This window comes from Methylobacterium amylolyticum (assembly GCF_030700245.1).
Lineage (GTDB): Bacteria > Pseudomonadota > Alphaproteobacteria > Rhizobiales > Beijerinckiaceae > Methylobacterium.
Genome location: NZ_JAUYZI010000010.1, coordinates 54988 through 111481, shown reverse-complemented (window position 1 = coordinate 111481; position 56494 = coordinate 54988). Strand labels below are relative to the sequence as shown.

The following is a 56494-nucleotide window of genomic DNA, read 5'->3' as shown; positions in this document are numbered from 1 at the left end:
GGCACGGAGGTGTTCCAGCTCTCGGCGGACGTGCGCGACCTCGGGCGCACCTACGCCACCAGCCTCTCGACGGTCGGCGACATCCGCGCCTCCCTCGACGCGCTGCTGCCGCTGCTGGCGCCCCGCCTCGCCGACCGGGCCGAGGCCTACGCGCGCCTGCGGGCCGAGGCGGTGACGGCGCAGGCCGAGCGCCGGGCCCGGCTCAACGCGGCCGCCGACGCCGCCTTCGCCGATCCGGTGATCGCCCCGCTGGTGGCCGCCCGGGAGGTCGCCCGGGCGGTGGGGGCCCAGACGACGATCATCGACGAGGCGCCCGCGACGCTGACCCACCTGCGCACCTTCCTCGACAGCCCCTCGACCCACCAGTACGCGGCGATGCGCGGCGGCGTGCTCGGCTGGGGCATGCCGGCCTCGGTCGGCTTTTCCCTGGGACTCGACCGGGCGCCGGTCGTCTGCGTGGTCGGCGACGGCGCCGCGATGTACTCGCCCCAGGCGCTCTGGACAGCCGCGCACGAGAAACTGCCGGTCACCTTCGTGGTGATCAACAACGCCGAGTACAACATCCTGAAGACCTACATGAAGGGCCAGGCGCACTACGCCTCGGTGCGCGCCAACCGCTTCATCGCCATGGACCTCACCGACCCGGCGGTCGACTTCCCGGCGCTGGCCGCCTCGATGGGGGTGGAGGCGCGGCGGGTGACCCGCGCCGGCGACATCGCCCCGGCGATCGAGGCCGGGATCCGGTCGGGCAAGGCCAACCTCGTGGAGGTGGTGGTGCGGGCGACGTGATGGGCGGCACCTCAAGCTTTGAAATATTGAAGTAGATCCGTCCCTTCACGGCCGACAGTAACTCGTCTTGAGCCCATCAAAGGCTCCAAACACAATCGCCGCCCTTACGGGCGGCGAAAGGTGCGTTAGCATCTAACCAGCGGATTAACCTACGATTTCCATCATTTGTCTCCCGTTGGCATGAGCGACGTTTCACCAAAATGGTTAACGCATCCCTTCACTTCAACCCGTGTGATCGCCACGTGAATCACAAAGCCACGACATGGTCAACAACCTACCCTTGGTTGCGATAAATGATAACCTCAGCAGCGATGAACTGAATGATGGCAGCCCAAGGCTGCAAACGCTCAAGGTTGTTGCTCGTTGGTGTGAGCGGCAAGGTAGACCGTTGATCTCGGCCATGCGCGAGAGCGTTGCGTATATCCTTCAGTCTTTTTGCCAGAGTGGTGATGCCATTTACGCCAAACGACTTGGCGTCCTTAGCGCCCTTAATAACAGGTTCAATTGTGAACCCTCCATCGAATGAAGTTTGTTGATTGAAGGCGGATGGATTTCGGTTAAGTTCGTCCCAAATCACTTCTTCAGTGACTACGTCCTTAATAAGGCTCTCAAGTCTGGCATATGCATCCATAGTATTCCCTTGTATTACAAGAAGAACATCTTCTGTGAGTTTATCAATGTTATTTAAAGCAGAAGGGGATCCAACAATGCGACGAATTTTATCTTTAGAGCCTCTTTCAAGATATAGTACCGCGGCGTACTCAATCAATCGATAGGCATACAAAAAACGATTTGCGGGGTCTCCGGAAAGGGAGGCTGACCAAAACCGTAAGAGGTGTTCATCAAGTTCTCTTGAGGAAATTTTCTTTGGAAAAAGAATTTCCTTGAATCTTGGTCGATCAACGAACTCGGCGTTTCCAATTTTCGGAGAGTGAATTTGGATTAATGGAGATATGTTGTCAAAATATCTCATATAGAAATTTAGTTCCCTTACCATCGATAGAATAAAATCTTCCTCCCAATCGATGTCTTTGATCCAAAAACACATACTATCACCAAATTCCAGCCCAAGATTTTGATATGTAGCTTTCTCTTCTTTATTCTCCTTGATGTGAAACGACAATATGTTTCGATACTGAGTAAGAGATTGACCTACTGGGAATGTATATCTCGCAAGCATCGTTAGTCTCGGACTTGCTGTCCCAAAACCACACTCATAATCTGATCCGCGATGATAGAAATTGAAAGTCCTACTAGACAAATCAACTAAATCGTTACCCAAAGGGAAAGCGCTAAATATAAATTCCAATTTTTTCAGGTCGATATGGTATATGGCAGAAAGACGCTCCGGAAGGATTAAATTATTAATTGCCTGCGCTAATGCTGAATATTCTTGCGGCAATACGACGGCAAGGGAAGGATCATTCCAAGGCCGCATTAATCTCAGTGTTTTTCCGTGCGCAGTATCATCAAGTATTTGAATTTCGGAATTCGGATTTGCTTTCAAAAATTGTTCGAAGCGTTTCTTGCAAGCTCCGAGGTCCATTTCAGAAGCTGCGGCTGACATCACGCTCGCCATGATTGCAGGGTGTCCGGCAAAGACAACCTAAGCAATTAGCCACGTCAAGCTTCGCGCCGGCGCTGTCCCTAACGGTTGCGTCATCAGCGCAAGAAAAAGAATTTATTCTTACGTGACTTGATGGAAGACTTTGATCCTCCATTGGGCTGGGCAGCCAGGTAGAGTGGCGATGGTCGGGACTGCGCAGAGTGCCGCGCGGCCCTCACTCCAGCCCCGGCACGGGCAGACCGAAGGCCGCCGCCAGCAGCACGAGGTTGAGGGCGAGCACCACGGCGGCCCCGGCCAGGGCCGCGGCCTGCGTCCACGGGCCGTTGGCGAAGGGCCCCATCAGGTCGGGCCGGCGGGTGAACGCGACGAGGGCGATCATCGGCACGGGGAGCGCCAGCGACAGCACCACCTGGCTCAGCACCAGCGCCTGGGTCGGGTCGACGCCGGCCGCCACCACGGCGAAGGCCGGGAGCATGGTCACGAGGCGGCGCACGATCAGCGGGATGCGCCAGCCGGTGAAGCCCTGCATCACCATCTGCCCGGCGAGCGTGCCGACCACCGAGGAGGACACCCCGGAGACCAGCAGAGACACGAGGAAGGCCGCCCCCGCGGCGGGGCCGAGCAGGGGGGTGAGCGTGCGGTAGGCCTCGCCGATCTCGGCGATCTCGCTGTGGCCGACGTGGAAGGCGGCAGCCGCCATGATCACCATCGCCATGTTGACGAGCCCGGCGAGCGCCAGCGCAACCACCACCTCGCGGTTCGAGTAGCGCACCAGCAGGCGCCGGTCGGCCTCGCTGCGCGGCGAGCCCCGCCCCTGCGTCAGCCCCGAGTGCAGGAACAGGGCGTGCGGCATCACCGTGGCGCCGATGATGCCCACCGCGATGGTCAGCGCCTGCGCGTCCGGGATCCGCGGGGTGACGAGGCCCCGGGCGGCCTCCGCCCAGGCCACGGGGGCGATCAGCAATTCGACCACGTAGCAGAGGCCGATCGTGCCGACCATCGCGCCGATTGCGATCTCCAGGGGCCGGAACCCCCGGTTCTCCAGCAGCAGGATCGCGTAGGTGACCACCGCCGTGACGACCATCCCCGCCATCAGCGGCATGCCGGTGAGCAGCGACAGGCCGATCGCCCCGCCCAGGAACTCGGCGAGGTCGGTGGCCATCGCCGCGACCTCGCTGACGCCCCACATCGCCAGCCGCGCCGGGCGCGGGACCTCGTCGCGGCACACCTCCGCGAGGTTCTTGCCCGTGACGATGCCGAGCTTGGCCGACAGGGCCTGGAACAGCATCGCCGTCAGGTTGGCGAGCAGCACCACCCAGAGCAGGCCGTAGCCGTAGCGGGCCCCGGCCTGGATGTTCGTGGCGAAGTTGCCGGGGTCCATGTAGGCGATCGAGGCGGTGACCGCCGGCCCCACGAACAGCAGGAACCGCGCCCGGCCGCCGGGCCGCCCGTCGAGGGCGTCGCGGATGCCCCGTTCCGTCGCCCGGCTCAAGCCGCCGCGCGCCGCCTTCCCGTCCGTTGCGAGCTGCCCCGACGCCATCGATCCCGTCCCGGCCTGTATAGCCTGGGCTATACGACAGAGCCGAGGCTCGCAGCAAGGGCGAGCGGGCCCGCTTTTCGACGGCCGGCGGGGCGGGCGGCGCCGGGCCTGCGACGCGGATCCGGCGCCGGGGTTGCGCGGGCCGGGCGATTTTCGCGCGCGACACCCCGCGCCGCCGTTTGCTAGACAGGCGCCGGGAACCCCGAGCGAGGAGGCCGGCACCATGCAGGAATCGTCCGAGCCGGGCGCGGCCGACACGGCGCTCGTCGATCCGGAGCGGCACGTCGACGGCTTCCGCCAGGCCCGCGAGGCCCGGCGCTCGGAACTCGTCGAGGATTACGTCGAACTGATCGACGACCTGATCGGCGACGGCGGCGAGGCGCGGCAGGTCGACATCGCCGCCCGCCTCGGCGTCGCGCAGCCGACCGTGGCCAAGATGCTCAAGCGCCTGTGCGAGGACGGCCTCGTGCAGCAGCGGCCCTACCGCGGCGTGTTCCTCACCGAGTCCGGCCGCCGGCTCGCCGCCCAGGCGAGGGAGCGCCACCGGATCGTCGAGCGCTTCCTGTGCGCGCTCGGCGTCAGCCCCGAGACGGCGCGGCGCGACGCGGAGGGCATCGAGCACCACGTCAGCGCCGAGACCCTGGAGGCGTTCCGCGCCTTCGCCGAGGGCAAGGCGGACGCGTGATGTCATGACAACCTCACCGACCTGAACCAGCGTTGGAGACAAGCCCCCTGACCGCGGAGTAAGAGGCCCGGGCGCCGCAATGGCGTCTCACTAGAGTTCGCGGAGATGGGCGATGACGTCCGCTGGAACGACTAGATTTCGACGTTTCAAGGGTGTTCTGGCAGCGCCTTATGACAACGATCCTTCGGGCGCATTCCCAATATACGCGACCAGCAAGCCGTTCGATCTAAGTGAGTACGCTCAGGAGAGCGCAAATCCGAGCGTCGAAACGTTCGACAATGTCGTGAAGGCGCTCCCCGACGAGCTGTTCATGGATCTTGGCTGCGGGAGGCGCGAGCGCAAATTCGACAACTGCCTCTATGTCGAGGTGTATCCGTCCGTTTCGGCCGACTTGATCGTGGAAGCGAATTGCAGATATCCGATCAGAGACGGAACGCTCCGCGGTATCGGCTGCTTCGCCGTTCTGGAACACACGCGGCAACCTTGGGTCGTCGTCCAAGAGATGCGGCGGATGCTGAAGCCCGGCGGGCAGGTCTTCATCGACTGGCCCTTCCTTCAGCCCGTGCACGGCTACCCGTCGCACTTCTTCAACGCGACGCGTGAGGGGCTGACCTCCGTGTTCGAGGACGAAGGCTTCACGGTCGATCAGGCATTCACCGGCATCCACCAGACCGCCGCCTACACCCTGCAATGGATGATCGGTCGGTTCGCCTACCATCTGCAGAACACGGGCGACCTGGAACTCCTGCACGAATTCGCCCAGATGACGTTCGGCGAAGCGGCCGCCATGTCCCAGCAGGATCCGCGCTGGTGGAAGTTCCTCAACGCACTTCCGCCGGATGCCTTCGCAGAGTTGGCCGCCGGCAATATGCTGTTTGCGACCAAGACAGGCTGACCGGGCCAGGTGAGATCCGTCCGACAGGTGTCGGGCCGGCGAAGCCGACGCAGCGGATCAGGTCGCCCGCGTTCGGGCGGCCTGAACGGCGACGCCCCCTCGTCATCGCCGGCCGGGCTCACACGGTCGGCGCGGCCACCTTCCGGCGCAGGCCGGTGATCACCGCCCGGAGGATGTCGGCGCCCGCCTCGCCGGGATCGGGCAGCACCCCGGAGCGGGCGGCGTAGATGCGCTCGTGCACGAAGGCGAGCTTGGCGATCACCGCGGGGGTCAGCTTGAACGGGTAGAGGGCCGGCTGGCCCATGCTGCGGGACAGCGAGTTGACCGCGTAGGTCAGCGGCAGCCACGCCTCGATCAGCCGGTCGAGGTCGGGGGTGTCGTAGGGGTCGAAGTCGATCACGGTGGGGGCTCGGGGGCCATGCCGCAGGCGCGGGCGCACGTGCAGCTCGAAGGTCGAGGCGGTCTCGATCGTGTCGACGATGTGCAGGTAGTGCGCGAAGGTCTCGGCGAAGTCCTCCCACGGGTGGGCGGTGGCGTAGGCCGAGACGTAGGATTCGTCCCAATCCGCCGGCGCGCCGCGGGCGTAGTGGTCCTGGAGCGCCTGGACGTAGTTCAGGCTCTCGTCGCCGAACAGCGCCCGGAACGGCGCCATGTAGGGCCCGTTCATCACCAGCAGATACCAGAAATAATGCCCGATCTCGTGCCGGAAGTGGCCGAGCAGGGTGCGGTAATGCTCGCCGAACAGGATCCGCCGCCGCTCGCGCTCGACGTCGTCGGCCTCGGCGATGTTCATGGTGATCAGGCCGTTGATATGCCCGGTCAGCACCGGCGCCGCCCCGGGGGCCCCGGCCTCGGACGGGTCGACCAGGAAGTCGAAGGCGAGGCCGTCGGTGTACTGGGCGCGGGTGGCGAGCGGCAGCTCCAGCCGCAGCAGCGAGTAGAACAGGCGGTGCTTGGCCGCCTCGATCGGGCGCCAGCGGGCGAGGTTCCAGGGCACGGCGGCGTCCGGCACCACCCGGTTGTGGCGGCAGGCGGTGCAGAAGATGTCGGGAGACTCCTCCGGCACCAGCCAGTTGCAGACCTCCGACACGGCGTTCTGGCAGTAGCGGTAGCGCGGCCCCGGATCGGCGTAGGCGTGGAAGATCTGCGCGCCCCCCATCAGCGGGTGGGCCGAGAACCCGGCGGGCTCCAGGGCCGAGACCTCGTGCCGGGCGCAGGCGTAGCCGAGCCGCCGCTCGCAGCTCTCGCAGGCGGTCGCCTCGAAGGTGACCGGCTGGTCGCAGGCCTGGCACTGGAAGATCTTCATCGCGGGCGGTCCCGGGCCGGCGCGCCGGTCACCGCCGACAAGTGGAGGCGACCGGCAAAGTTCCGGGCCGCAACCCGCGTGCCACCCGGCGACGCCGCCGCGGCGGGGCGCCGCACGAAATTTGCTTCCCGCTTTGTCACGCGGCGCGCCCCGCCGCCGACGGTGTCGAGCCGGCGGGGCCGCTATAACACCGGACACAGCGTTCGATCCTGAGACGGAGTCCCCGTGTCGATCAAAGCCGCCCTGCACCACGTCACCCACTACCGCTACGACCGGCCGATCAGCCTCGGTCCGCAGGTGATCCGCCTGCGGCCGGCGCCGCACGCGCGCACCCGGATCCCGGCCTACGCGCTCAAGGTGACGCCCCAGAACCACTTCCTGAACTGGCAGCAGGACCCGAACGGCAACTGGCTGGCCCGGCTCGTCTTCCCGGAGAAGACCGACGAGCTGCGGATCGAGGTCGATCTCACCGCCGACATGGCGGTGATCAACCCGTTCGATTTCTTCGTCGAGGACTACGCGCAGGTCCGCCCGTTCGCCTACGACGCGGATCTCCTGGACGAGCTGGCGCCCTACCTCGACGCCGTCGACGCGGACGGCCCGGAGATCGAGGCGCTGCTGGCGCGGCTGCCCGACGAGCCGAACACCGTGCAGTTCCTCGTGGCGCTGAACGGCCTGCTCGCCCGCGAGGTCACCTACGGCGTGCGGATGGAGCCGGGCGTGCAGAGCCCGGCCGAGACCCTGACCCTGAAGAGCGGGTCGTGCCGCGACAGCGCGTGGCTGCTCGTGCAGGTGCTGCGGCGGATCGGGCTCGCCGCCCGCTTCGTCTCCGGCTACCTGATCCAGCTCGTGCCCGACACCACCGCCGTCGACGGGCCGGCCGGCACGACCACCGACTTCACCGACCTGCACGCCTGGGCCGAGGTCTACCTGCCCGGCGCCGGCTGGGTCGGGCTCGACGCCACCTCCGGCCTGCTCACCGGCGAGGGCCACATCCCGCTCGCTGCCACGCCGCACTACCACTCGGCCGCCCCGATCTCGGGCGCCATGGAGCCGGCCGAGACCACGTTCGACTTCGCCATGACGGTCACCCGGGTCGCCGAGGCGCCGCGGGTGACGAAGCCGTTCTCCGACGCCGTCTGGGCGGCGATGGACGCGCTCGGCGAACGGGTCGACGCGGATCTCGCCGCGCAGGACGTGCGCCTGACCATGGGCGGCGAGCCGACCTTCGTCTCGGTCGACGATTTCGAGGCGGCGGAGTGGAACATCGCCGCCGTCGGCCCGACCAAGCGCGGTCTCGCCGACCGGTTGATCCGGCGCCTGCGCGACCGCTTCGGGCCGGGGGGGCTGCTGCATTACGGCCAGGGCAAGTGGTATCCCGGCGAGAGCCTGCCGCGCTGGGCCTTCGCCCTCTACTGGCGCAAGGACGGTGAACCGATCTGGACGGATGCCCGGCTGATCGCCCCCGAGGGCGGACAGGGGGGCAAGGGCGAGGGGGGCAAGGCGGACATCGCCGGGGCCAGAGGTTTCGCCGAGGCGCTGGCCCGGCGTCTCGGGCTCGACGGCTACGTCTTCCCGGCCTTCGAGGACGGCGCGGTCTGGGAGAAGAAGCGGGCGGAGCTGCCGGTCAACGTCACGGTCGGCGACGCCCGGTCCGGCTCCGCCGAGTTCGACGCGCGGATCAGGCGCGTCTACGACCGGGGCCTCGCCGAGCCCGCGGGCTACGTCCTGCCGCTGGCGAGCCTGCCCACCGGCCGCGACGGCGACGCCGACCGCGTCTGGATCTCGGAAAGCTGGGCCTTCGGCCGCGGGGAGGCGTATCTCGTGCCCGGAGACTCGCCGGTGGGCTTCCGCCTGCCGCTCTCCGCGCTGCCCCACGTGCCGCCGGAGCACTACCCCTACTACCAGCCGCAGGACCCGCTGGCGGGGCGCGGCGACCTGCCGGAGGGCGGGGCGGGCGCCGCGGTCGTCAACGGCGGCGGCGTCACCGGGGTCGCGGTGCGCACGGCGCTCTCGGTCGAGCCGCGCGACGGGGTGATCCGGGTGTTCATGCCGCCGGTGCAGCGGGCCGACGAGTACGTCGAACTCGCCGGCCACCTCGAAGCGGTCGCCGCGGAGCTGCACCTGCCGGTCCACGTCGAGGGCTACGAGCCGCCCTACGACCCGCGCCTCGGCGTGATCAAGGTCACCCCCGACCCCGGGGTGATCGAGGTCAACGTCCACCCCGCCGCCTCCTGGCGCGAGGCGGTCGCCATCACCACCGACCTCTACGCCGAGGCCCGCCAGACCCGGCTCGGCGCGGAGAAGTTCATGACCGACGGCCGCCACACCGGCACGGGCGGCGGCAACCACGTGGTGATGGGCGGCGTCACCCCCGACGACTCGCCGTTCCTGCGGCGGCCGGACCTGCTCAAGAGCCTCGTGCTCTACTGGCAGCGCCACCCGTCGCTCTCGTACCTGTTCTCGGGCCTCTACATCGGCCCGACGAGCCAGGCGCCGCGCATGGACGAGGCGCGCCACGACGGCCTGTACGAATTGGAGATCGCGCTCGCCCAGGTGCCGGCGCCCGACGCGCCGAACATCCCGCGCTGGCTCGTCGACCGGATCTTCCGCAACATCCTCGTGGACGTCACCGGCAACACCCACCGGGCCGAGATCTGCATCGACAAGCTCTACTCGCCGGACGGGCCGACCGGCCGCCTCGGCCTCCTGGAGTTCCGCGCCTTCGAGATGCCGCCGGACGCGCGCATGAGCCTCGCGCAGCAGCTCCTGCTCCGCGCCCTGGTGGCGTGGCTGTGGCGCGAGCCTCAAGACGGCGGCTGTGTCCGCTGGGGCACGACGCTCCACGATCGCTTCATGCTGCCGCATTTCCTCTGGGCCGACTTCCTGGACGTGCTGGAGGATCTGCGCGGGGCGGGCTACGCTTTCGACCCGGCCGCCTTCGAGGCTCAGGCCCTGTTCCGCTTCCCCGTCTTCGGGGCGGTCGAGCACGGCGGCGCGCGCCTGGAGCTGCGCCAGGCGCTGGAGCCCTGGCACGTGATGGGCGAGGAAGGGACCAGCGGGGGCACCGTGCGCTTCGTCGACAGCTCGGTCGAGCGCCTTCAGGTGAAGGTCGAGGGCTTCGTCCCCGGCCGGCACGTCATCGCCTGCAACGGCCGCCGCCTGCCGATGACCGGCACCGGCCGGGGCGGCGAGGCGGTCGCGGGCCTGCGCTTCAAGGCGTGGCAACCGGCCTCGTCGCTGCACCCGACGATCCCGGCGCATTCCCCGCTCACCTTCGACATCCTCGACGCCTGGAGCGGGCGGTCGCTCGGCGGCTGCCGCTACCACGTCGCCCACCCGGGCGGGCGCAACTACGAGACCCACCCGGTCAACGCCTACGAGGCGGAGGGCCGGCGGCTCGCCCGCTTCCAGCCGCACGGCCACACGCCGGGCCGGGTCGAGATGCCCCGCGCGGAGGGAAGCGCCGAGTTCCCCCTGACCCTCGACCTGCGGACGCCGTCTCCGCGATGAGGGCACGGCCATGAGGGTATGGCCATGAGGGCATGGCGATGAGGGCGGCGCTCGCGGCCGACCCGGAGCCCGGCGAGGGCCCGCGGGAGCGCGTCGCGCGCTGGACCGCGGGCTATCGGCCGCCGCCCGGCCGGCCGGACGAGTTCCGTGGGCCCGACGGCGCCCCCCGCGGGGCGTGGCCGCGCCTCCTCGACCGCCTCGGCGCGCTGACCGAGCCGGAGATCACCGCCCGCTTCGTCTCGGCGGAGCGGCACATCCGCGACGCCGGGATCTCGTTCCGCGTCGCGGGCGACCGGCAGGAGCATCTCTGGCCGCTCGGGCCCCTGCCCCTGGTGATCGAGGCCGCGGAGTGGCGGGATCTCGCCGCCGGCCTCGTCCAGCGCGCCGAGCTGATGGAGGCGATCCTCGCCGACCTCTACGGGCCCGGCCGGCTGGTCGCCGAGGGGCGGCTGCCGGCGGCGATCGTGGCGGGCGCGCCGGATTTCCTCCGCCCGCTCCACGGCGTCGCGCCGCCGGGCGGCCACTACCTCCGGCTCTACGCCGCCGATCTCGGCCGCGGCCCGGACGGGCGCTGGCACGTGCTGGCCGACCGGACCCAGGCGCCCTCCGGCCTCGGCTGGGCGCTGGAGAACCGGATGGTCCTCGCCCGTACCTTCCCGGACCTGTTCCAGGACCTCCAGGTCGAGCGCCTGCCGGGCTTCTTCCAGACCTTCCGAGACGGGCTGGCGCTCGGCACCGAGCGGGCCGACCCGCGCATCTGCCTGCTGACCTCGGGCCCCTACAGCTCGACCTATGTCGAGCAGGCGGCGCTCGCCCGCTACCTCGGCCTGCTGCTCGTCGAGGGCGACGACCTCGTCATGCAGGACGGGCGCCTGCACGTGCGCACCGTCTCCGGCCTGAAGCGCGCCGACGCCCTGTGGCGGCGCATCGACGCCGACTACCTCGACCCCCTGGAATTGAACCCGGCCTCGCGGCTCGGCGTGCCGGGCGTGCTCGACGCGCTGCGCAACGGCTCGCTGGTGATGGCCAACATGCCGGGCGCGGGGCTCGTCGAGTCGGCGGCGCTCGCCCCCTATCTCGACGGCCTCTGCCGCCACCTCACCGGCGCGCCGCTCGCGCTGTCCCACCCGCGGACGTGGTGGTGCGGCGACCTGGAAGGGCTGGCCCACGCGCGTGCGAACCTCGACGGCCTGACGCTCCGGCCGGCGGCGACGCCCCAGCGCGGGGCGGGCCGCGACGCGATCCTCGCCGCCTCGGCGCTCGCGGCCGACCGGGAGCGGGCGGTGGCGGCCCTGCGCGACCGCCCGTTCGACTACGTGGTGCAGGAGGCCGCCCCGCTCTCGACCATGCCGAGCTGGGAGCGCGGCGGCGACGGCCTGCGCCTCGTGCCGCGCCCGTTCGTGGTGCGGGTGTTCGCGGCGCGCACCTCCGACGGCTGGACCGTGATGCCGGGCGGCTTCTGCCGCGTCTCGGAGCGCGACGGGCTCGACCCGATCGAGATGCGCCTCGGCATCCGCTCCGCCGACGTCTGGGTCCTGTCCGACAAGCCGGTCGAGGCGCCCCTGATCGGCTCGCACGCGGCGCCCCGGGTGCGGCGGCTCGGCGGCCACCTGCCGTCCCGGGCGGCGGACGGGCTGTTCTGGTTCGGGCGCTACGTCGAGCGGGCCGAGGCGGTGATCCGCCTCACCCTGGCGCACCTGCGCAGCGTCGGCGACGCGGTCGGCGCCGACATCTCCGGCGCCCTCGACACGCCCGCCGCGCTGGCGATCCGCGCCCTGCTGGAAGAGTGGGCCAGCATCCGCTCCGCCGAGATGCCGACCGCGGCGCTGGCCCAGGAGGCGTTGACCGGCCGCGACCAGCCGGGCTCGGCCCGCGCCCACGTCCTCGCGGCCCGCCGCAACGCCGCGGCCCTGCGCGCCCGCCTCTCCGGCGAGTCGTGGCGGGTGCTGGCCGAGCTGGCCGAACTCCTGTCCCTCGACCCCGACCGGCCCTTCACCGAGGCGCAGCTCGCCGGCCGGGCCGAGCGGGCCCTGAGCCAGCTCGCCGCCCTCGGCGGCCTCCTCCACGAGAACACGAGCCGGGCCGAGGGGTGGCACTTCGCCGAGCTCGGCCGCCGGGTCGAGCGGGCGATCAACACCGCGGGCTTCGCCCTCGCCTTCGCCAACGACGAGGCGACGCCGGGCTGCCTCGGGGTGATGCTGGCGCTCGGCGATTCGCAGATCTCCTACGGCCGGCGCTACATGCAGGGCGCAGCGCTCGATCCCGTCCGCGACATGACCCTCCTCGATCCCTACAACCCGCGCTCGATCGCCTTCCAGGCGGAGGCGATCACCCGCCACCTCGCCGACCTGCCGGCGCTCGTCGACGACGGCCTGCCCGAGCCGCAGTGCCGCCTCAGCGCCCGGATCCTGTCGGAGCTGCGCAGCGGCGAGGCCGCCGATTTCGACGCGGTGCGCGTCACCGCCCTGGCGACCGACCTGGAGCGCCTCGCCGACGGCATCGCCGCCCGCTACTTCCCCACCGGCCCGCACGCCCTGCGGCCGGAGAAGCTCGCGGGTCTGGCGTGATCTACACCCTGCGCCACCGCACCACCTACCGCTACGGCCGGGCGGTGCGCTTCGCCCGCTGCTCCCTGCGGCTCAAGCCGATGGACGGCGACGGGCAGAGCGTGCTGGCGAGCGCGGTGACGATCGACCCGAGCCCGGCCACCGCGGTGATCCGGCGCGACTATTTCGGGATCGAGGCGCTGGCGATCACCCTCGACGCCCCCCACACCGCCTTCAGCGTCGAGGCCCTGTCCACGGTCCGCGTCGAGCGGCCGGCCCCGCCGCCGCCGGAAGCCGGCACGCCCTGGGAGGCGGTGCGCGACGCCGCTTTGGCCTCCCACGACCTCGCGGGGGCGGCGCCGGTCCACTTCCTGTTCCCGAGCGGGCGGGTGCCGCTCCTGCCCGAGGTGACCGACTACGCCCGGCCGAGCTTCGGGCCCGGCCGCAGCGCCTACGGGGCGGCCTACGACCTGATGAGCCGCATCCGGGCCGATTTCCGGTTCGACGCGAAGGCCACCACCGTGCACACGCCGCTGGCCGAGGCCTTCGCCGGGCGGGCCGGGGTCTGCCAGGACTTCGCCCACCTGATGATCGCCGCCCTGCGCGGCCTGGGGCTGCCGGCCGCCTATGTCAGCGGCTACCTGCGCACCGTCCCGCCCCCGGGCCGGCCCCGCCTGCGCGGGGCGGATGCGAGCCACGCCTGGGTGGCGGTGTGGTGCGGCGACGGCTGGCTCGGCCTCGACCCCACCAACGGTTGCGCGGTGCGCGACGACCACATCGTCGTCGCCCGGGGCCGCGACTACGGCGACGTGGCCCCGCTCGACGGCATCGTCAGCGCCTCGGGCCGCCAGCGCCTCAAGGTCGAGGTCGACGTCATCCCCGAGACCGAGGCGGGGGACGCGGCCCAGGGCCTCGCGCTGGTGGGCTGAGGTCGAGACGGGGATCCCGAAGGGCCGTGCCCTTCGGCGGGTCTTCAGGGCGGAGCCGTGGCATGCAGGGCTCTGCCCTGCACCCGCGAAAGGACACGTCCTTTCGAAACCCCCTACGCCGCCTCGGTCCGCGCCGCCGCGAAGGCGGCGTGCTCGGCCACCAGCGCGCCCGAGAGCGCCTGCGCGATCAGCGCCCGGGTCTCGTCCACCCCGTAGAGGGCGACGAACGAGCCGAAGCGGGGGCCGCGCGCCTCGCCGAACAGCACGTTGTAGAGGCTCGTGAACCACGCCTGCGACACGCCGGGCCGCCCGTCCGGGCTCTTGGCCTTGCCGGACAGGTCGGGAAAGTGCCGCCGCCCGACCTCGTAGACCGCAGCCTGGAGCGCCTCCGCGTCGGTGGAGCCCGCGTGCTCGGCGAGCGTCGCCGACAGATCCTCCAGCGCCGCCCGCTCCTCCGGGGTCGGCGCCCGATATTGCTTGGCCGGCCGCACGAAGTCGGAGAAGTAGGCCAGCGCGTGGCCGACCAGCCGGTCGAGCCCCGGATGCGTCTCCGGCCCGACGCCGGGCGCGTAGCGGCGGATGAAGCCCCACAGCACGCCGGGATCGTCGGTGTTGGCCACCGCGGCGAGGTTGAGCAGCATCGCGAAGGTCAGGCTCGCGCCCTCGACCCGCTCCGGCTCCGGCGGGGTCCCGGCATGCAGGTGCCAGACCGGGTTGCCGAGCCGGTTCTTGGCGTCCTGGGTCCCGTAGCGGTCGAGGTGGCCGAGATACTCGTCCACGTGCCGCGGGATCACGTCGAAGAACAGCCGCTTGGCCTCCCGCGGCTTGGCGTACATGAACAGCGCCAGCGAATCCGGCGTGCCGTAGCGCAGCCAGTCGTCGATGGTCAGCCCGTTGCCCTTCGACTTCGAGATCTTCTGGCCCTTCTCGTCGAGGAAGAGCTCGTAGTTGAAGCCCTCGGGGGGCTCCCCGCCGAGCGCCCGGGCGATCCGGGCCGAGAGCTTGACCGAGTCGATCAGGTCCTTGCCGGCCATCTCGTAATCGACGCCGAGCGCCACCCAGCGCATCGCCCAGTCGGGCTTCCACTGCAGCTTGGCGTGCCCGCCGGTGATCGGGGTCTCGTAGCGCTCCCCCGTGGCGGGGTCGCGCCACACGAGGGTGCCGGCCTCGACGCGGACCTCGTCGATCGGCACCTGCATCACCGCCCCGGTCACCGGATGGAGCGGCAGGAACGGCGAGTAGCTCGCCGAGCGCTCCGCCCGCAGGGACGGCAGCATGATCGCCATCACCGCGTCGTAGCGCTCGGCCACGCGCATCAGCGTCGCGTCGAAGATCCCGGAGCGGTAGCATTCCGTCGCCGAGCGGAACTCGTAGGCGAAGCCGAACGCGTCGAGGAAGCGGCGCAGCTCCGCGTTGTTGTGCGCCCCGAAACTGTCGTGGGTGCCGAACGGGTCGGGCACCCGGGTGAGCGGCTGGTTGAGGTGGCCGGCCAGCATCTCGCGGTTGGGCACGTTGTCGGGCACCTTGCGCAGCCCGTCCATGTCGTCGGAGAAGGCGATCAGCCGCGTCGGCACCGCGTCCCGGGTGAGCACGCGGAAGGCGTGGCGGACCATGGAGGTGCGCGCCACCTCGCCGAAGGTGCCGATGTGCGGCAGCCCCGACGGGCCGTAGCCGGTCTCGAACAGCACCTCGGTCTTGCCGGATTTCTCCAGCCGCGCCACGAGCTTGCGCGCCTCCTCGAAGGGCCACGCGGCGGCGGTGGCGGCGGCCTCGATCAGGCCGGGGTCGAGGGCGAGGGCGGGCTGTGGGGCGGGCGGTGAGGCGGACATGCGCTTTCGGGACACGGGATTCCTGACCGCTCCACCTTAGAAGGGTTCGCGGGCGAGCGGAACGCCCGGCGGCGCAGGGCAGGTGCCGGATCGCGCCGCGATCCGTGAGGCCGGGGCAGACCGGACGGCCCCGCGATCGGCGCATTGGCTTGACGCTCAGCCGGCCCGCTCGCCCCGCTTCACCGCCCCCCAGGCCGCCTCCATCGCCGCGAGGTCGGAGCGGCCGAGTTCGCCGCCGTCGGCCCGCAGCGCCGCGGCCATCGCCCGGAAGCGGCGCTCGAACTTGGCGGTGCCGTCGCGCAGCGCCGTCTCCGGGTCGATGCCGGCGTGGCGGGCGAGGTTGGCCACCGCGAACAGCAGGTCGCCGATCTCCTCGGCGAGCGCCGGCCCGTCCCCCTGCGCCAGCGCGCCCGCGACCTCGTCGGTCTCCTCGCGGACCTTGTCGATCACCTGCGCGGCGTCGTCCCAGTCGAACCCGTAGGACGCCGCCCGGCGCGAGATCTTCTCCGCCCGGGCGAGAGCCGGGAGGGCGCGGGCGACGCCGCCGAGCGGGTCGGGGGCGGGCTCCGGCCGCCCGGCCCGCTCCCGCGCCTTGATCGCCGCCCAGGCCGCCTCCACCGCCGCCGGGTCGCGCCGGGGCGTCCCCTCGGGCAGGAGCGCGCCGTCGGCGTCGAACACGTGCGGGTGGCGGCGCACCAGCTTGTCGCCGATGGCGCGGGCCACGTCGTCGAAGGCGAAGGCGCCCTCCTCCTCCGCCATCCGGGCGTGGAACACCACCTGGAGCAGCAGGTCGCCGAGTTCGTCGCGCAGGTCGTCCCGGTCGCCCCGGGCCACCGCGTCGGCGACCTCGTAGGCCTCCTCGATCGTGTAGGGGACGATCGTCTCGAAGCTCTGCGCCACGTCCCAGGGGCAGCCGCGGCGGGGATCGCGCAGCTCCGCCATCAGCCGCAGCAGCCGCTGCACGGGAGTCTCCATGGAATTCTCGTCGCGATCGGGGTTTCGAAAGGGCGAGCCCTTTCGCGGGGGCGGGGCGGAGCCCCGCGAACGGTCAGGGTTTCACCCTGACGACCCACCAAAGGGCAAGCCCTTTGGGAACCCCGGATCTGACCGCGCATCGCGCTCGCCGACGCGCTCGGCCTGGAACGCGCCGAGATAGGCGGTCAGCCGCGCGGTGACCGCCGGGTCGGCGCACTGGACCCAGACCGGGGCGGGCAGCGTCCGGGCGGGGAGCCGCAGCAGGAACGCCTCGGCCGACAGGGCGGCCTCGCGCTCGGTGGCGGCGGCGAGGAGGCGGGCGCCGGCGGAGGTGCCGACGAGGATCGCGATCGTGGCGGTGCGGCTCATCGCCCTCAACGGCCCAGCGGCCCCCGCGTTGCGAGCCGGCCGCTGCGCGAGGTGCGGGCCAGCCCGTGCTCGGTCTTGTTCCAGCGGTCGGGGGCGCGGATCAGCTCGATCAGCGCCAGCCACGCCGCGAGGCTGACCAGGGCGAAGTAGACCGGCAGCCAGGGCAGGGCGGGGACGAGGTCGCGCCAGCCCCGCCGCCGGCAGCCGAGCGCCGCCGGCCCGACGAGGGCGACGAGGCCGGTGGCGAACAGGGTGATCGCCAGCGCCATGGGCAGGTTCGCGAGCAGGCCCGGCGCGGCGGGCACGTCGCAGAGCAGGAACCGGTAGGCGGCGAGCGCGCAGCAGACGGGATAGGCCAGCGCCGAGGCGACCGCGCCCGGCACCAGGGCCACCGCGCACAGCCCCTCCAGGGGGCCGAGCCGGCGCAGGGTGGCGAGCGGCCGCCGCCCGTGGGTGAGGCTGGTCTGGAGGAAGCCCTTCATCCAGCGGGTGCGCTGGTGCAGCCACGGCCGGAGCCGGGCCGGCGCCTCCTCCAGGGTCGCGCTCGGCAGGTCGCCGACCCCGTAGCCCGCGAGCGCCAGCCGGATCCCGAGGTCGGCGTCCTCGGTGACGTTCCAGGCGTCCCAGCCGTGCAGGTCCCGCAGCACGGCGGTGCGCAGGTGCATGGAGGTGCCCCCCAGCGGCACCGGCAGGTCGAGCCGGGCGAGCGCCGGGTTCAGCACGTCGAACAGGCCCGCGTATTCGAGGGCGAACAGCCGGGCGAGCCCGGAATCCTCCGCGTTGTCGATCAGCAGCCGGCCCTGGAGGCAGGCGGTGGTCGCGGGCTCCCGGGCGAACACGGCCGCCGCCGTGCGGAGCTGGCCCGGATCGGGGACGTCCTCCGCGTCGTAGACCACGAGCAGCGCGCCGCGGGCGAGCGGCAGGGCGGCGTTGAGCGCCCGCGGCTTGGTCCGCGGCCGGCCCGGGGGCACGGTCACGGTCTCGAACCGCAGGGGCGTCGATACGCGGGCGAGCGCGGCGGCGGTCTCGGGGTCGTCGGCCTCGATCAGGATCTTGATGTCGAGCTTGGCCGCCGGGTAGTCGAGGGCGGCGAGCGCCCGCATCAGGCGCGGCACCACCGCCGCCTCGCGGTGGAGCGCCACCAGCACGGTGTAGACCGGCAGCTCCGTGTCCGGCAGCGGCGCCGTCTCCCCTCCCGCCTCGACCGGCGCGGGGATCGCCAGCGCCGCCACGCGGAACACCGTCATCGCCAGGAACAGGATCTGCCCCGCCAGAGCGAGGGCCAGGGCCAGCGGCCCGGGCAGGGCCGCGAAGCCGCAGAGCCCGGCCAGCATTACCAGCCCGAGGAAGGCCAGCCGGCGCGAGGCCGGTCCCCGCCCCACCGCCTGGTCCGGCGCGCGCCGCCGCAGATCCTCCGCCGCGTGGTCGGCCACCGCCTCGGGGATCGCCGCGTAGACCGCCTCGCGCAGCGCGCTCGGCGCGGTGATCGCCGGCATCCCGGCGCGGCTGCACCCGGCGAGCAGCTCGGCGATCGCCGGGCCGCGGGGGGCCAGCACGCAGGGCGCGCCCTCCCCCAGCGCCAGCGGCGCGAGGCCGGCGGCGAGGCTGTCGGGGTAGCGCAGGCCCCGGCCGAAGCGGATCGCCCCGGCCGCGCGGTAGGGGGCACCGAGCGCCCGGGCGAGCGCCCGGTAGTAATCGTCCTCCGCCATCAGGCCGTTGGCGAGCAGGGCGGTGGCGGCGTCGGTGCCCGCGGCGCGGGCGAGGTCGGCCGCCCGGGCGAGCCGGCGGGGATCGACGCCCTCGGCGAGCAGGAAGCCGATCTCCGGCGGGAGCGTCGCGGCCCCCGCGACGGTGAGGCGCAGAAACGACACGCGAAGGTTCCGCTCCCGCGGGGGCCCCGGGCCGTGCTAAGGGAGGGGGGTGAGCCGATCCCCCGCCCCCCGCTCCGATAGGAGCTTCTTCCCCCTCCTCCCGTCAATCGACGGCCGAATGAAGGCGCTCTTTTCCGGACTCTGTATCGTCGTTCTTCTGACCTGTATTGCCGATCCGCAACAGGCGTCGGCGGCTACACCTGCCGATACCCAAAAGGTGACGATCCCCAACTTCTGGAACCCGAAGAGCCGCGGTGAGCGGGTGGAGGCGCCCCAGACCGGCCGGGCGGTGCGCTTCCTGACCGACGACGAGTTCCCGCCGCTGCACTTCGCGGGGCCCGACGGGGCGCCGACCGGGTTCTCGGTGGAACTCGCCCGGGCGGTGTGCGAGAAGCTGGCGATCCCCTGCACGGTCCAGGCGCGCCGGTTCGACACCCTGCTCGACGCGCTGGATTCCAAGCAGGGCGACGTGGTCGCCGCCGCGATCCCGCTGACCCCGACCCTGCGGCAGAAATTCCTGGCGACCCGGCCGTATTTCCGCTGGCCGGCCCGCTTCGCCGCCCGGACCGACCGGGGCCTGCCGGTCCCCTCCGCGGCGGCGCTCGCCGGCCGCACCGTCGGGGTGATCGGCGGCAGCGCCCACGCCGCCTACCTGAAGGCGTTCTTCCCCAAGGCGGTGCCCAAGGACTTCACCGACCTCGCCGCGGCCGAGGGCGCGCTCAAGCGCGGGGAGGTCGATTACCTGTTCGCCGACGGGCTGAACCTCGCCCTCTACGTGGGCGGCCAGGAGGCGGAGGGGTGCTGCGCGCTGGTCGGCGGCGACTACCTGGAGAACCGCTACTTCGGCGAGGGCATCGGCCTCGTCACCCGCCAGGAGGACGCGGCGCTGGCCCGGGCCCTCGACGACGCGCTCCAGCGGGTATGGGACGACGGCAAGTACACCGAACTGTACCTGCGCTTCTTCCCGATCAGCCCGTTCTGAGGGGCCTGCTTGGCGGCTCCCTGCCGGAGCGGCCCCCCTCCCCTCAGGTCACGCTGCCGTAGAGGTCGTAGGCCTCGGCCCGGTCGACCTTCACGGTGACGATGTCGCCGACCCGCACCGGGCGGCGGAAGCTCGCGTGGACGGTGCCGTCGATCTCCGGCGCGTCGGCCTTGGAGCGGCCCTTGGCCACCCCGCCCGCCACCGCGTCGACGATCACCGGCAGCCGCTTGCCGACCTTGGCCCGTTGCAGGCGCAGCGACACCGCGGCCTGGGTCTCCATGAACCGGCGCTTGCGCTCGGCCTGCACCTCCTGCGGGATCGGATCGCCCAGCGCGTTGGCGCTCGCCCCCGCCACCGGCTCGTAGGTGAAGCAGCCGACGCGATCGAGTTTGGCCTCCTTCAGCCAGTCCAGGAGCTCGGCGAACTCGGCCTCGGTCTCCCCGGGGAAGCCGACGATGAAGGTCGAGCGGATGGCGAGATCCGGGCAGACCGTCCGCCACGCGCGGATCCGCTCCAGTTGCCGCTCCTGGTTGCCCGGCCGGCGCATGCGCTTGAGGACGGACGGGCTCGCGTGCTGGAGCGGCATGTCGAGGTAGGGGAGCACCTTCCCCTCCGCCATCAGCGGGATCACCTCGTCCACGTGCGGGTACGGGTAGACGTAGTGCAGCCGCACCCAGGCGCCGAGTTCGCCCAGTTCCTTGGCGAGGTCGTAGAACTTCGCCCGCACCGCCCGGTCGCGCCACGGGCTCTGCGCGTAGCGCAGGTCCACCCCGTAGGCGCTGGTGTCCTGCGAGACGACGAGCAGCTCCTTCACGCCGGCTTTGACCAGCTTCTCGGCCTCGCGCAGCACGTCGCCGGCCGGGCGGCTGACGAGGTTCCCGCGAAGGCTCGGGATGATGCAGAAGCTGCACCGGTTGTTGCAGCCCTCGGAGATCTTCAGGTACGCGTAGTGCCGCGGCGTCAGCTTGATCCCCTGCGGCGGGATCAGGTCGAGGAACGGGTCGTGCACCGGCGGCACCGCCTCGTGCACCGCCGCCACCACCGATTCGTAGGCCTGCGGCCCGGTCACCGCGAGCAGGTCGGGATATTTGTCGCGGATCTCTTCCGGCTGCGCGCCCATGCAGCCGGTGACGATCACCCGGCCGTTCTCGGCCATGGCGTCGCCGATCGCGGCGAGCGACTCCGCCTTGGCGGAATCGAGGAACCCGCAGGTGTTGACGATCACCACGTCCGCCCCGTCGTGGCGGCGGGCCATCTCGTAGCCCTCCGCCCGCAGGTGGGTGAGAATGCGCTCGGAATCGACCAGGGCCTTCGGGCAGCCGAGGGACACGAACGAGATCTTCGGGGCTGCGCCGACAGGCGAGCGAGTCTCGGGCGAGGCGGTGGCGGTCATGGGCAGGTCGATGTGGTGCGCGGCGCCGCGCGGCCTTGGCGGCGCGCGGCGAACGCTGGCGGTTTCGGGATCTGCCCCCGATATAGCGGCAACGGCGCCTCCGCGCGAGGCCGGGGGCCGCGGGGGTGCCCGGCGACGGGGGGATGCGCGCGCGGGCGCCCTTTCCCCGCGGCACCGCCTGTGCGACGGCGTTGGGTGATGGTCGTCTCGCGGAGCGACCCGGATCTGGCGCATGTTCCCTCCCCCTTGCGGGGAGGGGTAGGGGTGGGGGTGGTGCCGGACGAGGCGCAGCGGTGCCTCCTGAACCACCCCCACCTCCACCTCCTCCCCACAAGGGGGGGAGAGCAGCGCGTCCGGTTTCGCGGGGTGAACCGGCCGGTGCCGCCCGGCGCAAATCCCTGGCGATGCCCCGCGCGTGCGGGGCTGCTCCGTCGCGCGGCGACTCCTGAGGACTTCGACCCGACCGGCCATGCCGACCCGAGAGACGCCGACCCGAGAAGTCCGGACCCGCGAGATCTGGACCCGCGAGATCCCGCCCCTCGATGCGGTCGCCGCCGCTGCGCGGCTGCGGCACCTGCCGGGGCTCGCCTTCCTCGACAGCGCGATGGCGCACCCGACGCTGGGGCGCCACTCGGTGGTGGCCGCCGACCCGTTCGCCCGCTTCCGCTACCGGGACGGCGCCGCCGCGCTCGACGGGCGCCCGGTGCCCGGCGGTCCGATCGAGGCCCTGCGCGCCTGCCTCGCCCCCTACCGGGTCGCGCCCGGGTCCGAGCCGTTCCCGGGCGGGGCGATCGGCTACCTCGCCTACGATCTCGGCGCCTGCCTGGAGCGCGTCCCCGCCCCGGCCCGGCGGGCGGGGCTGACCGACGACATCGCGCTGAACCTCTACGACACGGTGCTGGCGATCGACCACGCCGCGGGCACCTGCCGCCTCGTCGCCACCGGCTTCCCGGAGACCGAGCCGGCCGCCCGGGCCGCCCGGGCGGAGCAACGCCTCGACCGCTTCGCCCAACTCCTCGCCGGACCCGGAGACTTGGCGGCGTCCCCGCCCCCCGCGCCGCTCGCGTGGCGCTCGAACTTCTCCCGCCAAACGTATGAACTGGCCGTGGAAAAGGTCAAAGAATACATCCGCGCCGGCGACATCTATCAGGCCAACATCGCCCAGCGCTTCGCCGCCGACCTGCCCGCGGGATTCGACCCGTTCGCGCTCTACCGGCGGCTGCGCGCGGCCAACCCCGCGACCTTCGGCGCCTACCTGGCCTACGAGGGCCTGAGCGTGGCCTCGTCGTCCCCTGAGCGCTTCGTGAGCCTCGACGGCCGCCGGGTCGAGACCCGGCCGATCAAGGGCACCGCCCGCCGCCTGCCCGACCCCGAGGCCGACCGGGCGGCGGCCGAGGCGCTGGTCGCCTCGGTGAAGGACCGGGCCGAGAACGTGATGATCGTTGACCTCCTGCGCAACGACCTCTCCCGGGTCTGCGAGCCGGGCAGCGTCGCGGTGCCGACCCTGTGCGGGCTGGAGACCTACGCGGGCGTCCACCACCTCACCTCGGTGGTGACCGGCACGCTCCGGCCCGGCCTCGACGGACTCGACCTCCTGGAGAACACCTTCCCGGGGGGCTCGATCACCGGTGCCCCGAAGATCCGGGCGATGGAGATCATCGGCGAGATCGAGGAGGACGCCCGGGAGATCTACTGCGGCGCCATCGGCCGGATCGGCTTCGACGGCGGGCTCGACACCTCCATCGCCATCCGCACCGTGTTCATGGACGCCTCGACCGCCGTGCTCCAGGCCGGGGGCGGGGTGACGCTGCTCTCGGAGGCGGGCCCCGAGTACGACGAGACCCTGGCCAAGGCCGCCCGGGTGTTCGAGGCGTTCGCATGATCCTCGTCCTCGACAACTACGATTCCTTCGTCTTCAACGTCGTGCGCTACCTGGAAGAGCTCGGCGCGAGCGTCCGCGTCGCCCGCAACGACGCGCTCGACGTGGCCGGCATCCGGGCGCTCGCGCCCGACGCGCTGGTGATCTCGCCGGGCCCGTGCACGCCGGCCGAGGCCGGGGTGTCGCTGCCGGCGATCCGGGAGCTGTCGGGCGCCGTGCCGATCCTCGGCGTCTGCCTCGGCCACCAGGCGATCGGCGCGGCCTTCGGCGGCCGGGTCGAGCGGGCGGTCCGTCCGCTCCACGGGCAGGCGACGCCGGTGGCGCACGGGGGCACGCGCCTGTTCGCCGGCCTGCCCGACCCGATGCCGGTCGGGCGCTACCACTCCCTCGTGGTCGCCCCGCAGCCCGGGATGGAGACGGCCCTCACCGTCGATGCCCGCTCGGCCGAGGGCGAGGTGATGGCCCTCTCCCACGTCGCCCACCCGACCTACGGCGTGCAGTTCCACCCGGAATCGGTGCTGACCGAGGGCGGCCACACGATTTTTTCCAACTTTTTGGATCTCGCCCGCACGTGGCGGGCTGGGCGGGGGCCTGACGATGCTGTGGCGTGACGGGCGCGTCCACGAGGGCACGATCGCGCCCCTCGACCACGCCGACCGCGGCCTGACGCTCGGCGACGGCCTGTTCGACACGGCGCTGGCCCTCGACGGCCGGATCGCCTTCGAGGCGGCCCATGTCGAGCGGCTCGCGGCTTCCGCCGAGGCCCTCGGCATCCCCGCCGACGGGCAGGCGATCCGCGGGGCGATGCGGGCGCTGGCGGCGCGCGGCGCGCGGCTCGCGATCCGCACCACCCTCACCCGCGGCGCCGGCCCCCGCGGCCTCAAGCCCCCGGACGACCCGCGCCCGACCCTGTTCGCCGTCGCCGCCCCGAGCAGCCGGGCACTGGCCTTCGCGCCCCTGCGCCTCTGGCCGACGGGGATCGCCCGCAACGACACCTCCCCCGCCGCCCGCCACAAGACGCTCGGCTACCTCGACGCGGTGCTGGCCGCCCGCGAGGCCGCCGCCGCGGGGTTCGACGAGGCCTTGTTCTGCAACACCCGCGGGGCGGTGGCCTGCGCGGGGACGGGCAATGTTTTCTGTGTGCTGGTGAGTGCCACCGGTACCGACGCCGCGCGCGACGCCGCCGCGCACGCGCCCTCCCCCCTCTGCGGGGGAGGGTGGCCCTCGCGTCAGCGAGGGTCGGGAGAGGGGAGCGCCATCTCCGGAGAGGTCGCGCCGGGTGCTGCATCCTCCAGCGTCGCGCCGCCCCTCACCCGACCCCCTTCGGGGGCCACCCTCCCCCGCAGAGGGGGGAGGGAGGACGGGCGTCTCCGCCTCGTCACGCCCCCCCTCTCCGACGGCGTGCTCGCCGGCATCACCCGCGCCCAGGTGCTGGCGCTCGCCCCCGCCTGCGGGCTCGCGGTGGAGGAGCGGTCGCTGAGCCTCGACGAGCTGCGCGGCGCCGAGGCGGTGTTCGTCACCAACGCCCTGCGCCTGCTCGCCCCGGTCACCGCACTCGGCACGACCACCTACGCCAGCGCCGCGCACCCGGCGGTCGGGCGCCTGATCGCGGCCCTGCGCGCGGCGGTCGCCCGGTCCTGCGGCGTCGATGCGGAGCAGGTCGCGTGAGCGCGGGACGGGGTCGCGCCGGGCTGCGCTACGGGCTCGCCGCCCTCTACGCGGTCATCGGCGTGGTCCATCTGGTGGCGACGGACACGATGCTGCCGCTGATGCCGGACTGGGTGCCGGAGCCGCGGCTCGTCATCCTCGCCACCGGCCTGTGCGAGATCGCCGGGGCGATCGGGCTGCTGACCCGCTCCTTCCGCCGGGCGGCGGCGGTCGGCCTCGCCCTCTACGCGGTCTGCGTCTACCCGGCCAACCTCAAGCACGCGCTGGAACACGTGCACATCGCCGGCATCCCCGATTCCTGGTGGTATCACGGGCCGCGGCTGGCGTTTCAGCCGGTCTTCGTCTGGGCCGCCCTCTGGGCCGGCGGCCTGATCGACTGGCCGTTCCGGCGGCGGGTGGGATAGGACCGTCCCGCGAGCGGCCAATCGCCTGTGGTCGCCGCCCCCGCCCGGCTTGACCCGGGCGCCGCGCATCTGGAACGGATCGGGAACCGACAGGCGTGCCCGAGGCGGCGATGACGGGGCCGGCGCTCCGGAAGATCATCCACATCGACATGGACGCGTTCTACGCCTCCGTCGAGCAGCGGGACGAGCCCGCCTTGCGCGGTCTGCCGCTGGCGGTCGGCGGCTCGCGGGAGCGCGGCGTGGTGATGGCGGCGAGCTACGCGGCCCGCGCCTTCGGCGTGCGCTCGGCGATGCCGTCCGCCACCGCCCGGCGGCTGTGCCCGGACCTCGTGTTCGTGAAGCCGCGCTTCGAGGTCTACCGGGCGGTGTCCGAGGAGATCCGCGCGGTCTTCGCCCGCCACACCGAGGCGATCGAGCCGGTGGCGCTGGACGAGGCCTATCTCGACGTGACCGACAACCTGTCGGGGCTTCCCACGGCGACCGCCGTCGCCCGGGCGATCCGGGCGGAGATCCTGGAGCGGACCGGCCTCGTCGCCTCGGCCGGGGTCTCCTACAACAAGTTCCTGGCCAAGGTCGCCTCGGACCACCGCAAGCCCGACGCGCTGTTCGTGATCACCCCGGCCATGGGCCCGGACTTCGTCGCCGCCCTGCCGATCGGCCGCTTCCACGGGGTCGGGCCGGTGACCGAGACCAAGATGAAGCGGCTCGGCATCCACACCGGCGCCGACCTGCGCGCCTGGAGCCTGGAGGCCCTGCGCGACGCCTTCGGCTCGGCCGGGGCCTACTATCACGCGGTCGCCCGCGGGACCGACGAGCGGCCGGTGCGGGCGCACCGGGAGCGCAAGTCGATCGGCGCCGAGACCACCTTCTCCGACGACACCGCCGCCTACGCGGTGCTGGCCGAGCGGCTGGCGCCCATGCTCGACAAGGTCTGGCGCACGGCCGAGGCCAAGGCGATGCGCGGGCGGACCGTGACGCTGAAGCTCAAGTTCTCCGACTTCTCCCTCGTCACCCGCGCCCGCTCCCTCTCCGCCCCCGTCGCGGAGCGGGCGGAGCTGGAGCGGATCGGCCTCGACCTGCTCGCCGGCCTGTTTCCCCTGCGGCGCAGCGCCCGGCTGATCGGGGTGTCGCTCTCGGGCTTCGAGCGGGAGGCGGCGGAGCCCCCGCGCCAGCTCGGCCTCGGGCTCTGAGGCCGGGCCGGCGCGGCGCCCTTACTTGTTGGTGCGGCCCCGGTGGTCGGGGTCGATGCCGCCGTCCAGCCGCGTCTCGTTCGCCACGTCGCCCTCGAAGGTGGAATCCGCCTCCAGGTCCTCCGGGTCGGCCCCGCTCATCCCCTTGGACGTGCCGATGCCGGGATTGCCCTTGAGATCGGCGTCGGTCGGGGTCTCGGTCTTGGCGTGCTTGTTCGACATGCTACCTCCTGGCTGAGGGGGCAACGCGGAGCACACCGCCCGGTCCCGGGCCTGCGGCGGTTCGCCCGATGCATCGGAAACGGGGATCCCGAAGGGCTGTGCCCTTCGGCGGGTTTTCAGGGCGGAGCCCTGAAGATGGTGGGGCTCCGCCCCAAGCCCTGGGACAGGGCGCGGCCCTCTCGAAACCCGATCTTCCGCGCGCCTCAGTCGATCTCCGCCATCCGGACCCGGTGCACGCCCGCCGCCGCCATCCGCGCCCAGGCCTCGGCCACCGAGCCGCCGGCGGGCGAGGGCGCGTCGATGCCCCGCACCGCGTCCTCCACCACCACCACGGCGAAGCCGGCGTCGCGGGCGTCCAGCGCGCTCCACAGCACGCAGAAATCCGTGGCGAGCCCGCACAGGGTCAGCCGGGTGACGCCACGCTCGCGCAGCGCCCCGGCGAGCCCGGTGCGGGTGGTGCGGTCGGCCTCCAGGAAGGCCGAGTAGCTGTCGACGGTGAAGTGCGTCCCCTTGCGCACCACGAGGTCCGCGAACCCGGTGTCGAGGCCCGGGGCGAAGGCGGCGCCCGGTGTGCCGCGGACGCAGTGGGACGGCCACAGGGTCTGGTCGCCGTAGGGCAGCCGCACCCGCTCGAACGGGGCCCGGCCCGGGTGGTGCGCCGCGAACGAGACGTGGCCCGGCGGGTGCCAGTCCTGCGTCAGCGCCACCTGCCCGAACTTCGTCTGGAGCGCGTTGATCGGCGCGACCACCGCGTCGCCGTCCGGTACCGGCAGGGCGCCGCCTGCCATGAAGTCGACCTGCACGTCGACGACGAGCAGCAGGTCGGCGTGCCCCGGGGTCACGGGAGACCCCGGGGTGCCGGGGGGCGGGCCCCCCGGCGGGCGCGGGCGGGGCCCGCTCTCCCGGATCGGCCGCTCACGGCACCAGGACGGTGGAGCCGGTGGTCTCGCGGCCGGCGAGGTCGCGGTGGACGCCGACGGCGTCCGACAGCGGGCGCACCGCGTTGACCGCGATCTTCACCGCGCCGGAGGTCACGGCGGCGAACAGGCGGCCGGCGGCCTCGTCCAGCACCTCGCGCCGGCTCGCGAAGGTCGCGAGCGTCGGGCGGGTCACGTAGAGCGAGCCCTTGGCCGCGAGCAGGCCGAGGTCGAGCCCGGTGATCGGCCCGGAGGCCGAGCCGAAGCTCGCGAGCAGGCCGGTGGGGGCGAGGCTGTCCAGCGAGCCCATCAGGGTCGACTGGCCGACGCCGTCGTAGACCACCGGCACGCCCTTGCCGCCGGTGATCTCGCGCACCCGCTTGGCCACGTCCTCCTCGCGGTAGAGGATCACGTGGTCGCAGCCGTTGCGCTTGGCCAGCTCAGCCTTCTCGGCGCTGCCCGCGGTGCCGATCACCGTGGCGCCGAGGTGCTTGGCCCACTGGCAGGCGATCAGCCCGACGCCGCCGGCCGCCGCGTGCCAGAGGATCGTGTCGCCGGGCTTCACCGCGTAGGTCCGGTACAGGAGGTACTCGGCGGTCAGGCCCTTGAGCATCATCGCCGCGGCGGTCTGCGCGTCGACCCCGTCCGGCATCGCCACGGCGGCGGCGGCCGGGATCACCGCCTCCTCCGCGTAGCAGCCGTCCGGCGCCGAGCCGTAGGCCACCCGGTCGCCGACCTTGAAGCCGGTCACGCCCTCGCCCACCGCCGAGACCGTGCCCGCGCCCTCCTTGCCGGGGGTGTAGGGCATGTGCGGCGACTTGTAGGCGCCGGTGCGGAAGTAGATGTCGATGAAGTTGACGCCCGCCGCCTCCTGCCGGACGCGGATCTGCCCCTTGCCCGGCTCGGCGAGCGGAACATCCTCGTACTTCATCACCTCGGGGCCGCCGTACTCGTAGACCCGGATCGCCTTCGGCATCGTCCCTCTCCCGCTGTCCTCAACGCGTGTCCGTTCGGGACCGGACAATGCCCGCCCCGGACGGTAATATCCCGGCGATGCGTGCGCATGCCCTCTCCCCTCTGCGGGAGAGGGTGGCGCCCGCAGGGCGTCGGGAGAGGGGAGCCCGGCTTCCGGCACGATCGCGGCGGCCGATGCCGTGCGCCGCGTCCGGCACCGTCTCTCCCCTCTCCCGACCCTCGCTCACGCGAGGGCCACCCTCCCCCGCAGAGGGGGGAGGGACGGCGCAGGTTGCAGATCCGGCCGTGCCGATCTGCGAGCGTCGACTGCGCCGCATGCCTTCCGGGACCCGGTATAGCGGAGCCCCGACGCGAGGCAATTTCTCGTTGGTTCCGATGCCCTACCCATCCAGCCCGAGCATCAGCCCGAGGTTCTGCACCGCCGCCCCCGAGGCGCCCTTGCCGAGATTGTCGAGGCGCGCGACCAGCACCGCCTGCCCGTGCTCGGCCGAGCCGAACACCCGCAGCTCCAGCCGGTCGGTGTCGTTGAGATCCTCCGCCTCGAGCTTTTCACGGTGGGAGCCGGTGGCGGCGCCCTCCACCACCTGCACCAGCGGCTGGCCGGCGTACCACGCGACCAAAGCCGCCTCGAGGTCGGCCGCCGAGGGCCGGCCCGGCAGGGCGTCGAGGTGGAGGGGCACGCTCACCAGCATGCCCTGGCGGAAGTTGCCGACCGAGGGCACGAAGATCGGCCGGCGGGTGAGCCCGCTATAGGTCTGCAACTCCGGCACGTGCTTGTGCGCGAAGCCGAGACCGTAGAGCTGGAAGGGCGGGGCGCGGCCGGCCTCGTAATCCTCGATCATCGCCTTGCCGCCGCCGCTGTAGCCGCTGACCGCGTTGACGCTGAGGGGGAAGTCGGCCGGGATCAGCCCGCCCTCGACCAGCGGCCGCAGCAGGGCGATGCCGCCGGTGGGGTAGCAGCCGGGATTGGCCACCCGCCGGGCGCGGGCGACCGCCGGCCCCTGCGCCCGGCTGAGTTCCGGGAAGCCGTAGACCCAGCCGGGACTGACCCGGTGGGCGGTGCTGGCGTCGAGCACCTTGGGGCCGCCCTCGGGGAGCGAGTCGGCGAGCGCCACGGTCTCGCGGGCGGCGGCGTCCGGCAGGCACAGCACCACGAGGTCGACCGCGGCGAGCAGCGCGCGCTTGGCCTCCGGGTCCTTGCGCTGCTCCGGCGCGATCGAGCGCAGCGTCACGCGGCCCTCGCGCTCCAGGCGCTCGCGGATGCCGAGCCCGGTGGTCCCGGCCTCGCCGTCGATGAACACGCTCGGCCGCACCGGACCGGTCTTCGCCTCTTCGCCCATCGCTCATGCTCATCCCGCCGGGCCCGCGCCCGGTCGTCGCAGGCGGCAGGTGGCTGCTGGGCGTGCGCCTGTCAACGGCCGGATCCGTCCACACCCGCGCACCGGGGCCGCGGGAACGGCGCCGGGGGCCTCCGCTTTAGTCGCGCAACCTGAATCCGGAGATGCAACGATGGCGGGCACAGCCAAGAAGACCGACCCGAAGCTTTGGGAGGACGTGAAGGAGAAGGTCACGAAATCGGCCAAGGGCGGCAAGCCCGGCCAGTGGTCCGCCCGCAAGGCGCAGATGGCCACATCCGAGTACAAGAAGGAGGGCGGCGGCTACAAGGGCAAGAAGAGCGGCGACAACCACCTCAAGCAGTGGACCGACGAGGAGTGGGGCACGAAGTCGGGTGAGGAGAGCGGCAAGACCGGCGAGCGCTACCTGCCGAAGAAGGCCCGCGCCGACCTCACCGACAAGGAATACGCGGACTCGACCGCCAAGAAGCGCGCCGACACGAGGAAGGGCAAGCAGTTCTCGAAGCAGCCCAAGGCGGCGGCCGAGAAGGCGGCCAAGGCGCGCAAGGATGGGGCGCGCAAGGACGGCAAGGGCTCCGGGACGACCAAGGCCGCGCTGATGAAGAAGGCCCGGGCCCAGGACGTGCCGGGGCGCTCGACGATGTCGAAGGCGGAGCTGGAGCGGGCGGTGCACGCCTGAGCGGCGTGGTGGTCCCGGGCTGGCTCGCCGACGCGTGCAGAGGCGGAAACGAAGAAGGGCGGCGCCTCGCGGCACCGCCCTCCCTCTCCGTGCATGGAATCCGAAAAATCAGCGCTTCGAGAACTGGAAGCTGCGGCGGGCCTTGGCGCGGCCGTACTTCTTGCGCTCGACGACGCGGGCGTCGCGGGTGAGGAAGCCCTCGCGCTTGAGCGGGCCGCGCAGCTCGGGCTCGTAGTAGGTGAGCGCCTTGGACAGGCCGTGGCGCACGGCGCCCGCCTGACCCGAGAGGCCGCCGCCGGCCACCGTGACGGTGATGTCGTACTGGTCGACGCGGCCGACGATCTCCAGCGGCTGGCGCAGGATCATGCGCAGCACCGGACGGGCGAAGTAGGTCTCCACCGGGCGCTTGTTGACGACGACCTTGCCGGAGCCGGGCTTGATCCAGACGCGGGCGACCGCGTCCTTGCGCTTGCCGGTGGCGTAGGCGCGCCCTTGCGCGTCCAGCTTCTGGACGTGGACGGGGGCCTCGTTGGCGGGGTCGACGGCGCCGGTGTTGGCCCGGTTGAGGTCGGCGAGGGACTGAAGGGTCGCCATGGTCACGCGCTCACGTTCTTGCGGTTGAGGGCGCCGACGTCGAGCGTCTGCGGAGACTGAGCCTCGTGCGGGTGCGCGCCGCCCTTGTAGACGCGCAGGTTCCCGAGGATCTGGCGGAACAGCGGGCCGCGCGGCAGCATGCGCTCCACGGCCTTCTCCACGACGCGCTCCGGGAAGCGGCCTTCGAGGATGAACTTGGCCGAGCGCTCCTTGATGCCGCCCGGGTAGCCGGTGTGGTAGAAGTAGCTCTTCTGATTGTACTTGCGGCCGGTGAACTTCACCTTCTCCGCGTTGATGACGATGACGTTGTCGCCGCAATCGACGTGGGGCGTGTAGGCGGCCTTGTGCTTGCCGCGCAGGCGCATCGCGACGATCGAGGCGAGGCGGCCGACGACGAGGCCCTCCGCGTCGATCACGATCCACTTCTTGTCGACCTCGGCGGGCTTCAGCGAGGTGGTCTTCATAGCCAAATCCCGTCAGGTGGCTTCGGAAACGGGCGCCGGACGAGACCGTGCGCCGAAAAGCGAGCCGCCGCGTGCGGACACGCGGCGGCGAGGCCGGCTGCATAGCCGCGGCGAACCCCCGGGTCAACCCGGACGGCGCGCGGGCAAGCGAAAAAAGCCGAATGCGGCGAGGGGGTTCGGCGATGCGGTACTCGGATACCGTGTCGTTCAGTCCCGGCGCGGCCCGCGCTCGGCGATGGTCAGGCGCTGCACGCCGCGGCCGGCGAGCACGGGCTTCCTCGCGCTGAGGATGCGCGAGTTCACCCCCGTCCAGCCGATCTCGCCCGACAGCCGCCCGTACTCGATCTTCGGGCAGCGGTTCATGATCACCGTGACGCCGCGCGCCTCGGCCCGGGAGGCGGCCGCGTCGTCGCGCACCCCGAGCTGCATCCAGATCGTCTTCGGCAGGGGATCGAGCGCCAGCGCCGCGTCGACCACCCCGCCCGCGGCGGCGGAGCTGCGGAACACCTCGACCATGTCGATGGCGTCCGGGATCTCGGCGAGCGAGCCGGCCACGCGGCGCCCGAGCAGGTCCTGCCCGGCGAGCCCCGGATTGACCGGGGTGACGGCGTAGCCGCGGTCGAGGAGGTACTTCAGCACGATCCAGCTCGGCCGGGCCGGGTTCGCCGAGGCGCCGACCAGCGCGATCGTGCGGGTGCCGTTCAGGATCGCGCGGATCTGCGCGTCCGGGTAGCGCGCGTGCCGGTCGGCTTGCGTCGGGTCCATCGCGGGTCGGGGGTTGCGTGGGTGGGGGGCCACGTTCGCTACGCCGGGCGCCGCGGGAGCGTCAACGCGCCCGCCCCCCGGAAGCGCCCCGCAGCGCCCGCCGCCGGACGGCCGAAAGTTTTTTCGTCCCCGCCGCGCGAGACCGCCTCTGGCGCGCCCATGCCCCCGGCGAGGCGGCGGATCGGCCGCAGATTCAGGGAGATGCGACGATGAAACAGGCGATGCTCCTCGTGCTCCTCGGCGCCGGCCTCCTCGGCCCCGCGCAGGCCCGGGAACCCTTCACGGAGGACGCGGCCCCGCCGCGGGGCAACCCGGAATTCCTCGGCGTCGATCTCGACACCGGCGGCGTCTACTACAACGGCCGCAACTCGGGCCGGTACTGCGTCTACCGCACGGTCGACGTGTTCAACCGCTACACCGGCTACGTCGAGGCGCGCCGGGTGCGCCGCTGCGGCCGCGGCCTCTACCTGCCGTGAGGGGCCGGACGATGCTGATCGCGCTCTCGCCGCTCCACCTCGCCGTCCTCAGCCTGATCTTCGCGGTGATCGCGCGATGCTGACGCCGATCCCGGGGCCCCGTCCGGGACGGCGGCCCGCGCGGGTCCCGCGCACCGCAATTGTTTCCCAGGCCGGCCCGGGGTAACCCTCGCCCGGACAGGGCCGGCGTCCCGAGCGAGGACGGACGCCCCGAGCTGAGGAAGATTGTCCCGAGGGCGACCGGGGAGAGGATCGTGGCGAGACAGGCATCAGGGCGCAGCACCGCGGCGCTCCAGGCGGCATTCCTCCATGCGGCATTCCTCCGGGCCCCGCTTCTCCGGATCACGCTTCTCCAAGTTATCCTTCTCCTGGCCGCGCTCCTCCCGATCCCGGCCCGGGCGGCGCCCGAGGCGGCGGATTTCGGCGACAACGCCGACTCGATCGCCGTGGTGATCGGCAACCGCAACTACAAGCAGACGGTGCCGGTCGATTACGCCCACAACGATGCCGCCGCGATCCGCGCCTACCTGATCGAGCGCTTGGGCTATCGCGAGGGCAACGTCTTCGTCCTGAACGACGCGACGCTCAACGAGTTCAACCAAGCGTTCGGCACCGAGCGCAACCCGCAATCGGGCCGGCTGTGGCGCAGCGTGCGCGAGGGCCGCTCGAACGTCTTCGTCTACTACTCGGGCCACGGCGTGCCGGATCTGGCCACGAAGCAGCCCTTCCTGCTGCCCGAGGACGGCAACCCGAACCAGGGCGAGAGCGGCTACGCGCTGGAGACCCTCTACCGCAACCTCGACCTCGTGAAGCGCCGGATCGGGCCCGAGCGCCAGCTCGTGGTGATGATCGACGCCTGCTTCACCGGCGAGACCGGGCGCAAGGGCGAGAGCCTGCTGGCGGTCTCGGCCCCGGGCTTCGCGCCGGCCCGGCCCAAGGCGGGCAACGGGATCGTGCGGGTGGTGGCGACCTCCGGCGCGACGCCCGCGAACTGGGACGAGCCGAACCGGCTCGGCCTGCTGACCAGCCGCTTCCTGATGGGCGTCTCGGGGCTCGCCGACGCCAAGGATCAGTTCGCCGACACCAAGGATCAGCAGGGCGACGGCGACGGGCAGGTCTCCTGGGGGGAGCTGAAGCGCTACCTCGCCCGCGAGGTCGAGGAGGCGGCCCGCCGCACCTCGGGCCGCGCGCAGGTGCCGGAGGTCGACGACGCGCCGATCGTGCTGAAGGCCTCGCTGCCGGTGGAGGCCGTGGCCCGGGGCGTCGCCTCGGTGCGCGACGAGGCGGCGTGGCGGCGCGCGGAGACCGCGGGCACCCGCGAGGCGATCGAGGCCTATATCGGCGGCTGCGGCGCGGTCTGCGCCTACCGGCCCCAGGCGATGGACCGGCTGCTGGCCGGGCGGCAGCGGGACGCCGCGGCGATCGACCAGGAGAACTGGGCGCGGTTCGGCAGCGCCCGGCAGTACCAGGCCTACCTCGATTCCTGCGGCGCGGTCTGCGCCTATCGCGGCCTCGCGGAGGGCTATCTCGGCGGCCAGAACCCGAGCGCCGATCCCCGGGTCAAGCGCTGCGACGCGCTCGCGGCGGGCACCGACGACCCCGACCGGCCCCAGGGCGTGCCGGGGGTGAAGCTCGGCCGGATCGAGGCCACGGCCGCGACCGAGGCCTGCCGCGAGGCGTCCACCGCCTACCCGGGCCTGCGCCGGCTCGCCTACCAGCTCGGCCGCGCCTACGACCGGGCCGACCGCTACAAGGAGGCGTTCTCCGCCTACGACCGCGCCGCCAAGGCCGGCAGCGTCTCGGCGATGAACAACCTCGCCACGCTCTACGAGAACGGCCAGGGGGTGAAGCGCCAGCAGGCCGAGGCGCTGCGGCTCTACCGGCAGGCGGGCGAGGGCGGCAACGTCGTGGCGCTCGCCAACGCCGCGCGGATGCTCGAGTACGGCAACGGCGTGCCCAAGGACGAGGCCGCGGCGGTGGCGCTCTACAAGCGCGCGGTCGAGGGCGGCGACGTCGCCTCGATCTCCAAGCTGGTGCCGCACTACGCCACCGGCGCCTACGGCTTCCCGAAGGACCTGCGCCGGGGCTTCGACCTGTTCCGGCAGGCCGCCGACAAGGGCGACCCCGTCGCCATGGCCACGATGGCGACGCTGATCGACAACGGCTTCGGCCGCTACTTTCCGGGGGTGCGCTCGTCCGACATGGTGATGCGGGCGCTGAAGCGGGGCGAGCTCGGCGCGGCCTCGGTCTCGGCCACCGACACGGCGGCCCAGAAGCTCAAGCCGGAGACGATCCGCACCGTCCAGCGCGCGGTGAAGGAGGCGGATTACTACCCGGGCGCCCTCGACGGCCGCTTCAACCCGGTCTTCGTGCGGGCGCTCGACCAGTACGCCCGGGCGAACGAGGCGGAATGAGAGTGATCCGAAGGGGAGTACCGGCCCGCGCAATCCTCCCTCCCCCCTCTGCGGGGGAGGGTGGCCCCTGCGTCAGCAGGGGTCGGGAGAGGGGAGCCCGGCTTCCGGACGAGGCTCTGCCCTTCATGCAAGACGCGCCTTTTCCGGAAGCCGGGCTCCCCTCTCCCCCCCCGCTTCGCAGGGTACCCTCCCCCGCAGAGGGGGGAGGGAGAGGCGCGGTTCTGCTCCTCGCAGCCCTTCTCCTGTTCCTCATCGTTCCCGCCCGCGCCGACCCGACCACCGCCACCCTCACCCCCTTCCTCGACGCGGTGGCCGCCTGCGCCGGGCGGCCCGACCTGACGCTCGCCGTGGTCGGCGTCGAGCCGGGCCAGACGGCGCTGTCGCGCGAGCAGGCCGAGGAGGTGCGCCTCGCCGTCGAGAGCCGGCTCCAGGCGACGGGCCGGGTCAGGCTCGCGGCCGCCGCCGACGTGGTGCGGATCAAGGCGCTCGCCGAGGGCACCACCGGCCTCTCCGGCGCCGAGGCCGAGGCGCAGATCCGCGCGGCCTTCGCGGGGGACGCCAGCGTCTTCCTGGTGGAGCCCCGCCGGGCCGGCGAGACCGCGGCCCTCCGGCTCCAGGCGATCACGCGCGCGGCCGCGTGCAAGGCGACGAGCGAGCCGGTGATCCTGCCGATCCGCGTCGGGGCCGGCGTCGCCGACGTGGACGCGGTGATGGAGGGCGCGGTGAAGGCCCTCGCGCAGGCCGCGCCGAACGCGAGCGCGATCGAGGTCTGCCCCTTCGTGGCCGAGGGCGGGCACTCGACCTGCGCGGGCGCGCTCACCGACCGCCTGCTCATCGCGCTGGACGCCGAAGCGCGCTCGGCCAACCGCGTGCTGAAGGGCGCCCGCCTCGACGTGCGCCGCCGCCCGCCCGGCACCAGTTGCACCGGCGCGGTCACGGCGCGCGGGCGCTTCCTGGTCGACCGCGACCGGCAGGCGTGGATGGAGCTGGAATTCGGCCGCGACGGCGCGGTGCTGGCCCCGACCGGGCGGCGGCGCATCGGGGTCGAGGGGCTCGGCTGCGACCCGACCCCCCGCCCCTTCCTCGACCACGTGGCCGCCACGGCGCGCACCGACGGGACGCGGCTCGCGGTCGCGGCCGCCGCCACGCCCTTCGCCGCCGGCCAGCGGCTGGAGATCCGCATCGAGTCGCGCGCCCGGCAAAGCCTCTACTGCTGGGTGGTCGCCCCCGACGAGACCGCCTTCGTGGCCCTGCCGGTGCGCGGCAACGACGCCTCGCTCGCGCCCCTGAAGCCCGGCGAGGCGCGGCGCTACCCGCGCGGCTACGGGCTCGACGAGATCGTCGCGGGCGAGCCGTTCGAGAACCTGTTCGCCTGCTTCGGGGTCGAGGGCGGCCTGCCCCCCGAACTCGCCGCGCGCTGGCTCGCCGCGGCCCCCGCCGCCGACGCGGAGGCGCGGCTGCTCGCGCCCGCCGAGGTGCTCGACCTGCTCGAACGCATCCGCCAGGTGCCCGGGGTGACCGAGGCCGCGGCGCGGATCGCGGTGCGGTGAGGCGGCGGGTCGCCCCCGGCCCGCGGATCGCGCTCTGGGGCGCCCATCTCCGGCGTGCACATGCCGGTGCCGGAGCGCCCGCGGCCCGCGGGCAGGTCGGCGGGCAAGTCGGCGGGGATGACGGATGGCCGCACGCGGGTTAACCATGCGCCGCGCCGCGATGCGCCGGGGGGACGAGACCGGGAGAGGAACCATCGGGGGCTACGACGAGCGCTGCGCGGCCGATCTCGCCACCGTCGGCGAGGGGCGCGCCCTGTCGCGGGAGGATCGGGCGTGGCTCGCCCGGGTCGTCACCGGCGCCGTGCGCCCGAACCGGGACAAGCCGCTCTGGGACCTCGCCCACGCGCTGGCCGCCCTCGCCCTGCTGACCGGAGCCCGCGACGGGCGCGACCTCGTCACCCTCGTCCTCGATCCCGGCCTCGCCCGGCCCGGCGCGATCGAGGCCCGCTTCGGCGCGTCCGCCGCGGGCGCCGCCGCCGCGGACGCACGGGGCCTCGTGCTCGGCGGCGCCCGCGGCTGGCGCGGCGGCTGGGGCGGCCTCGCGCGGCTTCTCGCGCTGGGCGAGTTCCTGCTCGCGGCCGAGGACCTCGCGCACTTCGCCGCGCTCGCCGACTGGCTCGACGAACTGGCGCGCGCGCCGGACGCCGACGCCGCCGCGGTCCTGGCCAAGCGCCTCGCCCGCCGCCTCGCCGCCTACCGGGGCGCCCACATGCCGCTCGCCGCGCACGAGCGGCGCTTCCGGGCGATCCTCGCGCATCTCGCCGGCCGCACCGCCTTCGACGACGACGACGTGCTCGCGGTCTGGCAGGCCGAGATGCGCGCGGGCGAGCGCCCGGGCTTCCGCACGGTGGCCGAGCATTTCGTGACCTTCGAGGCCGCCGCGGCGGTATTGCGCGACCTCGGCGGCCTGAACGCGGCGGCGCCCCTCGACGCGGCGGCGGACTGGGACGGCCGGCTCGACGCCGACCGCCTCGACGCCGCCCTGGCCGACCTCGCCGCCGACGACCCGCCCGCGCCGCTGGCCGACCTCCTGGCGGGCTTTCCCGAGGGGCCGAAGATCCTCACGGGCGCGGAGCGCGACGATCTCGCCGACCTCCTGCGGCTCGACCCGTTCCACCGCACGCGCCCCCTGACCGCCCTGCGCGCCGCGAGCTTCGGGCGGGTGCAGTCCGGCATCGCCAACCGGCTGCGCCGGGGCGGCGGCGGCGCGGGCGTGGCCGAGCGCGCCGCCTGCGCGGAGGCCGAGAGCTACGCCGCGCTGGCCGCCCGCGCCCGGGACCTCGCCGGCCATCTCGGGCGCATGCTCCGCATCGCGGCGGCGCTGCGGCTCGCCGGGGGCGCCGCCGACCTGCCCGCGGCGGCGCGCGCGGCGCTGGCGGCCGCAGAGGCCGATCTCCGGCGGGTCCGCCGCGCCGGCTTCGACGACCGGGCCCGGCTGGAGGCCGGCTTCGCCGCCGCGCAGGACGCGCTGCTGCGCCTGTCCGCGGAGGCCGACCGCCTGGACCGGGCGCTCGCCGCGCTCGACCGCCAGCGCCCCCTCGATGCGGCCTTCGCCGCGGACCGGGCGGCCTTCGCCGCCGTGCTCACCGCGGCCTACGCCGCGGACGCCGCCGCGAGCCCGGCGGTGGTGTCGTGAGCGGCCCCGGGATGAGCGATCCCGGCAGGGACGAGCCGGACAGGGACGACCCGGCTTCGCGCGATCCGGCCCGGCTCCTCGCCGAGCTGCACGCCGCCCGCGGCCTGATGCGCGACGCGGCGGGCCGCGCGCCGGGCGATGCGGCGGGCGGCGTGCAGCTCGGCGAGGAGCCAGCCCGCCCGGGGCTCGCGGCGCTCTGGGCGCACGCGACCCGCGCCCCCGGCGCGCCGGTGGACCTCGCGGTGGTGCGCGCCCTGCGCGGCGACCCTGCGGCGCAGCGGCGCTACCGCGCGCTGCTCGCGGGCCAGGCGGTCGCCCACGCCCCCTTCGCCGTCGCGGCCTCGGACGGCGGCCTCGCCGCGCGCCGGGTCGGCGCCTACGTGCTGGAGCTGGTGCCGGCCGAGGACGGGTCGCCGCCGCTCCTCGTGATCCGCGGCGGCTCCGGGCGGGCGATCGCCGCGATCGAGGCGAGCCTCGGCGACGCGGCGGTGCGGCTCGCCCTGCCGGCCCCCGTCGAGGGCGCCTACCTGCTCGCCCTCGACCCCGCCCTGCCCGAGGCGGACCGGCTCGGACGCCTCCTGGCCGACCCGGCCGCGGCGGTGTTCCTGCTGTGAGCGCCGGGCCGGCATGAGCATCGCGATCCTCGTCGTGGTGCCGACCACCGGCGGCCCGCTCGTGATCCGCTCGCTCAAGGCGCGCCGGGGCCTGCCCGCCTCCGCCGCCTTCGCCGACGGGGATTACCGCCCGCTGCCGTGGTCGGGGGACTACGCGCGGCTGACCGCCCCCGGCGGCCCCCTCGCGGGGCTCGCCGACGGGGGGCCGCACGAGCTGCGGCTGTCGGGCAGCTTCGACGCCGGCCGCTCCTGGGAGGTGCCGGTCTGCCTCGCGCACGGGCTCCTCGCGCGCGGGCACCGGCTCGTCGCCGACCCGGGGGAGGCGGACCTCGTGCTCTGGGCCACCGGGGCCGTCGACCTCGACCTCGCGATCCTGCCCGCCGACTACGCGCTCCTCGACAAGATCGCCCGCTCCCGCGCGCTGCTCGACGCCGCCCCGGGGGCCGCCCTCGCGGCGCTCCTGCCGGAGGGACCGGAGCGGGCGCAGGCCGCGCGCGGCCTCGCCGCCCTGGGCCGCGCTCAGGCCCCGGTCATCCTGCCCGCCGCCGTGCCGACGGCCCTCGACGCCCTCGAAGCGCTTCGCGGGGCGGGTCCCGCGACCGAACCGGGGCCGGCCCCCGGGACGACGCGACACCTCCCGCGCCATCTCCCGCGGCGCCCCGCGCGGGCCGCCGCGGCCGCGGCCGGGATCGCCGCCCTCGCCGCCCTCGGGGCGGTCTACGCGCGGGCGCCCGACCCGCGCGGGCCGGCCGCGCAGGGGGCAGAGCAAGGGGCAGAGCAAGGGATGGTAGGCGCGGCGCCCGCGCGGGCGGACCCCCCGGCTCCCGCGAAGGACTCGATCCTCGTGGAGGAGCTGGTGGCGCCGGCCCGCTCGTCCTGCCGGCGCGTCGCCTTCGGCGCCGACCCGCCCGAGCGCCGGCCGGTGCCGGTCGAGGCCGCGGGGCGCCTGCGCCCGAGCCGCCTCGCCCCGGACCTGTGCGGCCTCGCCTTCCGCCCCGCCGGGCCCGGCCTGCGGGTCGAGGTCGGGCCGGAGCTGCGCGCGGCGGCGCTGCCGCCCACGACGCTCGCCGACGGCGCCCGGGCCTACTTCCTGCGCGAGGACGGCCGGCGGAACCTCGTCTACGCCGCCCAGGCGGTGCCGGAGGCCGGTCCCCCCGGGGACCGCCCCGGCCCTGCGTTCACGCACGCGCTCACCCACGCGCTCGAACGCCGATGAGCGCGGGCCGGCCCAGAGGAGGACGGGAATGATCCAGAGCCGCCGGAGACGCGCCACGATCCTGGCGGGGCTCGCGCTGGCGACCGGCGCCGCCGGGAGCGCGGCGGCGCAGGTCGTCGGCTTCGATCCCGATGATTACGGCAAGGCGCGCCTGCCGCTGCGCCAGACCACCGGCGACGCGGCGGCCTACGTCGACCAGAACAAGGGCGCGTTCGAGCCGATCGCCGAGCTCGACGCCCGGAGCGAGCTCGCCGCGCTGGCGCGCCCCGTCGGCCGGGTCGACATCGTGCTGGAGAACGCGCGCAGCGGCCAGCGGGTCGGCGCCTCCTGCACGGGGGAATTGATCGCGGGCGACTACGTGCTGACGAACCACCACTGCCTGCCCCAGGCGGGGGACCTGCGGCCGGTGAAGGCCTCGATCCTGATGGATTACCTGACCCTCGACGGCCAGGGCTCGGCGCGCTTCGAGATCGACCCCCGCCCGGTGGAGTTCGACCCGCGCCTCGACTTCGCCATCGCCCGCGTGACCGGCCGCCCGACCGCCGTCTACGGCGCCGTGCGCCTGTCCGGCGAGGCCGTGCCGGGCAACCGCTCGATGCTGGTGATCCACCACCCGATGGGGCGCCCGAAGGTGATGAGCCGGTTCCGCTGCTTCGCCCTCAGGGACCAGCCGGAGGGGCCCGACCTGCGCCACCGCTGCGACACGCTCGGCGGCTCCTCGGGCTCGCTGATGTACGACGCCGCGGCCGGGGTCGCGCTCCACAAGGAGGGCGGGCTCGATCCCAAGGACGGCACCAGCTTCAACAACGCCACCCGGCTCGCCGCGATCCTCGGCCGCAGCCGCGTGCTGGCCGAGGCGCTCGCCGCGCAGGGCCGGCCGGCCGCCGCGCCCGCACCCGGGCCCGCACCTGCGAGCGCCGCCGCGCCGCGGGCGCCGGCCGCCGCCGCGGACGGGCCCCTCGATCCCGCCGGGATGAACGCGATCCTGCGCGGCCGGTGAGCGCCCGCGACGAGAACGGCTCTGCGCGGCCCATGGGCGGCGCAGGTGGGGCCGGAGCCGGCCCCGCGAGGACGGAGGAGACCATGATGCGGACCGCGCCCCGGCCCACCCGCGTGCGGGCCCCTTTGGCGGCCTCTTGGGCTGCCTCCTGGGCGGCCTCTTGGGCGACCCCGTTGGCGGCCCCGTTGGCGGCCCTCGTGTCGGCCTGCCTGCTGGCGCTCGCCGCCCCGCCGGCCCGGGCCAACCCCCTCACCGAGGTCCCCGGCCGGCCCGCGGCCCCCGCGGCCGAGGCGCCCCCGCCCCGGGACGCCGCGGAGGAGGCCGGCGAGGCCCGCGCGGAGAACCCCTCCGCCACCGCGATCCTCCGCGCGCTCGCCCCCTTCGCCGACGGCAACCCCGGCGCCCCGCCCGGCGCCCCGGCCCGTCCGCTGGCCGTGAGCCCGGCGGACGGCGGCCCGCCGGTGCGGGTGGACGCCGCCCGGACCGTCGATCTCACGGTGTTCTTCCCCTACGACAGCGCCCGCCTGACGCCGGAGGCGCGGGTCCAGCTCGAACCGCTCGGCGAGGCGCTGAGCGCGGGCCGCCTCGCCCGACACGGCTTCCTCATCGCCGGGCACACCGACGCGGCGGGCGGGCCGCTCTACAACCGCCGCCTGTCCCTCGCCCGCGCCCGGGCCGTGAAGGCCCATCTCGTGGCCGCCTACGGCATCGATCCGGCACGGCTGCGGGTCCACGGCTGGGGCGCGGACCGCCTGAAGGACCCGGGCGCGCCGCTGGCCCGGGTCAACCGCCGGGTGGAAGTGAGCCTGATCGCGCCGCGCGGCGCCGCGCTCGGGCCCCGGCGCGATCCCCGGCCCGCCCCGCCGTCCTTCGCCGGGACCGCCTTCGCCGAGACTGCCTTCGCGGACGGCCCCTTCGCGGATCCCCCCTGCTTCCGCCCCGGGCGCGCCGACCCCCGCCTCCGGGTCGCCCTCGACCTCGACGATTTCGACGCCGCCCCGACGCCGGTCGCCTGCGCCGACTGACCCTCACGCCGCCCCCCGCCGAACCAGGAGAACTCCCATGCGCCCGCTCCGCACCGCCGTCTCGGCCGGACTCGCCCTCCTCTGCGGCCTCGTCGCCCTGCCCGCGCAGGCCCAGCCCCGGCCCAACATCGTGGTCATGGGCGAGGACGCGGACGAGGATTCCGTGCCCCGCGGCAACCGCGTCTTCCAGCGGGTCATCGCCGAGCTGTCCGAGACGATGAGCCTGCGCGGCTACAACGTCTACGACGAGACCGCGGTGGCCATGGGGTTCACGCAGGCCAACCGCGTCCGCCGCCGGGACGCGGAGCTGATCGAGGTCGCCCGCGCGGTCTCGAACCCGCCCCTCGACGTCGTCGCGGTCTTCCAGATCTACGCCTCGGCCTCGAAATCCGCCTATTCCGACATCGTCCGCCCGCAGGTGCGCATCCCCGGCCGGCTCCTCAACGTGCGCACCGGCCAGTCGCTCGGCTCCTTCGAGGTCGCGGGGCTCCAGCTCCCGCCGCTGCCGCAGGGCTGCGACCGCGAGTGCCTGCTGGAGCGCGTCGGCGCCGAGGCACGCACGATCTCCGCGGACGTGGCCGCCGCGCTCGCCGCCAAGCTCGACGGCGTCATCGCCCCCCGCCGCGCCGCGGATACCGGGTCGCCGCCGGCCGACCTCCCCGCGGGCTCCGCCGCGCCGTCCGCCGCGCCGCCCGCCGCGGCCGGGGGCGAGGCCTGCGGCGGCCTGCCCACCGCCTACACCGTGCGCCTCGACGGCTTCTCGGCCCAGGAGGTCCAGGCGGCCGAGGAGTACATGGCGGCCTTCCGCTGCTACGAGCACCACCGCCCCGTGCGCGCGAGCGGCGCCTCGACGGAGTACTGGTACGAGACCCGCTCCGACTCCGCCCGCCTGACCCGCAACCTGCGCCTGATGCTCGACCACATGAGCGCGCCGGGCCAAGTCCAGTTCTCCGGCAACACCTTCGTCATCCGCCGCGTCGCGACGCGGTAGGCCGCCCGGCGCCCGCGAGACCGCCATCGCGAGACCGCCATCGATGGAGAGGCATGCCATGATCGCCCCCTGTACCCTCCCCTGTCCCGTCCCCCGTGCCGTCGTCCCCGCCGCCCGCCCGCGCCCGGTCCGCGCCGCGCTCGCCGCCTCGGCGATCCTGGCCGCGCCGATGCTCCCTGCCGTGCCGATGCTCCTGGCGACACCGGTCTTCCTGGCGACACCGGTCTTCCTGGCGACGCCGATGCTTCTGGCGAGCCCGGCGCGCGCGGCCGGGCCGGTCTTCCCGCCCGCGGCCTCCCTGGGCCTCGTGCCGCCGGCCGGCATGACCCCGGCCAAGGGCTTCTCCGGCTTCGAGCACCGCTCCGGCGCCTCGATCATCATCGCCGAGATGCCGGCGGAGGCCTATCCGCAGCTCGTCGAGCGGTTCACCCCCGAGGGCCTGCGCGCCACGGGCTTCGCGGCCCAGGGCCCGGGCGAGCCGCTGGCGGTCGCCGGGGGCGAGGGCCGCATCCTGCGCGGCACCCAGCCCGCCAACGGGCAGACCTACGCGAAGTGGATCGCGATCGTGCGGGGCGCGCCGGGCACGGGCCTCGTGACGGTGCAGGTGCCGCAGGCGGCGGCCGGACAGGTGCCGGACGCGGCGGTGGAGGCGGCGCTGCGCACCATCGCGTTCCGGGCGCCCGTGAGCGTCGCGGACCAGATCGCCGCCCTGCCCTACACGGTCGGCGACCTGGGCGGCTTCCGGCCGGTGCGCGTGTTCATGGGCAACGGGCTGATGCTCACCGACGGCCCGAAGGACGTCGACCCCGAGGGCGAGCAGGCCCTGGTCATCGTCACGCCCTCCGTCGGTCGGGTGGCGGTCCCGCAGGGCGGCGAGAGCGCGCTCGCCCGCAAGGCCTTCCTCGCCGGCCTGCCGCAGTTCAAGGACGTCGCGATCACGCAGGAGGACCGCTCGACCCGCGGCGGCGCCGCCGTGGTCCGGCTCCAGGGCACGGCGCGGGACGCGAAGTCCGGCAGGCCGCTGCTGCTGACGCAGACCATGGCGTTCGAGCCGGGGCGCTACCTGCGCGTGCTGGGCGTCGCGGGGGCCGACAAGCCCGCGACCCTGGCCGCGATGGAGCGCGTCGCCGCCTCCGCTTCCCTGCGCTGAGAGGCCGGTCGTGACGCTGCGCCCCGCCCGGTCGGCCACCCCCTTGGCCGCCCGCTTCGTCGCCCCCTTGGCCGCCCTCCTCGCCCTCCTCCTGCTGCTCGCGCCCGCTCCGGCCCGCGCGCAGGAGGCCGCCACCGACGCGCTGCGCGGGCTCGCACCGGGGCGGCCCGCGACCGATGCGGAAGCCGGCACTCGTGGGACCGGCACACCTGGGACCGGCACTCCTGGGACCGGCACTCCTGGGACCGGCACTCCTGGGACCGGCACTCCTGGGACCGGCACTCCTGGGACCGGCGATCCGGCGGGCGGGGCGCCAACGTCCGACGCCGGGGCGGGACCGCCCCTGCCCTTCGCGACGACGCCCGCGCTGCGCGCCCGTACCGTCGCGCAGCGCGTCCGGGCGCTGCGCGACGCGGATCCGGTCGCCGCGGAGGCGGTGGCGCGCGAACTCGCGCGGCACGATTACGACGCGATCTTCCGCGGCTTCCTCGACGGCACGCCGCTCCGCGCCGACGACGCGGGCGACGTGCTCGCCGCCTTCGTCGTCCTGCAATGGATGGTCGCCAACGACGCCCGGACCGAGCCGAGCCCGGCGGCGCTCCGGGCGATCCGGGCCCGGTTCGTGACGCCGCTGGCGGGCCGCCCGCCCCTGTCGGACCCGGAGGCCCGGGCCGCCTTCGCCGAGTCGGTGAAGCTGCGCGCGGTCCTGCACCACGCCGGCTGGCAGGCGGCCCGGCAGACGGGCACCCTGCCGCGCTTCCTCGCGACGCTGCCCGCCGACCTCCTCGCGCCCGCGCAACTGCGCACGCTGGCCCTCACGGACGCGGGCCTCGTGCCGCGGGGCCGCCCCGGGGGACCACCGCCCGGGGTCGCGGCCGACCGGGAGCGCCCGGACCCGGACAGGGCCACCCGGGACAGGCCCGCGCGGGAACGGCCCGGACGGGCGGCGGCAGCGGCCGCGCCGGCCGCCCCGCTCCCCGCCGTGCCGCTGCACGCCGCGAACTGGGACGGGGTGGAGGGCGTCTACTTCCGCTCCAGCCCGAGCTTCGGGGTCGGCGGCCTGATGATCATGGATTTCGAGCCCCTGATCCTGTTCCGCGACGGCACCACCTTCGAGGTCGGCACCGCGGCCCTGGAGGACGTGGACCTCGCCGCCGCGCGCGCGGCCGAGCCCCGCCGCTTCGGCCGCTGGACCCGCTCGGCCACGGGCTACGTGCTCACCGACGCCAAGGGCCGCTCCGACGACCACAAGCTTCAGGACGGGCAGTTCTTCCGGGCCTTCCCGGCGCCCGCCGGGGACGCGTTCACGCAGAGCTACCGGCGCCTCTCGGGGGGCGGGAACACGGCGATGGGCGGCGACGTGATGATCGCCGTATCGAGCCGCTACGACTTCCGGGCGGACGGGACCTACGGCCGCGGCGGCTCGGTGGGCGCCACGAATTCCGGGGCGTCGACCGGCGTCGGCACGGCGGTGGCGGGCCGCCCGCGGCAGGAGGACGGCCGCTACGCCCTCGACCGCCACACCCTGACCCTCACCGGACCGGACGGGCGCCTGCGCCGCCTGTTCTTCGCCTTCGGCTCTCAGGGGGACCCGGCCCGGATCGACCGCGCGATGATCTTCGTGGGCGATTCCGTGTTCACGACGCCGCGATGACGGGCTTCTCGCGCCTCCTGCCTCCGAGGGCCCGCCTCCGCCCCGCCGCGGCGGCGCTTCTGATGGCCGCGCTCCCGGGGACGGCGCGCCCGGGGACGGCGTCCGCGGCGGTGCCGCCGGACTGGCAGCGCGTGCGCGCGTTCCAGGGCGTGCTCGACGCCGCCGCCAGGGTGCTCGACGGCCGGCCGGTCGACGCCGTGGAGCGGCTCGATCCCGGGCGCTACCGCGTGCGCGCCGGCCCCTGCACCGTCACGGTGCGCGTCGTCCCCCGGCCGCGCGCCGAGCCGGGGCCGCAGAACTTCGACGCCCTGCCGGACCGGCCGGACTGTCCGTGAGCCGCCGCCGCGGGACCCCCTACCGCCGGCCGCGCCGCGCCCGGGCGACGGCGTCGCGGATGGCGGGGAGCCCGCCCCGCACCCCCTGGCCGGGCAGCCAGTAGCCGCCGCCGAGCACCCGGTTGAGCGCCGCGGTCAGCCGGGCGCGGCGGGTCCAGGGCAGCGCGGCCGCGCGGTCCGCCCGCGGGTGCAGGCAGAGGAAGCCCTGGCGGCCCATGTCCACTTCGCTGATCCAGTCCAGCGCCGACCACGGGATCCAGTCCGTGGAGAGCCGCCGGTCGAACAGGCCGTAGGCCGAGACCGACAGGACCGGGTCGCGCCGCAGCAGGTCGCGCAGCGCGGCGAGCGCGCCCAGCCCGAAGAAGGCGAGGCCGATGCCGAGCAGGCCCGCGCGGACGGCGCCGCCGCCGCCCGCGAGCGCGAAGGCGCAGCCGGCCGTGAAGGCGAGCGCCGCCGCGAGCAGGCCCGCGAGCCGCCCGCGCGCGACGGGCAGGTCGATGCGCCCGTCGTCGGGCCGCGTCCCCCCGGCCGGCTCGGCACCGGCGGCCGGGCGCTCGCCCGCGCCGCGCCGGGGCATCAGACCGCGCGGCCGGACGTGCCGGCATGCATGGCGCCGAGCACCGCCAGCGCCCCGAGCAGCACCATCAGCACGGAGTAGTACTGCATCGGGATCCAGAACAGCGTGTGCCGGGAGCGCAGGATCACGACCTGCCCGGTGCGCGGATCGACGAGTTCCCGCCCCGGCCGGTTGTTGAGCCGCGTGCCGAGCCACCAGTTGAAGCCCGCGGCCACGATCCAGACGAGCACCACGCCGGTGGGCGTCGGGATGCCGAGGTGCGCCAGCGCCGGGTCGAGCAGCACGCTGCCGATCAGCCCCGCCCCCGCGATCAGTGCCGAGAGCATGCCCCAGCCGGACCAGATGATCATCGTGTCGTCTCCCCCTGGTGTGGTGCGGCCCAGCGGCCGCGGCGGGCCCGGCGGGTGCCGGGTCCTGCGTGGGATGGCCGGGACAGACGCGGTCTCGCGGCGCCCCGCTCAGCGGGCGGCATCGCGGCCGGCATCCCGGGCGGGATCGGCCGGCACCGCGGCGATGCCGGCGCCGGCCGCCCAGGCCCCGAGGTCGGCCTTGCGGATCGCCGCCGCCATCAGGTCGGGGAACAGGTCCGGCGTGCAGGCGAAGGCGGGCACGCCGAGGGCGGCGAGCCGCGCGGCGAGCGCCCGGTCGTAGCTCGGCGCGCCCTCGTCCGAGAGCGCCAGCAGCGCCACCACCTGCACCCCGGCGGCCACGAGGCGCTGCGCCTGGGCGAGCAGCCCGGCCGCGACCCCGCCCTCGTACAGGTCGGAGATCAGCACCAGCACCGTGTCCTCGGGGCGCGCGATGCGCGCGGCGCAGTAGCCCACCGCCCGGTTGATGTCGGTGCCGCCGCCGAGCTGCACCGAGAACAGCACCTCGACGGGGTCGTCGAGCGCGTCGGTGAGGTCGACCACCTCGGTGTCGAACACGACGAGGCGGGTCGAGACCGCGGGCAGCGAGGCCATCACCGCCCCGAAGATGCTGGAATACACCACCGAGTTCGCCATCGAGCCGGACTGGTCGATGCACAGGATCACGTCCTTGAGCGCGCCGCGGCTCCTGCGCCCGTGGCCGAGCCGCGTCTCCGGGACGATGGTGCGGTACTCCGCCTGGTAGTGGCGCAGGTTCGCGCGGATGGTGCGCGCCCAGTCGATCTCGGCGTGGCGCGGGCGGCGGTTGACGCGGGCGCGGTCGACGGCGCCGTTGACCGCCTGCCGCAGCGGCTCCTCCAGCTTGGCCAGCAGCGCGTCCACCACCTTGCGCACGACGAGGCGGGCGGTCTCCTTCGTGCGGCCGGAGAGCACGCCGCGCATGGAGATGAGGGTCGAGACCAGGGCGACGTCGGGGACCACCGCCTCCAGCATCTCGGGCTCGGTGAGCATGCGCTTGAGGTCGAGCCGCTCGAGCGCGTCGCGCTGCATCACCTGCACCACGGAGGCAGGGAAGTAGGTGCGGATGTCGCCGAGCCAGCGCGGCACGGAGGGGGCGGAGGCGCCGAGCCCCCCCGCGCGGTCGGAATCGTAGAGGGCGCCCAGGGCCCGGTCGAGGCGCCCGTCGCGCTCGGCCAGGGCGTGGCCGGTGCCGTCGGCCGGGCCGCCGCCGAGCACGAGGCGCCAGCGGCGCAGGCGTTCGGTCTCGCTCACCGGGCACTCTCCTCCGGGACGCTCTCCACCAGGGCGGCGGGCTCGGGGCCGAGGAGCAGGTGCAGGATCGGCAGCACCCGGGCCGCGCGCTCCGCGTCGAAGGCCCCCTCCGGCGCGGCCCCGGCCCGCCCGCCGGGGCCGCGCAGGGTCTCGCCGACCGCCCGCCGCTCGGCCGGCGCGAGGGTCGCGAAGGTGCGGCGCACCAGCGGCAGCAGCTCGGTGAACGCCGCCGCGTCGAGGCCGCAGAGCCACCCGTCGAGGATCGCGAGCAGCCCCCGGCCGTGGATCAGCACCGTGCCGCTGTCCTCCAGGAAACCCTCGATCCAGGCGGCGGCCGCCCCGGCGCCGGCGGCGCGCGACAGGGCCCGGCGCAGGCGGTCGCCGGCCGCGTCCGCGTCGAGGGTGCCCGCGTCGAACAGCAGCCGCACGGCCCGGCCGACGACGCGGCCGTGGACGTGCTCCTGGTCGGCGAGCGCCCGCAGGGCCTCCGTCCAGAGGCCGGCGAGGTCGGGATCCTCCAGGAGCGCGACCGCCCCCGTGACGGCGGCGATGCGGGTCTTGGCGGCGGCGGCCGCGTCGTCGTCGAGGCTCTGGCAGGCGGCCGGCAGCCCCGCCGCGGCGCGGGGCACGAGGCCGCGCACCACCGCGCGCACCGGCGCGGTGTCCGCCGAGCGCACGGAGCCGTAGCGGGCGAGTTCGGCGAGCGGCGGCAGGGCGTCCATCAGGTCGAACACGTCCGCCGAGACGGCGGCGCGGTCGGCGATCGCCCCGATCACCGTCTCGGTCGCCGCGGCGAGGTCGGCGTCGAGCAGCGTGCCGATGAGGCCGGCGAGCTCGGCGACGCGGGTCGCCTCGCGCGTCCGGCGGCCCACCTGCGCGGCGGCGGCCTCGGCCACGGTCCCGCCGTCGGCCGAGGCGGCCACGAGATCGACCACCCATTCCGGCCGCCACGCCAGGAACCACGCCTCCTTGAAGGTGCCGCGCCCCCGCGCCGCGCGCCGGACGCCCCAGGGGATGCCGATCAGCGCCAGCCGGTTGAGGAGGTGGCTGCGGGCGAGGTCGCCCGGCTTGCGCAGGTCGAGGACGATCTCGCCCGCATCCGCCCCGGGCTTCAGGCGCAGGCTCCGGCACTGCGCCGCGAAATCGGCCTCCACCGGGGTGCCGGGGCTGTCGGGCGGGGTCGCCCCGAGGCGCTCGCCGATGACGAGCTTGGCGCGGATCAGCGCCATCGGCGCCGGGTCCGCGAAGCAGAGCGTCGCCTGGGCCGCCTCGTCGAGATCCTCCAGGGAGGGCCGCGACCGGCCGCGGAAGCCGGCCAGCGCCTCGGCGAGCCGCGCGGCCTCGATCACCGAGGCGGGCGAGGCGTCGAGATCCTCCGCGCGCAGGAGCGCGGCGGCCCGGGCCAGCCAGCGGGCGGCGACCCGGTCGCCGTGGTGCCAGAGGGTGTCGTACCATTCCGGCGAGATCACCCCCGCGCGGTAGCCGCTGGCGGTGGCCAGCCGCTCGTAGGACCAGGGCGCCCAGGCGCTCGCGACCTTCGCCCTCGGCAGGCCCTTCAGGGTCGCGGCGTCCGCGGCGGACTGCCCGCGCGCGTCGTGGCGGGCGAGCGCCGGCACGTGCCACGCGCCGCACACGACGGCGATCCGCGCGAAGCCGTCCCGCGCCGCCCGGCGGATGGCGCCGCGCATGTGCGCCTCGCGCGCCTCTTCGCGGGCCCCTTCGCGCGCCTCCTCGCGGGCGGATTCCTCGTCGGGCACGTCGTCGGGGCCGTCGCGGGCGTCGGGCCCGGCCGCGCGCAGGGCCGCCATGGCCTCGTGGATCGCGGGGAACACGTCACCGTCCGCCCCCGCCCGGCTCTCCACGAAGGCGTCCCACCAGCGCTCGCCGTCGGGGTAGCCCGCGGCCTGCGCGAGTTCCCCGAGGGGGTCGCGCCGGATCGCCGGGGGCGCCGCCGGGGCGTCCGCGTCGGCGACGGCCGCGTCCGGCCCGGGCGAAGACCCGTCCGGGGATCCGTCCGGCCCGGGCGGGTCGGCGCCCGCCTCCGGCCGGCCGAACCCATCCGCGAGCTGGATCGCGTGCGGCAGGTCGATGAAGCGCGCCGCCGCCCCCCGGTCCAGCGCGAAGCGCAGGGCCACCCATTCCGGGGAGAAGGCGGCGAACGGGAAGAAGGCGCAGGTCCGCGGCGCGTCCGGCCGGTAGACGAGGAGCGCCACCGGGGGCGCCATGCCCGCGTGCGCGCAGAGCGGGATCAGCGCGTCCGCGTCCGGCGGTCCCTCGACCAGGACGCAGTCGGGCTCGAACGCGGCGAGCGCCGCCGCGAGCGAGCGCGCCGAGCCCGGCCCGTGGTGGCGGATGCCGAAGAGGCGGATGTCGGCCATCGCGCGCGGGGTCAGGCGCTCTCGCGGGCGGCGCGGTAGAGGTCGCGCCAGCCCTCGCGCTCCTTGACCACGGTCTCCAGGTACTCGCGCCAGACGATCGCGTCCTGCACCGGGTCCTTCACCACCGCGCCCGAGAGCCCCGCGACGAGGTCCGCCGCCGAGAGGCGGCCGTCGCCGAAATGGGCGGCGAGCGCGAGGCCGTTGCCCACCACGCTGATCGCCTCCGCCGTCGAGAGGGTGCCGGAGGGCTGCTTCACCTTGGACTTGCCGTCCGCGGTGACGCCCGCGCGCAACTCGCGGAAGATCGTGACGACGCGCCGGATCTCGTCGGCGCCCGGCGGCTCGGCCGGGATCTCGAAGGCGCGGCCGAGGGCGGCGACCCGGGTCTCGACGATGGCGACCTCCGCCTCGATCGTGGCGGGGGGCGGCAGCACCACCGTGTTGAAGCGGCGCTTGAGCGCGCTCGACAGCTCGTTCACCCCGCGGTCGCGGTTGTTGGCCGTGGCGATCAGGTTGAAGCCCTTGGCCGCGGCCACCTCCGCGTTGAGTTCGGGGATCGGCAGGGTCTTCTCGGAGAGCACGGTGATGAAGCTGTCCTGCGTCTCCGAGGGGATGCGGGTCAGCTCCTCGACGCGGGCGATCAGGCCCTCGTCCATGGCGCGCAGGATGGGGGAGGCCACCACCGCCTCGCGGCTCGGGCCCTTGGCGAGCAGCAGGGCGTAGTTCCAGCCGTAGCGGATCGCCTCCTCGCTCGTGCCCGCGGTGCCCTGGACGATCAGCCGGGAGGTGCCGCAGATCGCCGCCGCGAGGTGCTCGCTGACCCAGCTCTTGGCCGTGCCGGGCACGCCGAGCAGCAGCAGCGCCCGGTCGGTGGCCAGGGTCGCCACCGCGACCTCCATCAGGCGCCGGTCGCCGATGTACTTCGGCGTGATCTCGAAGCCGGACGGGAGGCGCCCGCCGAGCAGGTAGGTGACGACCGCCTGGGGCGAGAGCAGCCAGTTCGGCGGGCGGGGCCTCTCGTCTGCGCTCCGGAGCGCCGCGATCTCCTCGGCGAAGGCGTCCTCGGCGGCCCGGCGCAGCCGCGCCCCGCCGCCGTTCCCTTGCGTCGTCGTCTGCGTCATGTCCCGGGGGTGCTCCCATTCCCGTTCGGGTCGCCGAACTCGCGCCGCATCGCGGCGCGCAGCTCCAGGGTCTCGGCCATGCGCGCGATCTGGCCGCGCAGGGGCTCGCCGCCCTCCGGCAGCGCGCCGCGGATCGCCGCGGCCGCGGCGGCCGCCCGCCCGGTCGGCGCGGCGGCCTCGCCCAGGCGCTCGACGCACCATTCCCGCCCGAGCCGGCCGCGCAGCTCCTCCGAGCCCCGGGTGACGAGGGCGAGCCAGCGCAGGAGGGCGTCCGTGAAGGTCTCGGAGAGCTGCGGCGGGGGCCGGGCGAGGATCGGGATCAGGGCGTCCAGGCGCCGCCCGAACAGCTCCGTCACCGCCGCCTCCCAATCCGCCGCGGGCAGCAGCGCGAGGCAGCGCGCCCGCATCTCGGGCAGCGCGTCGAGGCGGGACGCGCCCGCCAGCCGGCCGTCACAGGCCTCGCCGAGCACCGCGACCAGGGCGCGGATCCATTCGGGGTCGGCCTCGCCGCGCACGCAGCGGTAGAAGCCCTCGAACAGCGGGATCGGCCACGCGCTGCACAGGGCCAGCTCGATCCAGAGCCGCGGCGGGTGGTCGGCGAAGGCGCGCAGCGGCGCGGCTTCGAGGATGTCGCGCAGCATCGCGGCCCGCCGGCCGGTCGCGTCGCGCTCGTAGGGGCGCGGCGCCACCCCGTCGCGGGCGAGCTCGGGCGATTCCTCGGGCAGGGTGACGACCAGCGCGTGCTTCGTGCGCACGAGGAGGTGGCGCCGGCTCTCGATCGCGAGCGCGGCCCGGGCGCGGGCGGCCATGCGGTCGGCGAGCCGCGAGCCCGGCAGGCGCGTCAGCAGCCGTTGCGCGCAGGCGCGCACGTCCCCGGCGCGGTCGTCGAGGCAGGCTTCGAGGAAAGGCTCGTCGGCCGGGCCGAGCCCGGCTTCCAGGACCGGCAGGAGGGCGGCGCGCAGCTTGGCCTTCTCCCCCCGGAAGCCCGCCGCCAGGGCCTCCCGGGCACCGTCCGGGTCGCGGGCGCGGAGCGCGACGAGGGCGGCGAGGCGCGCAGCGGCGCCGTCCTCCGCCTCGGGGGCTTCACCCGCATCCTCGCCCGCGCTCGTATCGCCGCAGGCGCGGGCGAGCCAGTCGAGTTCCGGGCCGGCGACCGCGCGGACCGGGGCGGCGTCGGCGCCGCGCAGGGCCGCCAGCTCGGCGAGCAGCCAGGACGGCGCGCGCAGACCGGCCGCCGCCGCGAGCGCGAACCACTCCCGGCGCCGCCCTTCGGCGGGGGCGCCGGCGCCGATGAGCGCGTGCAGCCGCCGCGCGGCCGCCGGCGGGCATTCCGGGCCGGCCGGGGGGCGCTCGGGCGCCGGGATCATCGCCTCGGGCGCGAGGCCGGCGCCGGCGAGATGCAGGAGCCCCTGGGCGGCCACGCGCGCGAGGAGCGCGCCGCCCGGCCCCTCGACCGGGGCGACGCCCGGCAGCGGCGGGCCCGCCCGCGGGGCGCGGTCGGCGCCGAGCAGCGCCGCGGCGAGCGTCGCGTCCCAGTCCGCCGCCGGTGCGGGCGCGGCCGCCATCAGGCCGCCCGGACCACGACCGGCCGCGCCTCGTGGGGCGGCACCGCGTAGAGGTGCCCGTCCGCCGAGAGCGCGAGGGGCGCGAGCCCGGTCCCGTCGAACAGGCCGAACAGGTCCGCCGGCCGCCCCGCCGCGACGGCGAGCAGGGCCGGCAGGTGCGGGCCCGCGCGCAGGGGCAGGCAGCCCGTGGCATCGCCCGCGGCGAAGGCCGAGCCGTCGGCGAGCCGACCGAGGCGGGCGCCGGCCAGCGCGACCGGCCAGCGCTCCGTCCAGGGCGCCCGCGCAAGGACTGCCGCGAAGGCGTCGCGGGCGGCGGCGACCGTGCCCGCCCCCGGCAGCGCGGCGGAAGCGGCGGGGCCGGCCCGCCCCTCCCGGAACGCGGCCCGCAGCGGGGGATCGCCGGGATGGAAGGCGAGGACCCCCGCGAAATCCTGGCCGGGGGCCGGGACGGGGGGCAGCGGCGCGCCGGGCGGGCCGAAATCGATCACCTGCGCCAGCGTGCCGGTGCGCCGCCCGGCGAGCCAGACGGAGCGGGCGAGGAGCCGGTCCTCCTCCTCGGCGGTGTGGGCGAGGACCGCCCAGTCGTCCGCGACGCCGGGCTGCGCCGCCAGGGTCTCGGCGGAGACGGGAAGGCCCAGGGCCGCGTTCACCCCCGCGGCCTGGCCGGGCGTCAGCAGCGCGCGCCGCCGCGCCGCGCGCACGAGGAGCGCGATGCGGGCCACCGCCAGCGCCAGCGCCGCCTCCGGCCGCGGCGCGCCCGGCGCGGGGGCCGCCGCGGCGAGCCCCGGCAGCGCCCGCACCCGCCGGGCGAGGCCGGGGACCTGCCCGTCCACGAGGCGGCCGGCCACCCGGTCGAACGCGGCGTAGGGCTCGGCGCGGGCCGCGGCGAGGCCCCGGCGCATCAGGTCTGAGAGCCAGAGGTCGATCTCGTCCAGCGCCCCGGCGACGCGGACCGCGCGCGCCCGCTGCCGCTTGGCCCGGGCCGCCGCGTCCGCGGGGCGGTCCGGCTCGGCGGCGCGGGTCTCGCGCCGGGCCTCGCGTCCTTGCGCCCAGGCCGCGGCCCAGTCCGGCGGCGCGGTCTCGGGGAGCGCCTCCGCGGCCGCGACGAGCATCAGCCCGAGCGCGTGCTTGCAGGGGAGCTTGCGGCTCGGGCAGGTGCAGGTCGCGGCCGGACCCGACAGGTCGGCCACGGTGCGGTAGGGGCTCGCGCCGCTGCCCTTGATCTCGCCGAACACGAGGTCCCCCGCCCGGCCGAGACCGCTCCATTTCGGGCGCTTCGCCTGCTCCTGGCCGGCCTTGCGGCTCGACGCGTCGGGCGCGAGGGCGAGGATCTGCTCGGCGGTCAGGCTCATGCGCTGGCGGGTCGGATCCGTCGGGCTCGGGGGCCCCGCCGCGGGCGGGGGCGTCGGTCCGGCGCGCGCGCCGGGGCGAGGGATACGGCGCGGGATCGGCGCCCGTGAGGCGCGACACTCTGCACACTCCGCCCGACCGGGCAAGCGTGGCCGTCAGATTTTTCGAGATCGTCGTCCGGTCGAGAACTCTACATTTAAAGTGTTATAGGTCGATGGTGCGCAACCGAAACGATGAGCCGGATGATGAGATCGTGCCGATGCCCTGTCCTGTTGTGTTGCCGCCGGCGCTCATGTTATCGCGGCGCGCCGAATCGGTCCGATCGACCGGTGGGATGCGCGTCTCGACTGGCTTCGCGCGCGGACTGATCGACGTGTCACGGCCGCGCCGCCGGCCCCGGGGGGAGCCGACGCCGTGAGTTCGATCTCGGGACTGCCCGATTTCCTGCTCTACCTCGCCACCGCCCTGGCGCTGATGGCGCTCTACCTCGTGATCTACACCCTCGCCACCGCCCACGACGAGCTCGCCCTGATCCGGCGCGACGTGACCGCGGCGGCGGTGGCGCTGGGCTTCAGCCTCGTCGGGTTCGCGATGCCGCTGGCGGTGGCGATCTTCAACGCGCAGTCGCTCCTCGATTGCGTGGTCTGGGGGCTGATCGCCCTGGTGGTGCAGATCCTGGTCTACTGGCTCGTCCGGCTCGCCGTGCCGGATCTCTCCCGGCGCATCGAGGAGGGGCGGATGGCCTCGGCGGTGCTCCTCGGCGCGGCGTCCTTCACGGTCGGCATCGTGAACGCCGCCTCCATGACCTACTGAGGCGCGCCGATGCCGCCGTCCTCACCCGCGGGCCGGGCGCCCGGAGCGCCGCTCAGCAAGCGCTCGGCCACCGTCTCCCTGGTGCTGCTCGTCGGCGCCGGGGCCGCGGCGCTCGCCCTCGGGCACCTGGACGAGTCCCAGCGCGAGGAGGACGCGCTGGTCTACGACACCGAGGGCGCCTGCATCGCGCAGGGGCTGCGGCCCGCCGGGGAGTGCGCCGCCGAGTACCGCGCCGCCCTCGACCGCTACGCGGCGGACGCGCCGCGCTACCCGACCGACGCGGCGTGCGAGCGCCACCACGGCCCGGGCGGCTGCACGCGGCTCGCGGACGGGTCGCCCGGCGACGGGTCCGCGTTCGTGCCGCTGATGGCGGGCTACATGATCGGCCGCACCGCGGCGCAGGGCCTGCCCGCCCAGCCCCTGTACCGGCACGCGCCGGAGGAGCAGCAGGCCGCCGCCGGGTCGGGGGGCGGATCCGGCGGCTACTGCACGTCTTCCGGCGGGCGCGTCTACGCGGCGCGCGGCGGCTCGGTCACCCGCGTCTCCTCCGCCGTCGCGCGCACGACTGCGAGCGCGGGGACGCCGCACGCGGTCGCCCGCGGCGGCTTCGGCGGCACCGGGCGGGCCTTCTCCTCCGGGGGCGGGCGGTCCGGCGGTTCCGGGGGCGGCTGATGCGCCGGGTCGCGAT

General features: G+C 74.3%; 50 protein-coding genes (2 of these 50 running past the window's edge). 28 read left to right on the top strand and 22 right to left on the bottom strand.

All coding sequences use genetic code 11. From position 1 onward, the window contains the following. Positions 1 to 789, top strand: the final stretch of a protein-coding gene (locus Q8W71_RS09820; protein WP_305525171.1) for a thiamine pyrophosphate-binding protein. 900 nt of this gene lie to the left of the window's left edge; the window shows 789 of its 1689 coding nt (coding positions 901-1689); the start codon falls outside the window, past its left edge; the stop codon is at positions 787 to 789. A gap of 274 nt (positions 790 to 1063) precedes the next feature. Here Q8W71_RS09820 and Q8W71_RS09815 read toward each other — a convergent pair whose 3' ends face one another. Both Q8W71_RS09815 and Q8W71_RS09810 read right to left on the bottom strand, forming a co-directional pair. After that, complete coding sequence (locus Q8W71_RS09815) at positions 1064 to 2368, bottom strand: hypothetical protein (RefSeq protein ID WP_305525170.1); 1305 nt, start codon at positions 2366 to 2368, stop codon at positions 1064 to 1066. A gap of 202 nt (positions 2369 to 2570) precedes the next feature. Continuing rightward, entirely contained in the window at positions 2571 to 3896 is a 1326-nt protein-coding gene (locus Q8W71_RS09810; RefSeq protein WP_305525169.1) for an Nramp family divalent metal transporter, read from the bottom strand. 223 nt (positions 3897 to 4119) lie between these two features. Here Q8W71_RS09810 and mntR point away from each other — a divergent pair, with 223 nt between their 5' ends. Beyond that, positions 4120 to 4581 (top strand): manganese-binding transcriptional regulator MntR, encoded by a 462-nt coding sequence (mntR, locus tag Q8W71_RS09805; protein WP_305525168.1) that lies wholly within the window; start codon positions 4120 to 4122, stop codon positions 4579 to 4581. 112 nt (positions 4582 to 4693) lie between these two features. Continuing rightward, on the top strand, positions 4694 to 5476 hold the full coding sequence (locus Q8W71_RS09800; protein WP_305525167.1) for a class I SAM-dependent methyltransferase: 783 nt from the start codon (positions 4694 to 4696) through the stop codon (positions 5474 to 5476). A 118-nt stretch (positions 5477 to 5594) separates the two neighbouring features. Here Q8W71_RS09800 and Q8W71_RS09795 read toward each other — a convergent pair whose 3' ends face one another. Next, on the bottom strand, positions 5595 to 6782 hold the full coding sequence (locus Q8W71_RS09795; RefSeq protein WP_305525166.1) for a zinc-binding metallopeptidase family protein: 1188 nt from the start codon (positions 6780 to 6782) through the stop codon (positions 5595 to 5597). Positions 6783 to 7007: 225 nt separating this feature from the next. Between Q8W71_RS09795 and Q8W71_RS09790 the strand changes: the two genes are divergently transcribed. From Q8W71_RS09790 to Q8W71_RS09780, 3 genes are read left to right on the top strand one after another with little or no spacing between them, the layout of a single operon-like run. After that, entirely contained in the window at positions 7008 to 10295 is a 3288-nt protein-coding gene (locus tag Q8W71_RS09790) for a transglutaminase family protein (protein WP_305525165.1), read from the top strand. A 38-nt stretch (positions 10296 to 10333) separates the two neighbouring features. Further along, positions 10334 to 12862: a circularly permuted type 2 ATP-grasp protein gene (locus Q8W71_RS09785; RefSeq protein ID WP_370875380.1), complete on the top strand. Its 2529-nt coding sequence runs from the start codon at positions 10334 to 10336 to the stop codon at positions 12860 to 12862. After that, on the top strand, positions 12859 to 13770 hold the full coding sequence (locus Q8W71_RS09780) for a transglutaminase family protein (RefSeq protein ID WP_305525163.1): 912 nt from the start codon (positions 12859 to 12861) through the stop codon (positions 13768 to 13770). The genes Q8W71_RS09785 and Q8W71_RS09780 overlap by 4 nt, the downstream gene beginning before the upstream one ends. Before the next feature lie 113 nt (positions 13771 to 13883). On the opposite strand, the gene Q8W71_RS09775 is transcribed toward Q8W71_RS09780, so the two are convergent. The 4 genes from Q8W71_RS09775 to Q8W71_RS09760 form a co-directional block, all read right to left on the bottom strand. Further along, positions 13884 to 15599 (bottom strand): lysine--tRNA ligase, encoded by a 1716-nt coding sequence (locus Q8W71_RS09775; protein WP_305525162.1) that lies wholly within the window; start codon positions 15597 to 15599, stop codon positions 13884 to 13886. Positions 15600 to 15755: 156 nt separating this feature from the next. Next, positions 15756 to 16574 (bottom strand): nucleoside triphosphate pyrophosphohydrolase, encoded by an 819-nt coding sequence (gene mazG / locus Q8W71_RS09770; protein ID WP_305525161.1) that lies wholly within the window; start codon positions 16572 to 16574, stop codon positions 15756 to 15758. An 81-nt stretch (positions 16575 to 16655) separates the two neighbouring features. Further along, on the bottom strand, positions 16656 to 16943 hold the full coding sequence (locus Q8W71_RS09765; protein WP_305525160.1) for a hypothetical protein: 288 nt from the start codon (positions 16941 to 16943) through the stop codon (positions 16656 to 16658). A 5-nt stretch (positions 16944 to 16948) separates the two neighbouring features. Next, positions 16949 to 18814 carry a glycosyltransferase family 2 protein gene (locus Q8W71_RS09760; RefSeq protein ID WP_305525159.1) on the bottom strand — a complete coding sequence of 622 codons (1866 nt, stop codon included), beginning with the start codon at positions 18812 to 18814 and terminating at the stop codon, positions 16949 to 16951. A 118-nt stretch (positions 18815 to 18932) separates the two neighbouring features. Between Q8W71_RS09760 and Q8W71_RS09755 the strand changes: the two genes are divergently transcribed. Next, a complete protein-coding gene (locus tag Q8W71_RS09755) occupies positions 18933 to 19796 on the top strand; it encodes a transporter substrate-binding domain-containing protein (protein ID WP_305525158.1) in 864 nt (287 codons plus the stop codon). A gap of 43 nt (positions 19797 to 19839) precedes the next feature. On the opposite strand, the gene rimO is transcribed toward Q8W71_RS09755, so the two are convergent. Further along, positions 19840 to 21189: a 30S ribosomal protein S12 methylthiotransferase RimO gene (gene rimO, locus Q8W71_RS09750; RefSeq protein WP_305525157.1), complete on the bottom strand. Its 1350-nt coding sequence runs from the start codon at positions 21187 to 21189 to the stop codon at positions 19840 to 19842. A 469-nt stretch (positions 21190 to 21658) separates the two neighbouring features. On the opposite strand from rimO, the gene pabB reads away from it, so the two are divergent. From pabB to dinB, 5 genes are all read left to right on the top strand, one after another. After that, positions 21659 to 23071 carry an aminodeoxychorismate synthase component I gene (pabB, locus tag Q8W71_RS09745; protein ID WP_305525156.1) on the top strand — a complete coding sequence of 471 codons (1413 nt, stop codon included), beginning with the start codon at positions 21659 to 21661 and terminating at the stop codon, positions 23069 to 23071. Next, a complete protein-coding gene (locus Q8W71_RS09740) occupies positions 23068 to 23679 on the top strand; it encodes an anthranilate synthase component II (protein ID WP_305525155.1) in 612 nt (203 codons plus the stop codon). The genes pabB and Q8W71_RS09740 overlap by 4 nt, the downstream gene beginning before the upstream one ends. Then, positions 23666 to 24736: an aminotransferase class IV gene (locus Q8W71_RS09735; RefSeq protein WP_305525154.1), complete on the top strand. Its 1071-nt coding sequence runs from the start codon at positions 23666 to 23668 to the stop codon at positions 24734 to 24736. The genes Q8W71_RS09740 and Q8W71_RS09735 overlap by 14 nt, the downstream gene beginning before the upstream one ends. Next, on the top strand, positions 24733 to 25140 hold the full coding sequence (locus Q8W71_RS09730; RefSeq protein WP_370875377.1) for a DoxX family protein: 408 nt from the start codon (positions 24733 to 24735) through the stop codon (positions 25138 to 25140). Before Q8W71_RS09735 ends, Q8W71_RS09730 begins: the two co-directional genes overlap by 4 nt. Positions 25141 to 25250: 110 nt before the next feature. Next, positions 25251 to 26330: a DNA polymerase IV gene (gene dinB / locus Q8W71_RS09725; RefSeq protein WP_305525200.1), complete on the top strand. Its 1080-nt coding sequence runs from the start codon at positions 25251 to 25253 to the stop codon at positions 26328 to 26330. A gap of 21 nt (positions 26331 to 26351) precedes the next feature. On the opposite strand, the gene Q8W71_RS09720 is transcribed toward dinB, so the two are convergent. From Q8W71_RS09720 to argC, 4 genes are all read right to left on the bottom strand, one after another. Further along, a complete protein-coding gene (locus Q8W71_RS09720; protein WP_305525153.1) occupies positions 26352 to 26552 on the bottom strand; it encodes a hypothetical protein in 201 nt (66 codons plus the stop codon). A gap of 203 nt (positions 26553 to 26755) precedes the next feature. Continuing rightward, positions 26756 to 27394: a nicotinamidase gene (locus Q8W71_RS09715; protein ID WP_305525152.1), complete on the bottom strand. Its 639-nt coding sequence runs from the start codon at positions 27392 to 27394 to the stop codon at positions 26756 to 26758. Positions 27395 to 27467: 73 nt separating this feature from the next. Beyond that, positions 27468 to 28445, bottom strand: coding sequence for a quinone oxidoreductase family protein (locus Q8W71_RS09710; protein WP_305525151.1), 978 nt, complete (start codon positions 28443 to 28445; stop codon positions 27468 to 27470). Between the two features lie 379 nt (positions 28446 to 28824). Beyond that, a complete protein-coding gene (argC, locus tag Q8W71_RS09705) occupies positions 28825 to 29784 on the bottom strand; it encodes an N-acetyl-gamma-glutamyl-phosphate reductase (protein WP_305525150.1) in 960 nt (319 codons plus the stop codon). 169 nt (positions 29785 to 29953) lie between these two features. On the opposite strand from argC, the gene Q8W71_RS09700 reads away from it, so the two are divergent. Next, positions 29954 to 30478: a hypothetical protein gene (locus Q8W71_RS09700; protein WP_305525149.1), complete on the top strand. Its 525-nt coding sequence runs from the start codon at positions 29954 to 29956 to the stop codon at positions 30476 to 30478. Positions 30479 to 30586: 108 nt separating this feature from the next. On the opposite strand, the gene rpsI is transcribed toward Q8W71_RS09700, so the two are convergent. The 3 genes from rpsI to Q8W71_RS09685 form a co-directional block, all read right to left on the bottom strand. Next, positions 30587 to 31072, bottom strand: coding sequence for a 30S ribosomal protein S9 (gene rpsI, locus Q8W71_RS09695; protein WP_305525148.1), 486 nt, complete (start codon positions 31070 to 31072; stop codon positions 30587 to 30589). A gap of 2 nt (positions 31073 to 31074) precedes the next feature. After that, positions 31075 to 31536 carry a 50S ribosomal protein L13 gene (gene rplM / locus Q8W71_RS09690; protein ID WP_305525147.1) on the bottom strand — a complete coding sequence of 154 codons (462 nt, stop codon included), beginning with the start codon at positions 31534 to 31536 and terminating at the stop codon, positions 31075 to 31077. Positions 31537 to 31743: 207 nt separating this feature from the next. Then, positions 31744 to 32301: a CoA-binding protein gene (locus tag Q8W71_RS09685; protein WP_305525146.1), complete on the bottom strand. Its 558-nt coding sequence runs from the start codon at positions 32299 to 32301 to the stop codon at positions 31744 to 31746. 209 nt (positions 32302 to 32510) lie between these two features. Here Q8W71_RS09685 and Q8W71_RS09680 point away from each other — a divergent pair, with 209 nt between their 5' ends. The 12 genes from Q8W71_RS09680 (at position 32511) to Q8W71_RS09625 (ending at position 46362) form a co-directional block, all read left to right on the top strand. Continuing rightward, the gene (locus Q8W71_RS09680) at positions 32511 to 32777 is read left to right on the top strand and encodes a hypothetical protein (protein ID WP_305525145.1); all 267 of its coding nucleotides are present in this window, start codon (positions 32511 to 32513) and stop codon (positions 32775 to 32777) included. 254 nt (positions 32778 to 33031) lie between these two features. Next, complete coding sequence (locus Q8W71_RS09675; RefSeq protein ID WP_305525144.1) at positions 33032 to 35191, top strand: caspase family protein; 2160 nt, start codon at positions 33032 to 33034, stop codon at positions 35189 to 35191. A 125-nt stretch (positions 35192 to 35316) separates the two neighbouring features. Beyond that, entirely contained in the window at positions 35317 to 36741 is a 1425-nt protein-coding gene (locus Q8W71_RS09670) for a hypothetical protein (protein ID WP_305525143.1), read from the top strand. Between the two features lie 124 nt (positions 36742 to 36865). Continuing rightward, complete coding sequence (locus Q8W71_RS09665; protein ID WP_305525142.1) at positions 36866 to 38377, top strand: hypothetical protein; 1512 nt, start codon at positions 36866 to 36868, stop codon at positions 38375 to 38377. Positions 38378 to 38388: 11 nt separating this feature from the next. Next, complete coding sequence (locus Q8W71_RS09660) at positions 38389 to 38991, top strand: hypothetical protein (RefSeq protein WP_305525141.1); 603 nt, start codon at positions 38389 to 38391, stop codon at positions 38989 to 38991. 13 nt (positions 38992 to 39004) lie between these two features. Further along, complete coding sequence (locus Q8W71_RS09655) at positions 39005 to 40207, top strand: hypothetical protein (RefSeq protein ID WP_305525140.1); 1203 nt, start codon at positions 39005 to 39007, stop codon at positions 40205 to 40207. Positions 40208 to 40235: 28 nt separating this feature from the next. Beyond that, positions 40236 to 41207 (top strand): trypsin-like serine peptidase, encoded by a 972-nt coding sequence (locus tag Q8W71_RS09650; RefSeq protein ID WP_305525139.1) that lies wholly within the window; start codon positions 40236 to 40238, stop codon positions 41205 to 41207. 173 nt (positions 41208 to 41380) lie between these two features. Then, positions 41381 to 42232, top strand: a complete 852-nt coding sequence (locus tag Q8W71_RS09645; protein WP_305525138.1) for an OmpA family protein — start codon at positions 41381 to 41383, stop codon at positions 42230 to 42232. Between the two features lie 37 nt (positions 42233 to 42269). Beyond that, positions 42270 to 43223, top strand: a complete 954-nt coding sequence (locus Q8W71_RS09640; RefSeq protein ID WP_305525137.1) for a hypothetical protein — start codon at positions 42270 to 42272, stop codon at positions 43221 to 43223. A gap of 58 nt (positions 43224 to 43281) precedes the next feature. After that, on the top strand, positions 43282 to 44373 hold the full coding sequence (locus Q8W71_RS09635; RefSeq protein WP_305525136.1) for a hypothetical protein: 1092 nt from the start codon (positions 43282 to 43284) through the stop codon (positions 44371 to 44373). Between the two features lie 10 nt (positions 44374 to 44383). Further along, a complete protein-coding gene (locus tag Q8W71_RS09630) occupies positions 44384 to 46027 on the top strand; it encodes a hypothetical protein (protein WP_305525135.1) in 1644 nt (547 codons plus the stop codon). A 62-nt stretch (positions 46028 to 46089) separates the two neighbouring features. Further along, on the top strand, positions 46090 to 46362 hold the full coding sequence (locus Q8W71_RS09625) for a hypothetical protein (RefSeq protein WP_305525134.1): 273 nt from the start codon (positions 46090 to 46092) through the stop codon (positions 46360 to 46362). A gap of 19 nt (positions 46363 to 46381) precedes the next feature. Here Q8W71_RS09625 and Q8W71_RS09620 read toward each other — a convergent pair whose 3' ends face one another. From Q8W71_RS09620 to Q8W71_RS09590, 7 genes are all read right to left on the bottom strand, one after another. Further along, complete coding sequence (locus Q8W71_RS09620; protein WP_305525133.1) at positions 46382 to 46939, bottom strand: hypothetical protein; 558 nt, start codon at positions 46937 to 46939, stop codon at positions 46382 to 46384. Continuing rightward, positions 46939 to 47289, bottom strand: coding sequence for a hypothetical protein (locus Q8W71_RS09615; protein ID WP_305525132.1), 351 nt, complete (start codon positions 47287 to 47289; stop codon positions 46939 to 46941). Before Q8W71_RS09615 ends, Q8W71_RS09620 begins: the two co-directional genes overlap by 1 nt. Positions 47290 to 47397: 108 nt before the next feature. After that, complete coding sequence (locus Q8W71_RS09610) at positions 47398 to 48579, bottom strand: vWA domain-containing protein (RefSeq protein ID WP_305525131.1); 1182 nt, start codon at positions 48577 to 48579, stop codon at positions 47398 to 47400. After that, on the bottom strand, positions 48576 to 50957 hold the full coding sequence (locus Q8W71_RS09605) for a DUF5682 family protein (protein ID WP_305525130.1): 2382 nt from the start codon (positions 50955 to 50957) through the stop codon (positions 48576 to 48578). The genes Q8W71_RS09610 and Q8W71_RS09605 overlap by 4 nt, the downstream gene beginning before the upstream one ends. Before the next feature lie 11 nt (positions 50958 to 50968). Continuing rightward, positions 50969 to 52078 (bottom strand): ATP-binding protein, encoded by a 1110-nt coding sequence (locus tag Q8W71_RS09600; RefSeq protein WP_305525129.1) that lies wholly within the window; start codon positions 52076 to 52078, stop codon positions 50969 to 50971. Then, entirely contained in the window at positions 52075 to 53643 is a 1569-nt protein-coding gene (locus Q8W71_RS09595) for a DUF5691 domain-containing protein (RefSeq protein WP_305525128.1), read from the bottom strand. Before Q8W71_RS09595 ends, Q8W71_RS09600 begins: the two co-directional genes overlap by 4 nt. Beyond that, on the bottom strand, positions 53643 to 54995 hold the full coding sequence (locus tag Q8W71_RS09590; RefSeq protein WP_305525127.1) for an SWIM zinc finger family protein: 1353 nt from the start codon (positions 54993 to 54995) through the stop codon (positions 53643 to 53645). Before Q8W71_RS09590 ends, Q8W71_RS09595 begins: the two co-directional genes overlap by 1 nt. Before the next feature lie 412 nt (positions 54996 to 55407). Here Q8W71_RS09590 and Q8W71_RS09585 point away from each other — a divergent pair, with 412 nt between their 5' ends. The 3 genes in view from Q8W71_RS09585 to Q8W71_RS09575 are tightly spaced (at most 9 nt apart) and all read left to right on the top strand, a layout consistent with a single transcriptional unit that may run on beyond the window. Continuing rightward, positions 55408 to 55806 carry a DUF350 domain-containing protein gene (locus tag Q8W71_RS09585; protein WP_305525126.1) on the top strand — a complete coding sequence of 133 codons (399 nt, stop codon included), beginning with the start codon at positions 55408 to 55410 and terminating at the stop codon, positions 55804 to 55806. A 9-nt stretch (positions 55807 to 55815) separates the two neighbouring features. Next, positions 55816 to 56478, top strand: coding sequence for a DUF1190 domain-containing protein (locus Q8W71_RS09580; RefSeq protein ID WP_305525125.1), 663 nt, complete (start codon positions 55816 to 55818; stop codon positions 56476 to 56478). After that, positions 56478 to 56494, top strand: the beginning of a protein-coding gene (locus Q8W71_RS09575; protein WP_305525124.1) for a glutathionylspermidine synthase family protein. Its footprint extends 1144 nt past the window's final position; only the first 17 of its 1161 coding nucleotides appear in the window; its start codon is at positions 56478 to 56480; its stop codon lies off the right edge, out of view. Before Q8W71_RS09580 ends, Q8W71_RS09575 begins: the two co-directional genes overlap by 1 nt.

Coding starts and splice junctions, on each gene's coding strand:
- Q8W71_RS09815 (WP_305525170.1), bottom strand. CDS start 2,368: ATGGCGAGCGTGATGTCAGCCGCAGCTTCTGAAATGGACCTCGGAGCT.
- Q8W71_RS09810 (WP_305525169.1), bottom strand. CDS start 3,896: ATGGCGTCGGGGCAGCTCGCAACGGACGGGAAGGCGGCGCGCGGCGGC.
- mntR (WP_305525168.1), top strand. CDS start 4,120: ATGCAGGAATCGTCCGAGCCGGGCGCGGCCGACACGGCGCTCGTCGAT.
- Q8W71_RS09800 (WP_305525167.1), top strand. CDS start 4,694: ATGACGTCCGCTGGAACGACTAGATTTCGACGTTTCAAGGGTGTTCTG.
- Q8W71_RS09795 (WP_305525166.1), bottom strand. CDS start 6,782: ATGAAGATCTTCCAGTGCCAGGCCTGCGACCAGCCGGTCACCTTCGAG.
- Q8W71_RS09785 (WP_370875380.1), top strand. CDS start 10,334: ATGAGGGCGGCGCTCGCGGCCGACCCGGAGCCCGGCGAGGGCCCGCGG.
- Q8W71_RS09775 (WP_305525162.1), bottom strand. CDS start 15,599: ATGTCCGCCTCACCGCCCGCCCCACAGCCCGCCCTCGCCCTCGACCCC.
- mazG (WP_305525161.1), bottom strand. CDS start 16,574: ATGGAGACTCCCGTGCAGCGGCTGCTGCGGCTGATGGCGGAGCTGCGC.
- Q8W71_RS09765 (WP_305525160.1), bottom strand. CDS start 16,943: ATGAGCCGCACCGCCACGATCGCGATCCTCGTCGGCACCTCCGCCGGC.
- Q8W71_RS09755 (WP_305525158.1), top strand. CDS start 18,933: ATGAAGGCGCTCTTTTCCGGACTCTGTATCGTCGTTCTTCTGACCTGT.
- rimO (WP_305525157.1), bottom strand. CDS start 21,189: ATGACCGCCACCGCCTCGCCCGAGACTCGCTCGCCTGTCGGCGCAGCC.
- pabB (WP_305525156.1), top strand. CDS start 21,659: ATGCCGACCCGAGAGACGCCGACCCGAGAAGTCCGGACCCGCGAGATC.
- Q8W71_RS09740 (WP_305525155.1), top strand. CDS start 23,068: ATGATCCTCGTCCTCGACAACTACGATTCCTTCGTCTTCAACGTCGTG.
- Q8W71_RS09735 (WP_305525154.1), top strand. CDS start 23,666: ATGCTGTGGCGTGACGGGCGCGTCCACGAGGGCACGATCGCGCCCCTC.
- dinB (WP_305525200.1), top strand. CDS start 25,251: ATGACGGGGCCGGCGCTCCGGAAGATCATCCACATCGACATGGACGCG.
- Q8W71_RS09720 (WP_305525153.1), bottom strand. CDS start 26,552: ATGTCGAACAAGCACGCCAAGACCGAGACCCCGACCGACGCCGATCTC.
- Q8W71_RS09710 (WP_305525151.1), bottom strand. CDS start 28,445: ATGCCGAAGGCGATCCGGGTCTACGAGTACGGCGGCCCCGAGGTGATG.
- argC (WP_305525150.1), bottom strand. CDS start 29,784: ATGGGCGAAGAGGCGAAGACCGGTCCGGTGCGGCCGAGCGTGTTCATC.
- Q8W71_RS09700 (WP_305525149.1), top strand. CDS start 29,954: ATGGCGGGCACAGCCAAGAAGACCGACCCGAAGCTTTGGGAGGACGTG.
- rpsI (WP_305525148.1), bottom strand. CDS start 31,072: ATGGCGACCCTTCAGTCCCTCGCCGACCTCAACCGGGCCAACACCGGC.
- rplM (WP_305525147.1), bottom strand. CDS start 31,536: ATGAAGACCACCTCGCTGAAGCCCGCCGAGGTCGACAAGAAGTGGATC.
- Q8W71_RS09685 (WP_305525146.1), bottom strand. CDS start 32,301: ATGGACCCGACGCAAGCCGACCGGCACGCGCGCTACCCGGACGCGCAG.
- Q8W71_RS09680 (WP_305525145.1), top strand. CDS start 32,511: ATGAAACAGGCGATGCTCCTCGTGCTCCTCGGCGCCGGCCTCCTCGGC.
- Q8W71_RS09670 (WP_305525143.1), top strand. CDS start 35,317: ATGCAAGACGCGCCTTTTCCGGAAGCCGGGCTCCCCTCTCCCCCCCCG.
- Q8W71_RS09665 (WP_305525142.1), top strand. CDS start 36,866: ATGGCCGCACGCGGGTTAACCATGCGCCGCGCCGCGATGCGCCGGGGG.
- Q8W71_RS09660 (WP_305525141.1), top strand. CDS start 38,389: ATGAGCGATCCCGGCAGGGACGAGCCGGACAGGGACGACCCGGCTTCG.
- Q8W71_RS09655 (WP_305525140.1), top strand. CDS start 39,005: ATGAGCATCGCGATCCTCGTCGTGGTGCCGACCACCGGCGGCCCGCTC.
- Q8W71_RS09650 (WP_305525139.1), top strand. CDS start 40,236: ATGATCCAGAGCCGCCGGAGACGCGCCACGATCCTGGCGGGGCTCGCG.
- Q8W71_RS09640 (WP_305525137.1), top strand. CDS start 42,270: ATGCGCCCGCTCCGCACCGCCGTCTCGGCCGGACTCGCCCTCCTCTGC.
- Q8W71_RS09635 (WP_305525136.1), top strand. CDS start 43,282: ATGATCGCCCCCTGTACCCTCCCCTGTCCCGTCCCCCGTGCCGTCGTC.
- Q8W71_RS09625 (WP_305525134.1), top strand. CDS start 46,090: ATGGCCGCGCTCCCGGGGACGGCGCGCCCGGGGACGGCGTCCGCGGCG.
- Q8W71_RS09620 (WP_305525133.1), bottom strand. CDS start 46,939: ATGCCCCGGCGCGGCGCGGGCGAGCGCCCGGCCGCCGGTGCCGAGCCG.
- Q8W71_RS09615 (WP_305525132.1), bottom strand. CDS start 47,289: ATGATCATCTGGTCCGGCTGGGGCATGCTCTCGGCACTGATCGCGGGG.
- Q8W71_RS09605 (WP_305525130.1), bottom strand. CDS start 50,957: ATGGCCGACATCCGCCTCTTCGGCATCCGCCACCACGGGCCGGGCTCG.
- Q8W71_RS09600 (WP_305525129.1), bottom strand. CDS start 52,078: ATGACGCAGACGACGACGCAAGGGAACGGCGGCGGGGCGCGGCTGCGC.
- Q8W71_RS09595 (WP_305525128.1), bottom strand. CDS start 53,643: ATGGCGGCCGCGCCCGCACCGGCGGCGGACTGGGACGCGACGCTCGCC.
- Q8W71_RS09590 (WP_305525127.1), bottom strand. CDS start 54,995: ATGAGCCTGACCGCCGAGCAGATCCTCGCCCTCGCGCCCGACGCGTCG.
- Q8W71_RS09580 (WP_305525125.1), top strand. CDS start 55,816: ATGCCGCCGTCCTCACCCGCGGGCCGGGCGCCCGGAGCGCCGCTCAGC.